This is a genomic window from Streptomyces sp. NPDC024698 (assembly GCF_055559015.1).
In genome coordinates this window covers 169,579-224,394 of sequence record NZ_JBVHLK010000010.1, presented here as the reverse complement: position 1 = coordinate 224,394, position 54,816 = coordinate 169,579, and the positions used below count along the sequence as shown (strand labels likewise).

54 protein-coding genes and 1 pseudogene (1 of these 55 only partly in view) are annotated in these 54,816 nt (G+C 71.1%); 24 read left to right on the top strand and 31 right to left on the bottom strand.

What is annotated here, in order from left to right:
* Positions 1-82: 82 nt before the first annotated feature.
* Positions 83-760, bottom strand: a complete 678-nt coding sequence (locus tag ACZ4AA_RS23635) for a GAP family protein (RefSeq protein ID WP_467605912.1) — start codon at positions 758-760, stop codon at positions 83-85.
* A gap of 173 nt (positions 761-933) precedes the next feature.
* Entirely contained in the window at positions 934-2,991 is a 2,058-nt protein-coding gene (locus ACZ4AA_RS23630) for a SpoIIE family protein phosphatase (RefSeq protein WP_467605970.1), read from the bottom strand.
* A gap of 486 nt (positions 2,992-3,477) precedes the next feature.
* Between ACZ4AA_RS23630 and ACZ4AA_RS23625 the strand changes: the two genes are divergently transcribed.
* Genes ACZ4AA_RS23625 through ACZ4AA_RS23615 form a run of 3 tightly spaced genes read left to right on the top strand, consistent with a single transcriptional unit; the run spans position 3,478 to position 5,352 of the window.
* Positions 3,478-4,110 carry a HemK2/MTQ2 family protein methyltransferase gene (locus ACZ4AA_RS23625; protein ID WP_467605965.1) on the top strand — a complete coding sequence of 211 codons (633 nt, stop codon included), beginning with the start codon at positions 3,478-3,480 and terminating at the stop codon, positions 4,108-4,110.
* Positions 4,094-4,306 carry a CDGSH iron-sulfur domain-containing protein gene (locus ACZ4AA_RS23620; RefSeq protein ID WP_467605910.1) on the top strand — a complete coding sequence of 71 codons (213 nt, stop codon included), beginning with the start codon at positions 4,094-4,096 and terminating at the stop codon, positions 4,304-4,306. The genes ACZ4AA_RS23625 and ACZ4AA_RS23620 overlap by 17 nt, the downstream gene beginning before the upstream one ends.
* Positions 4,303-5,352 carry an iron-containing redox enzyme family protein gene (locus tag ACZ4AA_RS23615; protein ID WP_467605907.1) on the top strand — a complete coding sequence of 350 codons (1,050 nt, stop codon included), beginning with the start codon at positions 4,303-4,305 and terminating at the stop codon, positions 5,350-5,352. The genes ACZ4AA_RS23620 and ACZ4AA_RS23615 overlap by 4 nt, the downstream gene beginning before the upstream one ends.
* A gap of 87 nt (positions 5,353-5,439) precedes the next feature.
* Here ACZ4AA_RS23615 and ACZ4AA_RS23610 read toward each other — a convergent pair whose 3' ends face one another.
* From ACZ4AA_RS23610 to ACZ4AA_RS23590, 5 genes are all read right to left on the bottom strand, one after another.
* Positions 5,440-6,102: a fasciclin domain-containing protein gene (locus tag ACZ4AA_RS23610; RefSeq protein ID WP_467605904.1), complete on the bottom strand. Its 663-nt coding sequence runs from the start codon at positions 6,100-6,102 to the stop codon at positions 5,440-5,442.
* A 104-nt stretch (positions 6,103-6,206) separates the two neighbouring features.
* The gene (locus tag ACZ4AA_RS23605) at positions 6,207-7,850 is read right to left on the bottom strand and encodes a sulfite oxidase (RefSeq protein WP_467605902.1); all 1,644 of its coding nucleotides are present in this window, start codon (positions 7,848-7,850) and stop codon (positions 6,207-6,209) included.
* A 144-nt stretch (positions 7,851-7,994) separates the two neighbouring features.
* On the bottom strand, positions 7,995-8,345 hold the full coding sequence (locus tag ACZ4AA_RS23600) for an STAS domain-containing protein (RefSeq protein WP_467605899.1): 351 nt from the start codon (positions 8,343-8,345) through the stop codon (positions 7,995-7,997).
* Positions 8,342-9,631: a PP2C family protein-serine/threonine phosphatase gene (locus ACZ4AA_RS23595; protein ID WP_467605896.1), complete on the bottom strand. Its 1,290-nt coding sequence runs from the start codon at positions 9,629-9,631 to the stop codon at positions 8,342-8,344. Before ACZ4AA_RS23595 ends, ACZ4AA_RS23600 begins: the two co-directional genes overlap by 4 nt.
* On the bottom strand, positions 9,631-10,434 hold the full coding sequence (locus ACZ4AA_RS23590; protein WP_467605892.1) for an alpha/beta fold hydrolase: 804 nt from the start codon (positions 10,432-10,434) through the stop codon (positions 9,631-9,633). Before ACZ4AA_RS23590 ends, ACZ4AA_RS23595 begins: the two co-directional genes overlap by 1 nt.
* 193 nt (positions 10,435-10,627) lie before the next feature.
* Between ACZ4AA_RS23590 and ACZ4AA_RS23585 the strand changes: the two genes are divergently transcribed.
* The 3 genes from ACZ4AA_RS23585 to ACZ4AA_RS23575 all read left to right on the top strand — a co-directional run bounded on the left by ACZ4AA_RS23585 (position 10,628) and on the right by ACZ4AA_RS23575 (position 13,301).
* Positions 10,628-10,951, top strand: coding sequence for a DUF6479 family protein (locus ACZ4AA_RS23585; protein ID WP_467605890.1), 324 nt, complete (start codon positions 10,628-10,630; stop codon positions 10,949-10,951).
* Positions 10,952-11,053: 102 nt separating this feature from the next.
* On the top strand, positions 11,054-12,079 hold the full coding sequence (locus tag ACZ4AA_RS23580; protein WP_467605888.1) for an SDR family NAD(P)-dependent oxidoreductase: 1,026 nt from the start codon (positions 11,054-11,056) through the stop codon (positions 12,077-12,079).
* A 37-nt stretch (positions 12,080-12,116) separates the two neighbouring features.
* Positions 12,117-13,301 (top strand): zinc-dependent alcohol dehydrogenase, encoded by a 1,185-nt coding sequence (locus ACZ4AA_RS23575; protein WP_467605886.1) that lies wholly within the window; start codon positions 12,117-12,119, stop codon positions 13,299-13,301.
* 228 nt (positions 13,302-13,529) lie between these two features.
* Here the strand turns inward: ACZ4AA_RS23575 and ACZ4AA_RS23570 are convergent, their stop codons facing one another.
* The gene (locus ACZ4AA_RS23570; protein ID WP_467605884.1) at positions 13,530-14,318 is read right to left on the bottom strand and encodes a hypothetical protein; all 789 of its coding nucleotides are present in this window, start codon (positions 14,316-14,318) and stop codon (positions 13,530-13,532) included.
* A gap of 170 nt (positions 14,319-14,488) precedes the next feature.
* Positions 14,489-15,424 (bottom strand): LysR family transcriptional regulator, encoded by a 936-nt coding sequence (locus ACZ4AA_RS23565; protein WP_467605880.1) that lies wholly within the window; start codon positions 15,422-15,424, stop codon positions 14,489-14,491.
* Positions 15,425-15,562: 138 nt separating this feature from the next.
* Here ACZ4AA_RS23565 and ACZ4AA_RS23560 point away from each other — a divergent pair, with 138 nt between their 5' ends.
* From ACZ4AA_RS23560 to ACZ4AA_RS23550, 3 genes are all read left to right on the top strand, one after another.
* On the top strand, positions 15,563-16,381 hold the full coding sequence (locus tag ACZ4AA_RS23560) for an inositol monophosphatase family protein (protein WP_467605877.1): 819 nt from the start codon (positions 15,563-15,565) through the stop codon (positions 16,379-16,381).
* 40 nt (positions 16,382-16,421) lie between these two features.
* Positions 16,422-17,018, top strand: a complete 597-nt coding sequence (locus ACZ4AA_RS23555) for an NADPH-dependent F420 reductase (RefSeq protein ID WP_467605875.1) — start codon at positions 16,422-16,424, stop codon at positions 17,016-17,018.
* 338 nt (positions 17,019-17,356) lie between these two features.
* Positions 17,357-17,710, top strand: a complete 354-nt coding sequence (locus tag ACZ4AA_RS23550; RefSeq protein WP_467605873.1) for a PRC-barrel domain-containing protein — start codon at positions 17,357-17,359, stop codon at positions 17,708-17,710.
* A 107-nt stretch (positions 17,711-17,817) separates the two neighbouring features.
* Here ACZ4AA_RS23550 and ACZ4AA_RS23545 read toward each other — a convergent pair whose 3' ends face one another.
* The 6 genes from ACZ4AA_RS23545 to ACZ4AA_RS23520 form a co-directional block, all read right to left on the bottom strand.
* Entirely contained in the window at positions 17,818-19,191 is a 1,374-nt protein-coding gene (locus ACZ4AA_RS23545; protein ID WP_467605869.1) for a PP2C family protein-serine/threonine phosphatase, read from the bottom strand.
* Positions 19,188-20,405 (bottom strand): ATP-binding SpoIIE family protein phosphatase, encoded by a 1,218-nt coding sequence (locus ACZ4AA_RS23540; protein ID WP_467605958.1) that lies wholly within the window; start codon positions 20,403-20,405, stop codon positions 19,188-19,190. The genes ACZ4AA_RS23545 and ACZ4AA_RS23540 overlap by 4 nt, the downstream gene beginning before the upstream one ends.
* A complete protein-coding gene (locus ACZ4AA_RS23535) occupies positions 20,402-20,815 on the bottom strand; it encodes an anti-sigma regulatory factor (RefSeq protein WP_467605866.1) in 414 nt (137 codons plus the stop codon). Before ACZ4AA_RS23535 ends, ACZ4AA_RS23540 begins: the two co-directional genes overlap by 4 nt.
* Positions 20,812-21,252, bottom strand: coding sequence for an STAS domain-containing protein (locus ACZ4AA_RS23530; RefSeq protein ID WP_467605864.1), 441 nt, complete (start codon positions 21,250-21,252; stop codon positions 20,812-20,814). The genes ACZ4AA_RS23535 and ACZ4AA_RS23530 overlap by 4 nt, the downstream gene beginning before the upstream one ends.
* Positions 21,249-22,112, bottom strand: coding sequence for an STAS domain-containing protein (locus tag ACZ4AA_RS23525; protein ID WP_467605858.1), 864 nt, complete (start codon positions 22,110-22,112; stop codon positions 21,249-21,251). Before ACZ4AA_RS23525 ends, ACZ4AA_RS23530 begins: the two co-directional genes overlap by 4 nt.
* 260 nt (positions 22,113-22,372) lie before the next feature.
* The gene (locus ACZ4AA_RS23520; RefSeq protein ID WP_467605853.1) at positions 22,373-25,147 is read right to left on the bottom strand and encodes a lectin; all 2,775 of its coding nucleotides are present in this window, start codon (positions 25,145-25,147) and stop codon (positions 22,373-22,375) included.
* Between the two features lie 398 nt (positions 25,148-25,545).
* Here ACZ4AA_RS23520 and ACZ4AA_RS23515 point away from each other — a divergent pair, with 398 nt between their 5' ends.
* The 3 genes from ACZ4AA_RS23515 to ACZ4AA_RS23505 all read left to right on the top strand — a co-directional run bounded on the left by ACZ4AA_RS23515 (position 25,546) and on the right by ACZ4AA_RS23505 (position 27,564).
* The gene (locus tag ACZ4AA_RS23515; RefSeq protein WP_467605848.1) at positions 25,546-25,725 is read left to right on the top strand and encodes a DUF6480 family protein; all 180 of its coding nucleotides are present in this window, start codon (positions 25,546-25,548) and stop codon (positions 25,723-25,725) included.
* Positions 25,726-26,108: 383 nt separating this feature from the next.
* Positions 26,109-26,804, top strand: a complete 696-nt coding sequence (locus ACZ4AA_RS23510) for a type 1 glutamine amidotransferase domain-containing protein (protein WP_467605844.1) — start codon at positions 26,109-26,111, stop codon at positions 26,802-26,804.
* Between the two features lie 175 nt (positions 26,805-26,979).
* The gene (locus tag ACZ4AA_RS23505; protein WP_467605841.1) at positions 26,980-27,564 is read left to right on the top strand and encodes a TetR/AcrR family transcriptional regulator; all 585 of its coding nucleotides are present in this window, start codon (positions 26,980-26,982) and stop codon (positions 27,562-27,564) included.
* 212 nt (positions 27,565-27,776) lie between these two features.
* On the opposite strand, the gene ACZ4AA_RS23500 is transcribed toward ACZ4AA_RS23505, so the two are convergent.
* Positions 27,777-28,550, bottom strand: coding sequence for an SDR family NAD(P)-dependent oxidoreductase (locus ACZ4AA_RS23500; protein WP_467605837.1), 774 nt, complete (start codon positions 28,548-28,550; stop codon positions 27,777-27,779).
* Between the two features lie 195 nt (positions 28,551-28,745).
* Positions 28,746-29,039 carry a muconolactone Delta-isomerase family protein gene (locus ACZ4AA_RS23495; protein ID WP_467605834.1) on the bottom strand — a complete coding sequence of 98 codons (294 nt, stop codon included), beginning with the start codon at positions 29,037-29,039 and terminating at the stop codon, positions 28,746-28,748.
* A gap of 291 nt (positions 29,040-29,330) precedes the next feature.
* On the opposite strand from ACZ4AA_RS23495, the gene ACZ4AA_RS23490 reads away from it, so the two are divergent.
* Positions 29,331-31,007 carry an alpha/beta fold hydrolase gene (locus ACZ4AA_RS23490; RefSeq protein ID WP_467605830.1) on the top strand — a complete coding sequence of 559 codons (1,677 nt, stop codon included), beginning with the start codon at positions 29,331-29,333 and terminating at the stop codon, positions 31,005-31,007.
* Complete coding sequence (locus ACZ4AA_RS23485; protein ID WP_467605828.1) at positions 31,004-32,596, top strand: alpha/beta fold hydrolase; 1,593 nt, start codon at positions 31,004-31,006, stop codon at positions 32,594-32,596. The genes ACZ4AA_RS23490 and ACZ4AA_RS23485 overlap by 4 nt, the downstream gene beginning before the upstream one ends.
* Positions 32,597-32,905: 309 nt before the next feature.
* On the opposite strand, the gene ACZ4AA_RS23480 is transcribed toward ACZ4AA_RS23485, so the two are convergent.
* A complete protein-coding gene (locus tag ACZ4AA_RS23480; RefSeq protein WP_467605825.1) occupies positions 32,906-33,421 on the bottom strand; it encodes an AMIN-like domain-containing (lipo)protein in 516 nt (171 codons plus the stop codon).
* 240 nt (positions 33,422-33,661) lie between these two features.
* Between ACZ4AA_RS23480 and ACZ4AA_RS23475 the strand changes: the two genes are divergently transcribed.
* Positions 33,662-34,081: a VOC family protein gene (locus ACZ4AA_RS23475; protein WP_467605821.1), complete on the top strand. Its 420-nt coding sequence runs from the start codon at positions 33,662-33,664 to the stop codon at positions 34,079-34,081.
* 47 nt (positions 34,082-34,128) lie between these two features.
* Here the strand turns inward: ACZ4AA_RS23475 and ACZ4AA_RS23470 are convergent.
* Positions 34,129-34,460: pseudogene (locus ACZ4AA_RS23470) on the bottom strand (cupin domain-containing protein); the annotation flags it as partial.
* A gap of 138 nt (positions 34,461-34,598) precedes the next feature.
* On the opposite strand from ACZ4AA_RS23470, the gene ACZ4AA_RS23465 reads away from it, so the two are divergent.
* Positions 34,599-35,297, top strand: a complete 699-nt coding sequence (locus ACZ4AA_RS23465; protein ID WP_467605818.1) for a B3/B4 domain-containing protein — start codon at positions 34,599-34,601, stop codon at positions 35,295-35,297.
* 58 nt (positions 35,298-35,355) lie between these two features.
* Here ACZ4AA_RS23465 and ACZ4AA_RS23460 read toward each other — a convergent pair whose 3' ends face one another.
* From ACZ4AA_RS23460 to ACZ4AA_RS23445, 4 genes are all read right to left on the bottom strand, one after another.
* Complete coding sequence (locus ACZ4AA_RS23460) at positions 35,356-35,541, bottom strand: hypothetical protein (RefSeq protein WP_467605814.1); 186 nt, start codon at positions 35,539-35,541, stop codon at positions 35,356-35,358.
* A 195-nt stretch (positions 35,542-35,736) separates the two neighbouring features.
* Entirely contained in the window at positions 35,737-37,293 is a 1,557-nt protein-coding gene (locus ACZ4AA_RS23455; RefSeq protein WP_467605811.1) for an alpha/beta hydrolase, read from the bottom strand.
* A gap of 192 nt (positions 37,294-37,485) precedes the next feature.
* Positions 37,486-38,190 carry a Clp protease N-terminal domain-containing protein gene (locus ACZ4AA_RS23450; protein WP_467605807.1) on the bottom strand — a complete coding sequence of 235 codons (705 nt, stop codon included), beginning with the start codon at positions 38,188-38,190 and terminating at the stop codon, positions 37,486-37,488.
* Between the two features lie 153 nt (positions 38,191-38,343).
* Positions 38,344-39,372: an RNA polymerase subunit sigma-70 gene (locus tag ACZ4AA_RS23445; protein WP_467605804.1), complete on the bottom strand. Its 1,029-nt coding sequence runs from the start codon at positions 39,370-39,372 to the stop codon at positions 38,344-38,346.
* 138 nt (positions 39,373-39,510) lie between these two features.
* Here ACZ4AA_RS23445 and ACZ4AA_RS23440 point away from each other — a divergent pair, with 138 nt between their 5' ends.
* Positions 39,511-40,092 (top strand): dihydrofolate reductase family protein, encoded by a 582-nt coding sequence (locus ACZ4AA_RS23440; protein ID WP_467605802.1) that lies wholly within the window; start codon positions 39,511-39,513, stop codon positions 40,090-40,092.
* A 52-nt stretch (positions 40,093-40,144) separates the two neighbouring features.
* On the opposite strand, the gene ACZ4AA_RS23435 is transcribed toward ACZ4AA_RS23440, so the two are convergent.
* Positions 40,145-40,477, bottom strand: a complete 333-nt coding sequence (locus tag ACZ4AA_RS23435; RefSeq protein ID WP_467605799.1) for an ANTAR domain-containing protein — start codon at positions 40,475-40,477, stop codon at positions 40,145-40,147.
* A gap of 641 nt (positions 40,478-41,118) precedes the next feature.
* On the opposite strand from ACZ4AA_RS23435, the gene ACZ4AA_RS23430 reads away from it, so the two are divergent.
* Together ACZ4AA_RS23430 and ACZ4AA_RS23425 are read left to right on the top strand one after the other, a co-directional pair.
* Positions 41,119-41,709, top strand: coding sequence for a hypothetical protein (locus ACZ4AA_RS23430; RefSeq protein WP_467605796.1), 591 nt, complete (start codon positions 41,119-41,121; stop codon positions 41,707-41,709).
* A gap of 121 nt (positions 41,710-41,830) precedes the next feature.
* Positions 41,831-42,280, top strand: coding sequence for a spore-associated protein (locus ACZ4AA_RS23425; protein WP_467605793.1), 450 nt, complete (start codon positions 41,831-41,833; stop codon positions 42,278-42,280).
* A 93-nt stretch (positions 42,281-42,373) separates the two neighbouring features.
* Here the strand turns inward: ACZ4AA_RS23425 and ACZ4AA_RS23420 are convergent, their stop codons facing one another.
* The gene (locus tag ACZ4AA_RS23420; RefSeq protein ID WP_467605790.1) at positions 42,374-43,279 is read right to left on the bottom strand and encodes a LysR family transcriptional regulator; all 906 of its coding nucleotides are present in this window, start codon (positions 43,277-43,279) and stop codon (positions 42,374-42,376) included.
* 284 nt (positions 43,280-43,563) lie between these two features.
* On the opposite strand from ACZ4AA_RS23420, the gene ACZ4AA_RS23415 reads away from it, so the two are divergent.
* Positions 43,564-44,268, top strand: coding sequence for a type 1 glutamine amidotransferase domain-containing protein (locus ACZ4AA_RS23415; RefSeq protein ID WP_467605787.1), 705 nt, complete (start codon positions 43,564-43,566; stop codon positions 44,266-44,268).
* 90 nt (positions 44,269-44,358) lie between these two features.
* Here the strand turns inward: ACZ4AA_RS23415 and ACZ4AA_RS23410 are convergent, their stop codons facing one another.
* The gene (locus ACZ4AA_RS23410; protein ID WP_467605784.1) at positions 44,359-45,057 is read right to left on the bottom strand and encodes an HAD family hydrolase; all 699 of its coding nucleotides are present in this window, start codon (positions 45,055-45,057) and stop codon (positions 44,359-44,361) included.
* A gap of 5 nt (positions 45,058-45,062) precedes the next feature.
* Positions 45,063-45,719 (bottom strand): 3,4-dihydroxy-2-butanone-4-phosphate synthase, encoded by a 657-nt coding sequence (ribB, locus tag ACZ4AA_RS23405; protein ID WP_467605779.1) that lies wholly within the window; start codon positions 45,717-45,719, stop codon positions 45,063-45,065.
* Between the two features lie 168 nt (positions 45,720-45,887).
* Here ribB and ACZ4AA_RS23400 point away from each other — a divergent pair, with 168 nt between their 5' ends.
* Complete coding sequence (locus tag ACZ4AA_RS23400; RefSeq protein ID WP_467605776.1) at positions 45,888-46,445, top strand: hypothetical protein; 558 nt, start codon at positions 45,888-45,890, stop codon at positions 46,443-46,445.
* Positions 46,446-46,527: 82 nt separating this feature from the next.
* Here ACZ4AA_RS23400 and ACZ4AA_RS23395 read toward each other — a convergent pair whose 3' ends face one another.
* Positions 46,528-49,728, bottom strand: a complete 3,201-nt coding sequence (locus ACZ4AA_RS23395; protein ID WP_467605953.1) for a TIM-barrel domain-containing protein — start codon at positions 49,726-49,728, stop codon at positions 46,528-46,530.
* Positions 49,729-50,130: 402 nt separating this feature from the next.
* Positions 50,131-50,874, bottom strand: coding sequence for a TetR/AcrR family transcriptional regulator C-terminal domain-containing protein (locus ACZ4AA_RS23390; RefSeq protein ID WP_467605774.1), 744 nt, complete (start codon positions 50,872-50,874; stop codon positions 50,131-50,133).
* 125 nt (positions 50,875-50,999) lie between these two features.
* Between ACZ4AA_RS23390 and ACZ4AA_RS23385 the strand changes: the two genes are divergently transcribed.
* Positions 51,000-52,223: a saccharopine dehydrogenase family protein gene (locus ACZ4AA_RS23385; RefSeq protein WP_467605772.1), complete on the top strand. Its 1,224-nt coding sequence runs from the start codon at positions 51,000-51,002 to the stop codon at positions 52,221-52,223.
* 59 nt (positions 52,224-52,282) lie between these two features.
* A complete protein-coding gene (gene thpR, locus ACZ4AA_RS23380; protein ID WP_467605769.1) occupies positions 52,283-52,891 on the top strand; it encodes an RNA 2',3'-cyclic phosphodiesterase in 609 nt (202 codons plus the stop codon).
* A 57-nt stretch (positions 52,892-52,948) separates the two neighbouring features.
* Here the strand turns inward: thpR and tatA are convergent, their stop codons facing one another.
* Positions 52,949-53,149, bottom strand: a complete 201-nt coding sequence (tatA, locus tag ACZ4AA_RS23375; RefSeq protein WP_467605765.1) for a Sec-independent protein translocase subunit TatA — start codon at positions 53,147-53,149, stop codon at positions 52,949-52,951.
* A 206-nt stretch (positions 53,150-53,355) separates the two neighbouring features.
* Between tatA and ACZ4AA_RS23370 the strand changes: the two genes are divergently transcribed.
* Positions 53,356-53,790, top strand: a complete 435-nt coding sequence (locus ACZ4AA_RS23370; RefSeq protein ID WP_467605759.1) for a pentapeptide repeat-containing protein — start codon at positions 53,356-53,358, stop codon at positions 53,788-53,790.
* Positions 53,791-53,811: 21 nt separating this feature from the next.
* Here the strand turns inward: ACZ4AA_RS23370 and ACZ4AA_RS23365 are convergent, their stop codons facing one another.
* Positions 53,812-54,816, bottom strand: partial view of a PP2C family protein-serine/threonine phosphatase gene (locus ACZ4AA_RS23365; RefSeq protein ID WP_467605756.1) — the 3' portion only. The gene runs 117 nt beyond the window's last position; only the last 1,005 of its 1,122 coding nucleotides appear in the window; its start codon lies beyond the right edge, outside the window; it ends in the stop codon at positions 53,812-53,814.

The following is a 54,816-nucleotide window of genomic DNA, read 5'->3' as shown; positions in this document are numbered from 1 at the left end:
CACGGGCCCGACCGGCAGGGACCGTCGGCCGCGCGACCGGCCCGGCCGCGCCACGGTCGCCCGCGGCGTTCGGCCACAGGTCTCACCGATCCAGCCCGGACAGCCCGTCTCCCAGGACGCCGGCGCCCAGGAGCAGCAGCACGATCACCGTGATCACGGTGCTGTTGGTGACCATGAACTCCCTGACGGTGTCCAGGAACGACGCGGCGCGCCGTCCGCCGGCGAGGTGCAGGCCGACGGAGCCGAGGACCGTGCACGAGGCGATGAGGACGTAGACGGCGACGGCCGTGACGAGGCCGACGTCATGTGCCCCGGCCTCGACGATCGACGTGGTGGCCGACGCGGTCAGGACGAGGTTCTTGGGGTTGGCTCCCGCGAGGAGGGCGCCCAGGAGCAACGCCCGTCCGGCACCGGCGTCGTCGAGGGAGGCCATCCAGCGTGGCTGCCGCTCCCGCTCACCGGCGCGCGGGCGTGTCCACCAGGTGCGAGCTCCGAGGGCGACGAGGGCTCCGCCGGCGAGGATCCGGCCCCAGTCCGCGACCGCCGACGACGTGCTGTCGGGGTCGTCGGCGCCGCCGAGCAGCGACGCGACGAGCGTGGCCGCGATCGTGAGGCCGGTGATCCACCCGGCCGCGAACAGCAGGCCGTTGCGGCGTCCGTGCGCGCCGGACAGGATCAGGATGATCCCGATCAGAGGGAAGGGACTGAGCGCGACCGCCAACGCGGCCGGCAGCATCGCCCCCATCGCCTGGCCGAGCACCGGCTCCCCCTTCCACCTCGTACGAACGTGACGGCACCTTTGGCTGAAGTCATCCGGATGCTGCCCCGGCGACGGCCGTCATGCCTTCCGAACCCGCCGACGTCACCCGTCTGATCCCGCACCCGTCGGCTCGCGGGCGTCAGGCTCCGGCGGCCCTCGGACTTCGCCGGTCTTCAGACTTCGCCGGTCTTCAGAAGGAGTACGGCGATGTCGTCGGTCGGAAGGCCGTGCGGCCAGGAGTGGTGGATGAGCTCGTCGACGAGCTTCGCCGGCCGTGACCGGCCCGCGAGGAGCTGCGCGAGACCGCTCGTCATCCGGTCGAGGTCGGTGCCGGGCACCTCGACCAGGCCGTCGGTGTACAGGGCGAGGGTCGTCCCCGGGGGCATCGGGACCGTGGTGATCGGGTACGCGAGGTCGACACCGATGCCGAGCAACGGACCCGGATCGATCTCCAGCACACCGGGACGTTCCCCGGGCCGGTGCAACAGGGGCGGCACGTGGCCCGCGCTGGCGACGCCCATCCGACCGCGAGCCAGGTCGATGTGCGCGTACAGACAGGAGACGAGGAGGTCGGGTTCGAGGTCGGCCAGGACGCGGTTGGTGCGGGCGAGCACTTCGTCCGGGCTCGCTCCCGCCGTGGCGTGGACGGCCGTACGGACCTGTCCCATGAGGGCGGCGGCCGCCATGTTGTGGCCCTGGACGTCGCCGATGACAGCCGCCGCGGTCGAGTGGTCGAGTCGGATGAGGTCGTAGAAGTCTCCGCCCACGTCCATGCCGTGACCGGCGGGGAGGTAGCGCGCCGCCACCTCAAGGCCGCTGACGGTGGGCAGGCTGCGCGGGAGCAGTGCCTGCTGAAGCGTGTGGGCCAGGTCGTGCTTGGCGTCGTAGAGGCGGGCCCGGTCGAGTGCCTGGGCGACGAGTCCGCCCAGCGACGTGAGGATGGCCCGGTCGTCGGCCGTGAAGGTGTGCGGGCGGGCGTAGGTGAGGATGCAGCACCCGACGGGGCGGGCGTCGCTGATGAGCGGGAGGAAGGCCCAGGCCTGCTTTCCGCTGATCCGTGGTGCGGCGGGATAGTCGCGGGCGAGTTCGTCGGGATCGGTGAAGAACAGGGGAACCCCTCTGAGCAGCGCCTCGCCCGCGGGCGTGAGGCCCGTGTCCACCGGAAGGCCGTCGAGGCTTTCGATGGTCTCCGGGCCGTAGCCGTGGTGGCCCATGATCCTGAGGCGTCCGGCGTCGGCTGCGGACAGGACCATGCCGTCGGCCCCGAAGGCGGGCAGGATCTGCACGGCGATCAGGTCGACCACGTCCTGCACACCGACCACGTCCGTCAGGGCCGCCGCCAGATGCACGAGCTGGTACAGACGGCCGACGGACGCCCCGCTCGCCGCCGGAGAGGCTGCCCCGGGCGGGTCGTCCGGCGCCGAGCCGCGGGCCTTGACCCGGACGCTGATGCCGCTGGAATCGGGGTGGAGATCGATGTCTAGCCAGGTGTCGGGCGGCCGCAGCACGGTGAAGGCGACGGACTCGCGGCTGATGACCGCGGTGCGGTAGTGGTCCTCGACGAGGACCTGGTCCATCCAGGGCAGGGACTGCCAGGGCCTGGTTCCCAGGAGCCGGCCGGCGTGGCGGCCGAGGAGGGTCGCGGCCCGGCTGGTGAGAAAGGTGATCCTGCCCTCGAGGTCGAGGGCGACGAAGCCTTCCGGCAGCCGTTCCAGCAGATCGGCGGGGGCGTGGGCGGACAGGGCGTAGCTCTCGGAGACGTCGTCCACGGGGATCATGTGCGGCTCGTCCGGCGGGACGAACGCCCTGCCTGCCTGCTCGATCACCCGGGCGACGCGTCGGCCGAGGGCGGCGAAGTTTCCTCTTTCCCTGGGCGAGGCGCGCCCGGAGTGGCCGGCCGGCCAGATCAGGAACAGGACGCCCCAGCAGCGGCTGCGGCCGGACAGCGGTGCCGAGGCGAGCGCGTACTGGTAAGGAAAGGCCGCCGCGGTCTGGGGATAGGAGAGGGCCATCTCCTCCTGCGAGCCCACCCACACGACGCGGTCTTCACGGAACGCGTCGCCGACCGGGACGGACGCGGTCACGGGCACCTGCCACCAGGCCGCGGCGGCATCACTCGGCAGCCCGCACCCCACCGTGAGTGCCAGAAGCTGCCTGGTGTCGTCCACGAGGTAGATGCCGCCGCCCGACGCCCCGGCGCGACGGACGGCCAGCGCCAGCGACTCCGCCAGCGGCTCGACCCCGCTCGGCTTCCGGGCGCGGATCGACGGCGTTCCCAGGACCGGCTTCTCGGCGCGGCCCGGTCTCACCCTTCTCGGGTCGGTCGACACAGCGGCGAGCCTCCTCCGCAACCACACTCGACAGTCCTGTTCGCGGGCCCCGGCACGCGCGGGGGGCGGCGCCGGCCTCCTGCCGGACCACCCGTCCGGCCATCAGGCTCGCGCGATGTCCTTCCTCCTTGCCTCCCAAGTTCCGCGATTTACGAGATTTAGGCATTTTTGACCGGATTGAACAGGCAGGGGTCCGGTCTCCACGCGGCTCCCGTCCCCCTCGACACGGCACGGTCGTTACGTCTGCGGCTCAGGGGTACTCGTGTGGCGCCACCGGCTCCCGACCGGTGCGTCCGCCACCTCGATCACGTTCGGAGCGGAACCGTGAAGGCGTACCTCGTCCACCGCACCTGCGAGCCGGCCCCCGCCTCCCCGTCCCGCTGCTGGATCCCGCCGGGGGTCTACCGCCCCCAGACCGACACCGGACTGCTCAGAGGGGCGCTGCGCCGGGAGCGGATCACCGGCCGCACCGAGGTCCTCGACCTCGGCACGGGCAGTGGCGCGCTCGCGGTGGAGGCGGCCCGGCTGGGTGCCCGGGTGACGGCGGTGGACATCTCCTGGCGGGCCGTGGCCGCCGCGTGGTGCAACGGACTGCTCAACGGGCACATGGTGAGAGTGCGCCACGGGGATCTGGCGGCCGCCGTACCGGGCCGCCGGTTCGACCTGGTGGTCACCAACCCGCCGTACGTGCCCGCCCCGGGCGATGCGCGGCCCCGGGGCAGCGCCCGCGCGTGGGACGCGGGAACGGACGGGCGCCTGCTGATCGACCGCATCTGCGCGTCGGCCCCGGCGGTCCTGCGCCCTGCCGGACGGCTGCTGATCGTGCAGTCGCACCTCAGCGGTGTCGAGGAGACACTGGCCCGGCTGCGGGCGGGCGGGCTGCGAGCGGAGGTCGTCGAGCGCATCCGGCTGCCCTTCGGACCCGTACTGCGCTCACGGCTCGGCTGGCTGCGCGAGCGCGGGCTGGTGACCGGCCGTACGACAGAGGAACTGGTGGTCATCCGTGCCGAACACGCCTGAACGCCCCCGCCGCATCCGGGTCCAGCGCGAGGGGCCGCTCCTGGTGGAGGGCCCCGTCGAGATCGTGGGCGAGGACGGGAAGTCGACCGTGTCACATCGCTTCGTGGTGGCGGTCTGCACCTGCCGTCGCACACGGACCCCGCCGTGGTGCGACACCAGCCACCGCCGTCGTACGAAACCGGACGAGACGTCATGACGGCCGTGCGCCTGCCCGAACCACGCGGCCCGGTCTCGGCCAGGCTCCTCGGCGCGCTGCGCGGATCGAACGCCGTCGTCCCCCTGCGTCCCGCGGAGGCGGACGCGTACGGCGGCGATCTCCACCTCGCCCTGTACGTCCTCTACGAACTTCACTACCGCGGCTTCGACGGCGTACCGGACGACCGTGAATGGGATCCTCAACTCCTCACCCTGCGAGCCGCTTTGGAGGATCGATTTCTCCACGCGGTGCGGGCGGACGCGCAAGTCGATCCGCCCGGGACCGCGGAGCACGCACTCGACGAGCTCCAACGCGAACCCGTCCGCGAGGACCACGGCAGCGTCTCGCACTTCCTCCGCGACCACGGCACCCTGCAACAGATGCGGGAATACGCGGCGTTGCGCTCCCTCTACCACCTCAAGGAGGCCGATCCGCACTCCTGGGTGCTCCCCCGGCTGCGGGGCCGGGCCAAGGCGGGCATGGTCGCGGTGGAGTTCGACGAGTTCGGCGCGGGCCGCGCCGACGAGATCCACGCCCGGCTGTTCTCCGACCTGATGGCCGACCTGGGCCTGGACACCTCCTACGGCCACTATCTGGACGCCGCCCCGGCCGCGGCACTGGCCACCGTCAACCTGATGTCCCTCTTCGGCCTGCACCGTGCCCTGCGCGGAGCGCTCGTCGGCCATTTCGCGGCCGTGGAGGTGACCTCCTCCCCCGCCTCCCGGCGCCTGGCCCAGGCCCTGAGCCGCCTGGACGCAGGTCCGGCGGCCGTCCGGTTCTACACCGAGCACGTCGAGGCGGACGCGGTCCACGAACAGGTCGTACGCCACGAAGTGGTCGCCGGACTGCTGGAGGACGAACCGCAGTTGGAGGCCGACGTGGTGTTCGGGATCCGTGCCACCGGCCATCTGGAGGACCGACTGGCCGCCCGCCTGCTGCCGGCCTGGCGCGACGGCCGGTCGGCACTGCGCACGAACCGGGCGGCCCGGACGTCGCGGACCGGACCGGACCGGGACGGAAAACCGGTGCTCGGCCAACCACGGTGACCCGGCCGCGCTGTGGTCGGTGAACCAGAACCTGCGTTCTGGTTCACCGACCGTCCGACCGCGTCGGCCCGTTGCCGTGCGCCGGTGTCAGCTCTTGGGCATCAGGACGGTGTCGACGATGTACACGTTGGCGTTGGCGGTCTTCACGTTGCCGCAGACGACCTTGGCCGAGTCGTTGACCGTGTAGGACTCGCCCGAGCCGGAGGTCATGAGCTTCGACTTCTCCAGGGTGGTGAAGGAGCCGTTCTCCAGGTCCTTCGGGGTCAGCTTCTGGCCCACGACGTGGTAGGTCAGGATCTTCGTCAGCTGGGCCTTGTCGTTCAGGACCTTGTCGAGGGTGGCCTTCGGGATCTTGGCGAAGGCGTCGTTGGTCGGCGCGAACACGGTGATGTTCTGGGCGTTGTTGAGGGTGTCGACCAGACCCGCCTTCTTCACCGCCGTCACGAGGGTGGAGAGCGCCGGGTTGTTGGAGGCCGCGGTGGCGACCGGGTCCTTGGACATGCCGTCGAAGGAACCGGCACCGTTCTTCGGAACGGAGGAACAGGCAGGGCCGAAGGGCTGGTCCATGCTGCTCGCGCCGGCGCTCGAACCACCCATGTCGTCAGCGCTCTTGGTCGCCGAACCCGCCGTCGTCGAGGCGGAGTCGGACTTGCCCGAGTCACTGCTGCCACTGGAGCAGGCGGTCATGACCAGGGGCAGCACGGCGGCGGCGGCGAGAAGGCCGGTGGTACGACGGATACGCGTGTTCATCATGTTCTCCTGTTGAAAGGCGCAGCACGAGGCGGCTGCGCTCGGGGGTGTCGCAGGGAAGTGGTCTTTGAGGGCACGTGGCCCTTGTCAGGGGGCGGGAGCGGTCACTCGACGCTCACGACGACGGAGTGCCGGCCGCTGGCGCCGTCGGGGATGGTGCGCGTGCGCCGCTCGGTCTGTACGGTGCCCGCGCGGTCGGTCGCACGGACGGTGAGGGTGTGGGCGCCTTTGGTCGCCTGCCAGGGAAAGGACCACTGGCGCCAGGTGTCGCGGGTGTCCTCGGCGGCCAAGTGGGCCGTCTGCCAAGGGGCGTCGTCGATGCGGACCTCGACCTTGTCGATGCCCCGGTGCTGGGCCCAGGCGACCCCGGCGATCATCACGGTGCCGGCTCGGGGCCGGGCGAACGGCTTGGGTGTGTCGATGCGCGACTCGGTCTTGATCGGCGCCCTGCGGGCCCAGCCGCGCTTGACCCAGTACGGGTCGTAGGAGTCGAAGGTGGTGAGCTCGATGTCCTCGATCCACTTGCAGGCCGACACGAACCCGTACAGCCCCGGGACCACCATCCGCACCGGGAAACCGTGCTCGAAGGGCAGCGGTTCGCCGTTCATGCCGAGGGCGAGCATCGCGTCGCGGCCGTCCATGAGGTCCTCGACCGGACTGCCGATCGTCATGCCGTCCACCGAACGCGCGATCAGCTGATCCGCGGGACCGCCGCGGGACGGAGGTCTCACCCCGCACTCGGCCAGCAGATCGGCCAGTCGTACGCCGGTCCAGCGGGCGTTGCCCACGTAGGGGCCGCCGACCTCGTTGGACACGCAGGTCAGCGTGATGTCCCGCTCGATCAGTTCCCTGCGGAGCAGGTCGTCGAAGGAGTAGGTACCCGGACGGCGTACGCCCTTGCCGTGGATCCGCAGACGCCAGCTGGTGGCGTCCACCTTGGGCACCACCAGCGCGGTGTCCACCCGGTAGAAGTCGCCGGTCGGAGTGAGGAAGGGACTGATCCCGGGAACGCGGAGTCCAGCACCTCTGGGCACCGCTCGTGCCGGTGACCGGGGACTGGGGAGCACGACGGTACGGCGTGAGGCGACCGCGTCCTGTCCGCGCGAGGCGTTCAGTGACCGGCCGACCGCTCCGACCACGGCGGAGGCCGCCGCGGCGGAGGCGGCCACCAGCACGAATCCCCGCCGGTCCCAGCCCTCGGAGGCGGGCAGAGCACGTTCCGCTTCCTCCGTCACCTCCTCCGTCACCGACGCGGACGCCGGCCTCGGTGACCGCCTCACCGCGGTCAGGCGGCTCACCAGCGCATACAGAAGCAGTGCCCCCGCGAGCGCCCCCACGATCGAGGGCAGCGCGTCGGTGAAGCCGGTCGAGTCGGGCCTGCTGACGGCGGCCGCCGCCCCCACGACCCCGAAGAGAAGGACCCCGGCGGCTCCGACCCGCCGGAACCGCACCGCCAGCACACCCAGCGTCAGAGCCAGCACGCCGAGCACGGCGAGAATGCCGAGCTGGAGCACGAGCTTGTCGTTGGTACCGAAGTGCCGGATCGCCCAGTCCTTGACCGGGGCGGGCGTCGCGTCGATGGACGCGCCACCCACCGCGATGACCGGACTGGCCTGCGGACGTACCGCTGCCGCGACCAGTTCGGCCACCGCCAGCGCGGCGAACCCGGCCAGCGCTCCGCTCAGCGCACCCAGCGCCAGACGCGTCACACCGAGCCGTGCTCTCCGGTCCTTCTCTTCATCCCTCACACGGGGAATCCGGTTCTGCGCGCCGGACGGATTGGCCTCCCCACCTGATCGGGTGAAATCAGATCTTCCACCCATCCAACCCGCGTTCCGCTACGGATCAAGTCCCGCGGTCCGCGCCGCGTCGCCCTGAATCCGGTTCCGCGTTCAACGCCTCCGGCCCGCGCCGAGGCCGGTGTCGCCGCCTTGGACGACGGAGAAGATCTGGTCGAGTCCGGCGATCCGCAGGAGGCGCAGGGTGTTGGAGGGTACGGCCGCCAGCACCGTGTCCGCGTGTGCGGTGAGGGCGTGGTGGTGGGCCGCGATCAGGGCGCTGAGTCCGCTGGAGTCGCAGAATTCCACGCCGCCCAGGTCCAACGTCAGGCGCTGGCCCGGCCGGAGGGTGACGGTGGGGATCAACTCCCTGAGTTCGGGGGCGGTGTCGTAGTCGAGTTCCCCGGAAATCTCCAGAACGGGACCGGTGGCGGCATCTCGGGTGGTGATCTTCAGTGGGCTCATCGGGTGCTTTTCGTCAGGGAGTCGGGGGCCGGGACGCCGAGGGCGAGCAGGGCGGTGTCGTCGTCGAGCCCGTCTCCGAAGCTGTGCAGCAGACCGGTGAGTGCCTGGACGACGGCGGAAGTGGGTCTGCCCGCGAGGTCGGCGGCGAAGGCGAGAAGAGCCTCGTCGCCGAACAGGCTGGTCCGGTCGTCGCTCGTACGGGCCTCGGTGATGCCGTCGGTGTAGAGCAGGAGTGTGTCACCGGGGGCGAGGACGGTCCCGGCCGCGGTGAAGGGGGCGGAGGGCAGGATGCCGACGAGGAGTCCGCCGGGAGTCGGCAGGAACGCGGCGGTGCCGTCGGCGCGCAGCACGATGGCCGGCGGATGGCCGCCCGAGGCCAGGTGGACGGCGATGTGCCCGGTGTCGGGGTCGGGTTCGAGGGTGCCGAAGACCGCGGTGCAGTAGCGCGGGTCGCCGCTGCCGCCCGCGTACCGCTCGTAGAGGACGGTATTGAGGGTCCTCAGGGCGGAGAGCGGGTCGGGGTCGTGCAGGGCGGCGGCGCGCAGGGTGTAGCGGGTCAGTGAGGTGACCGCGGCGGCCTGGGGCCCTTTGCCGCACACGTCGCCGAGGAAGAATCCGAAGCGCTTGCCGTCGATCGGGAAGACATCGTAGAAGTCGCCGCCGAGCCGGTCGGGATGGGCTGTGTGGTAGTGGGCGGCCGTGTCCACCCCGGGGATCGGCGGCAGGATGTCGGGCAGCAGCGACTGCTGGAGGACGGCGAGGGCGTCCTCCAGCCGGGCCCGGTCCGCTTCCGCCCGCTTGCGCGCCGCCTCGGCCGCCTTGCGCTCGCGCAGGAGTTCCTCCTCGTAGGCGCGGCGGTCGCGGGCGTCGAAGAGGGTGGTGCGGATCAGCAGGGGCTCGCCCGTACCGCCGTACTTGACCGCGGAGGAGACCAGCACCGGCATCCGGCCGCCGGGCTGCTTGATCTCCAGGGCGATGCCGTTGATCTCGCCCCTCATCCGCAGCAGCGGCGCGAAGTGCGTCTCGTGGTACAGCTTGCCGCCCACGGTCAGCAGGTCGGTGAACCGCATCCGGCCCACCACCGCGTCGCGCTCCAGGCCGAGCCAGGTCAGCAGGGTGGTGTTGATCTTCGCGACGGTGCCGTCCATCAGCGTGGACAGATAGCCGCACGGCGCGCTCTCGTAGAGCTCCTCGGCGCTGTCCTCCAGCAGTGAGGCGAACGCGACGCCGGAGACCTTCTCGTCGTCGGCCTCGTACGGATCGGGGTGCTGACCGGCGCGGCACATCACCGCAGGCTCTCCAGGAACGTACGGACGGCGTCGTTGGTGGCTTCGGGCGCGGACAGGTGCGGGCAGTGGCCGTACGCGTCCAGGGTGACGAGCGTCGAACCGGGGATCGCCCGGTGCACGAAGGCGCCGGCCTCCCGGGGAGCGATCACGTCCTGGGTGCACTCCAGCACCAGGGTCGGCACCGTCACCTTCTTCAGGTCGTCCCGCGAGTCCGACAGGAACGTGGTGCGGGCGAAGACGGCCGCCATCTCCGGATCCGTGGCGCAGAAGCTGTTCTTGAGCTCGTCACCGAGGTCCGGCCGGTCCGCGTTGCCCATGATCACCGGTGCCATCGCCGCCGACCAGCCCAGATAGTTCGACTCCAGTGACGCCAGCAGCTCGTCGATGTCGTCGGCGCTGAAGCCGCCGCGATAGCCGTCCTCGTCGATGTACCGCGCGGACGGGGCCACCATGACGAGCGCCCCGATCCGCTCCGGGGCCAGGTCGGCCGCCAGTACGCCGACCATCGCGCTGACGGAATGGCCCACGAACACCGCGTCGGACAGATCGAGCGCCTCGCACACCTCCACCACGTCCTGGGCGTAGCCGCTCAGCGAGGCATAGCGATCGGCCGAGAACGCGGCCGCGTCCGAGCGGCCGGCACCCACGTAGTCGAACAGCACCACCCGGTAGTCCTCGGCCAGGGCCGGCACCTTCAGCCGCCACATGTTCTGATCGCATCCGAACCCATGGGCCAGCACCACCGTGCGCCCCCGAGGGTTGCCGGTGACGGTGACATTGTTCCTGCGAGCGACATCCATGCCCGGCAGTCTCTCAGCACCTGTCCAGTGCCCCATCGCGACCATCCACCTCGTGTATCCCTCCCGCCCCCGCGTAAACCGGATCTACGGGGGGAAAGGGCCCGGCTGCCGGAAGCAGACCCGTTCCGGCGCGGGCCGAGCACCGCCGGAGGATCCGGAGTCTGGGCTTCAGGAGCGTGGGTACCCGGCCGCCATGAACCACGCATACTGGAGCATCGCGCTGTCGAACGCCGCGATCGGCACGCTGGGCGCCCTGCTGGGCGGCCTCGTCATCGTGGGAGCCCTTGTGTGGGCGGTGGGCCTTGGCATCCGGGCACGCCGTCGCGAGCCGGGCCCGCCCCAGACGCATGAGCAGCCCAGGCTTCCGCGATCGGGGCCCGCGCACGAGACCTCGGAGATCAGGGAACCGAACGAGGTGCCCCGCGCCGCGAACGAGAGCGAACGCCTCACCCCGCATCAGCTCGGCGGCTCCGGCAGCAAGCGCAGCGACCGACAGGAGCGGCCGCGCTGGGAGTAGGGGGCGAGCCGAGCGGGCCCGGCCCTTCGGCGGCGGAGGTTCCGCCCGATGCCGAACCTTCCTGGCCTCCCGACCTCTCCCGATCTCCCCGACAGCGAGGTGATGAAAGTGACATCGACTCCACGCCGGTCGGAACTGGCCGGCCTCTCCGCACTGGTCACGGGCGGGTCCAGGGGCCTCGGGCTGCTGCTGTCCGCACGCCTGGCCCAGCGCGGCTGCCTGGTCACGATGGCGGCCCGCGACGGGGACGAACTGCGCCGCGGAGCCGCATGGGCGGAGGAAAGGACCGGCAAGAAGTTCTCCACCGCCGTGTGCGACGTCCGTGACCGGCAGGCCGTGGAGTCGGTGGTCCGGCAGACGGACGCCCGGCACGGCGGGCTGGACGTCGTCGTCGCCAATGCCGGTGTCATCCAGGTGGCCCCGGTGGCGTCGCTCGGCAGCGGTGCCTTCGAGGACGCCATGGACACCATCTTCGGCGGCGCCGTGAACACGGCCATGGCGGCACTCCCGCCGCTGCGCGCGAGCGAGGCCGGGGGCCGGCTGTGTCTCATCGGCTCGGTCGGCGGGCTGCTCGCCGTACCCCATCTGCTGCCGTACTCGTGCGCCAAGGCCGCCGTCGCGACGCTGGGCGAGGGCCTGCGGGCCGAGACGGCCGGAGGAAGCCTCAGCGTCACGACCGTCCACCCCGGGCTGATGCGCACCGGCTCACATCTTCAGGCCGAGTTCGGCGGACACTCCTCCCGGGAGTTCGCCTGGTTCTCCGCGCTCTCGGGGGCACCCGTCGTCTCGATGGACGCCGATCGTGCGGCGGAGCGCATCGTGCGGGCGCTGGAGAGGCGCAGGACCCGTCTGGTGCTCACTCCCGCCGCGCGTGCCGCTTCCGTGGCGCACGGGGTTGCACCGACAACGGTCACCCGGCTCAGCGGGATCGCCGCCCGGCTCCTGCCCGCTTCCCCGGCGGCCCACGGCAACGCCGGCCCGGACGGGCCCGGGATCGAGCAGGGCCACGGCATCGATCGGTCCGCCTCCACCTGGACGGAGAAGGTCCGCAGGCTGGGCAGCGGACTCAACGACCGGGCCGCACGCCGGTACAACCAGCAGATCCCGGGCCCGCCGACGAGCGCCTGACCCGACGGGGCCGCACCCCGCGACAGAAGGAGCACTCATGCGCGCACTGACCTGGCACGGCAAGAGGGACGTCCGGGTGGAGACCGTGCCCGACCCGCGGATCGAGAAGCCCGACGACGTGATCGTACGGATCACGTCGAGCGGCATCTGCGGATCCGACCTCCATCTCTACGAGTTGTTCGGTCCCTATCTGGACCCCGGCGACATCCTGGGACACGAACCCATGGGCGTGGTCGAGTATGTCGGACCCGAGGTCCACGCCCTCAAGCCGGGCGACCGCGTCGTGATCCCCTTCAACGTGTCGTGCCGCGACTGCTACATGTGCGACCGCGGGCTGCATTCGCAATGCGAGACCACACAGGTCCGCGAACGCGGCACCGGCGCGTCACTCTTCGGGTACACCAAGCTCTACGGCCAGGTCCCGGGCGGCCAGGCGGAACTGCTGCGGGTCCCCTTCGGCAACAAGCTGCCCATCAAGGTCCCGGACGGACCGCCGGACGACCGCTTCGTCTATCTGTCGGACGTCCTGCCGACGGCCTGGCAGGCGGTCGAGTACGCCGACATCCCCGAAGGCGGCACGGTGGCCGTCCTCGGGCTCGGCCCGATCGGTGACATGGCGGCCCGGATCGCACAGCACCGCGGGGCCGGCCGGGTCATCGGGATCGACCCGGTCGCCGACCGGCTCACCCGCGCCTCCGCACACGGTGTCACCTGCTTCGACGCCCGACGCGAGGGTGCCGAACTGAAGGAGACCGTACGGGAGTTGACCGAGGGGCGGGGACCGGACGCGGTCATCGACGCCGTCGGGATGGAGGCTCACGGAGCGCACTTCGCCAAGGCCGCCCAGTGGGTCACCACCCTGCTTCCGGACAGCGTCGCCCAGCCGCTCATGGAGCGAGCGGGGGTGGACCGGCTGACCGCCCTGCACACGGCCATCGAGCTCGTACGGCGCGGGGGCACGGTCTCGGTCTCCGGCGTGTACGGCGGGGCGGCCAGCCCCATGCCGCTGCTGACCATGTTCGACAAACAGATCCAGCTGCGGATGGGCCAGGCGAACGTGTGGCGCTGGGTCGAGGACATCCTGCCGCTGCTGACCGACGCCGATCCGCTCGGCGTGGACACCTTCAAGACCCACGACATGCCGCTGGAGGACGCCCCCAAGGCATACGCGATGTTCCAGGCCAAGGAGGACGCCATGGTCAAGACGCTGCTTCACCCCTGACCCCGGAACCCGGGGCCCGGGGCCCGACCCGAATTCCCCCTGTTCCCACATGGACAACCGCATGGATCAACCGGGAGTCGAGTGACGACGGTACGACAGAAGTCGGCCGTGTCGCCATGGCCGCCGGGGCCGCGAATTCCCGGTCCCGGCGGCGGAGTTGTCACCGGCCGACGTGTGCGGCTCGACGACACAGGCATCCGGCAAGGAGGCCGGCCCCAGTCGAGCGGATCAGCGGCTGGCGCGGCGGGTGGTTACTCCACCTGCTTCGAAGTCGTAGATGGTGCGGTTCAGCCGCAGCCCGTCGACGGCGCCGGACCACAAATAGTCGCGACCCTTGCTGACGCCGACGGTGTCGACGGTGGGCTTGTCGCCGCCGTCATTGAGGGCGGCCTTCAGCTGCGCGAACGTGCACTCCGTGGTCTGGTTGCAGCCGGTGATGTCGCCCGTGTCGCCGGTGATGCGCCACGTGCCGGTGGTGGTGGCGTCCAGGTAGGGGCTCCAGCGGTTGGGTACGACGCCGTCCGGGCTCCACACCACCGTGGCGAAGGTGTCGGTCGGGTGCCCGGTGAGGTGCGGGTTGATCTCGATGGAGATGTTCGGCAGGTTCCGCACGCCGCCGTTCTCCACGTTGAACGCGGTCTGGAAGACGTGGAAGCCGATCTGGTCCACGTCGAGGAAGTTCTGGCCGACGAAGTCGACCTCGTCGCCGAAGAACGCCTTCTCGCTCCCCGGGCTGAGACTCGTGGCGGCGTCCGCCACCTGGATGCCGAGACTTCCGTCGCCGTACGGCGGCTTCGAGATCGTGTTGTCGAGGCCGACCGTGGCGAACGGTCCGCGCCGCAGCGCGACCTCGGGGGAGCCGATCTCGTTGCGGGAGACCACGCCCCAGTAGTCATGACCGGCCCGGGCCGCGTCAGGGGCCACGGAGGCCACCGCCGGCAGGGCCGAGGCCGCGATCGCGATGAGCGCGGTGACGCCGAGAGCCGTCTTCCGCTTCATGCCGAAGCGAGCGTTCACGCCCACTCCTTTCAAGTCGATGCAGGTTCGGGACGCAAGATCACGCCCTGCCCACATGCCTGTCACGTTGCGCAGTGGCATATGCGTGGCAGGTCACCCCGCACCCGTGTGGCCAGCGACTCAACACCCCTGGCCGAGTGCGCCACGACCACGGGCACGGCCGTGCTCCGTCACAGCCTCACTCCGTGGCTTTCGGCTTCCGCCGACGCTCCGCTCGCGGCCAGCGCGGTTCGGGCCAGCCCGCGCAGCCAGGCATGGGCGTGGTCGGTGTCGTAGCGCTGATGCCACGACAGGTATATCGATGCCGGTGGCAGTTCGAGCGGGAGGGGGAGGACGACCAGGCCGAGGTCGGCGACCGCTGACCGCGTGGTGGCTTCGGGAACGCTGATCAGGAGATCCGAGCCGCGCGCGAATTCCAGCGCGGCCGCCTCCGTGGGCGCGGTGGCCACGACGCGGCGGGTGAGGCCGAGCCGTGCTAGCGCGTCGTCCAGGGAACCGCTGAGGTTTCCGCGTCGCGAGATGGTGACGTGCTCGGCGGCGGCGTACCGCTTCGCGGTGACGGTCCCGGCGCGGGTGAGGGGGTGCCCCTGTCTCACGACGATGACCAGGCGGGTCTCGCCCACGTTCTCGACCCGGATGTCCGGTTCGCTCGGGCGGTTGGCGTTCGCCTCCAGGTCGACCTCGCCGCGCCGCAACTCGGGTGTGTCGACGCTGGATTCCGCGAGGAAGCGCAAGCGCACACCGGGCGCCTGGGCGCGGACGGCCGCGAGGAGTGCGGGGCCGCTCAAGGCGACCAAGGAGTCGTGCCAGCGGAGCGTGAACGTGCGTTCCAGCGTGGCCAGATCGAGTTCGCGGCTCGGTGCGAGCACACCGTGGACCTGGTGCAGCAGTTCGTGCACCTCTTCCCGGACGGCGATCGCGTACGGGGTCGGGGTCATCGTGCGGCCGGTGCGCACCAGGATCTGGTCCCCGGTCGTGCGCCGGATGCGGCCCAGGCTCCGGCTCATCGCGGGGGCGGTGACGTGCAGGCGGGCGGCCGCCCCGGCCACGCTCCCCTCCTCCAGGAGCGCGTCCAGCGCGGTGAGCAGGTTCAGATCCAGTTGCATGCGAGTAATCCTATCCGTGCTTGACATGCATTTGAAGTTAACGATGAGCCTCTATACCTTCGAGATCAGAGCGCGGGACGGGAACACACCGCCTCGCCCGACCGGCCCAATCGCCCCTCTTCACACGGGAGTTCCGCCATGTCCGCAACGCCTCGGACCACTGACGTCACCACCTCGGACGCCGACCTGCTCGACCGGACCGCGATCGCGGTGCGCGCGGCCGGCTCGGCACTACGAGAGCGCTTCGGCGAGGTGGTCCACCACGCGACCCGTGACGAACTGATGCGAGCGCTCGCCGCCAACGACGACACGGCCCTCGCCATCCTGCGCCCCCGGCTCACCGACCTGCGTCCGGACGCCGGCTGGGTGGAGGACGAACTGGACGGCGGAGAGCTGCCGCCCGGCGAATGGTGGGTCGTGGATCCGGCCGAGGGCAACGTCAACCACCTGCACGCCCTGCCGGAGTGGGCGGTGACCGCCACCCTCGTGCGTGACAACGCTCCGGTGCTCACCGTGGTCCACCTGCCGATGACCGGCGAGACCTACACCGCGCTGACCGGCGCGGGCGCCCACCTCGACGGCCGGCCGCTGCACGTCTCCCCGACCGCGGACCTCGGCCTGAGCATCGTGGCCACCAGCCAGGCCCGGCCGGACGAGGACGAGTCGGTGGTGCGCCGCGTCGGGTCCTCGATCACCGCGATGCTCTTCGACGCGCTCGTCGTCCGCACCGCCGTGCCCGCGACCCTGCACCTGCTGAACGTGGCCGCGGGCCGGATCGACGCCTTCTGGCAGTTCGCCGGCGCCCGCGCGGACCTGCTGCCCGGGGCGCTGCTCGTCACCGAGGCCGGCGGCCGGATCTCCGACGCCGAGGGCCGTCCCTGGACTCCGCTGAGCGAGGGCTTCCTCGCCGCCACGCCCGGCGTCCACGCGCAGGCCGTCGCCACGCTCTCCCGCTGACCGCACATCACGACCCCGTACACGGAAGGACCAGATCATCATGACCACGATCGCAGTTCTCGGAAACGGCCGTGTCGGCGGCAACCTGGCCGCGGCGCTCACCCGGGCAGGACATGAGGTGACCGTGGCGGACCGCGCTCCGGGCGCCGCGGCCGCCGCCGCCCGGACGGCCCGGATCGTCATCAACGCCACTCCGGGTGCCGGTTCGCTGGAGCGGCTCGTCGCCCTGCGCGAGGAGCTGCGCGGCACGATCCTCGTCGACGTGTCCAACGCCACCGTCGACGGACCGGACGGGCTCCCCGCCGACCTGATCTACCCCGGCTCCAGCCTCGCCGAACACCTCCAGGTCGCGCTCCCCGAGACGCACGTCGTCAAGACGCTCAACACCATGCTCTTCCCGGTGATGACCGAGCCGGCCCTGCTCACCCAGGCTCCCGACGCCTTCCTCTCCGGCGAGGACCCGGAGGCGAAGCAGACCGTCCGCGACCTGCTCGTCGACCTCGGCTGGCACAAGGAGTGGATCACCGACCTCGGCGGGATACGGACCGCCCGCGCCACGGAGGCCGCGATCCTGTTCGTACCGCACGTGATCCGTTCCAGCGGATTCGCACCCTTCGCGATCTCGATCGCCCGCTGATCCGCAGGCGGTTCACCGCCCTGGCGGTCCGGATCGGCCGGGTGGAATCGAATTCCTGACTGGCCTCCCCCTTTTCCTTACCCCGTGTCTCCCCCTTTTCCCTTTTCAAACCGGGCGATACAGAAAAGCCTTTGGGCACTCATGGATCTCCGGCTGAAAAGCACGGCCCGCCGTCACATGTTTCCGGCCGTAGACGGATTTCCACGTGAGCAGAATGTGTGAGGCCTCAAGGCCTGGGAACCAGGCTTATCGAAGAAACGCCATCGCATTCGATGACGCCTCAACAGCAGCCGCGGTCGGACCGCGGGCTGCGACGCATTTCGATGAAGGAGTCTTTTATGAGTGACGGCATCTGGGGCTACCAGCCGACCACCGGCTACATCGCGGGCACCGACCTGATCGGATTCAAGGTCGAGGCCACCGACGGTGGTATCGGAAAGGTCGACAAGCACTCGGACGAGGTCGACTCCTCCTATCTCGTCGTCGACACCGGCGTATGGATCTTCGGCAAGCATGTCCTGCTTCCCGCCGGCACCGTGCAGTCGGTCGACCAGGACGAGCGGAAGGTCTACGTCGCGCTCACCAAGGACCAGATCAAGAACTCCCCCGAGTTCGTCCAGGACAAGGACCTCGGCGACGCCGACTATCACGAGCGGCTCGGCGGCTACTACACCGGTCTGCGCACGATCTGAGCTCACGGCACAGCACGAGGGCGGGCGGCGAACAGAGGAGAAATCTGTTCGCCGCCCGCCCTCGTGCTGTCCGCGGACGACCGGTCTGCCGACCGGGCATCGGGTGGTCAGTCGGGTCCGGACTCCGGTGGCCGGGGCGGATGGAGGCGGGCGGCGAAGACGATGATGTCGTCGTCGGGGTCCTCTCCGAAGGCCTCCACCAGGTGAGCGCACAGGGCCTCCGGTTCCCCGGGCCCTTCGGCCACGACGGCGCTCAGAGTGTCGAGGCGCTCGTTGAGTTCGGTGTCGCGGGTCTCGATGAGCCCGTCGGTGATCATGACGAGCCGGCTGCCCGGTTCGACGCGATGGCTGACGGCCATGGGCTGCGGCAGGCCCAGCCCCAGGAGCGGGCCGTGTTCCCTCAGATACCGGGGCACCCCGTCGGGCCCCAGGAGCAGCGGTGGCAGGTGGCCGGCGTTGGCGACGTGCAGGCGCGCGTGGTCGGCGTCGACCAGGACGATGCACACGGTGGCCGTCCACCCCGGCTGGTGCAGCCCGAGGAGGTGGTCCAGGTGCTGGAGCAGGATGTGCGGGGCAAGGTTCTGCGCCGCGTAGGCCCGCAGGGCGTGGCGGAGTTCGCCCATGACCATGGCGGCCTGGAGGGAGTGGCCCACGACGTCCCCGACGGCAAGGAGCAGCCCCTGCGGGGTGGTGACGGCTTCGTAGAAGTCACCACCGATCTCGGCCGCGGTGGCGGCGGGGAGGTAGCGCACCGCGAGTTCCGCGCCGGGGCTCTGGGGCAGGTGAGCGGGCAGGAACGTCCGTTGGAGGGCCAGGGCGAGTTCGTGCTCCTCACCGAAGCGTTCCACGACGTCCTTGTGCTCGACGGTCAGTTCCGCGTAGAGGGCCATCACCCCGGCGTTGGTATCGGTCAGTTCCTCGTTGAGGCGTTCCAGTTCGTCGCGTTGGGCGTGGGCTTCCTGGAGTGCGTTGATCAGGTCGCGGGACTGTGCCTGAAGGTCGTCGATGGCGCTGGCGGGACCGTCCGACTCCAGGAGGGCGAGGACGTGTTCCACCGTCAGGTCCCGGGCGGCGAGCTCGGGGATGGGGCAGACGATCTCTATCCGGCCACCGTCCGAGAGGGCCTGGTGGTCGAGGGCCGGCTCGTAGCGGGTCTGCGGAAGCAGCCGGGTGACGGCGGTCAGCGACTCGCTGCCCGGGACGCGGTCGTCGCGCCATTGCAGATGAGTGCGGAGCGTGGCCGGCTCGCGCTGGAGACTGAACACGGCCGTCATCGCGGAAGGGCGCAGCAGGTCGCGTCCCAGCTCACTCAGCGCGGTGGCCAGGCGTACCTGATCACGGTCGTCCAGGCCGACGGCCGAAGCGATGGTCTTGGCGTGGCGGCGCAGGGTGAAGATGTCGTGTTCGGTGCTGAGCGGTGTCACCAGCAGGGCGCTGGCGCCGGCGGTGTACGGATGGGTGCGCGGGGCGGGTATGTTCACCGTGCCGCCTTGGCGATCACCGCGCTGGCGTCGTCCCGGCGGGTTCCCGCCTGGCGCATCAGCGCGGCGGCGATCAGGGCGGGCGGGTGGTGCAGCAGGCCCGCCAGGTCGCTCTGGGCCCAGCGTTCGCTGAGTCCGTCGGAATGCATCACCAGGATCCCGTGTCGGGGCAAGTGGTGCTCGTAGGTGCGCAGTTGGTGTATCTGGTGACCGGCGATGCCCGGATGGGACAGCAACGTGCTGCGGCTGGTGCTGGTGACCAGGGCGGCGGTGATGTTCCCGACGCCGCAGAACAGCAGTCGGCCGTCCGGCTCCAGACGGGCGATGGCCACCGCCGCGCCGCGGGTTCCGCGCAGAGCGCGGTGCACCTGCTCCATGGCCGCTTCCGGAGTGCGGGCGGTTCCCGTCCTGAAGGCGTGCATGGCCGCCTGGGCAGCCACGGCGGCCATGGGTCCATGGCCCAGCCCGTCACAGGACATGATCAGCACGCCGGTGCCCGGTCCGGCGACGGCGGCGCGCACCGCCGTGGGACGACCCGAGCGGCCTGGGCGCGCGAGGGAGCCCCGATCAGAGGGTGCGTGCAGCAGGCGTGAGGACGGGCGGACGCCGGTCAGGGCGGACCAGCCGGCGGGGCCGGACGGATCGGGACGAGCCGCCTTCTCGGTGTGCGAGACGGGTGGCTCCTCGCCGGTGTCCGTGCGGGCGGCCCACGCGTCGCCGCAGACCTGCTCGCCGCCGATCGGCCGGGTGATGCCTCCCACGGCGGGCTCTCCGGCTACCGAGGGGTGTGCGGGACGCGGCCAGAAACGAGCGAGTTGTACGGTTCCCAGGCCGGGCTGGGAGTGGATGTGGAAGGAGTCGGCCAGGCGTCGGACCGCGCCGAGGCCGATGCCGAGGGTGCCGGCGGTCGACATGCCGTCCGCGAGAGCCGCCGGGACGTCGGCGATTCCCGGGCCGCCGTCCACGGCCAGCACTTCCACCCCCGCGGTGGCTTCGTTGCGCACCACGCGCAGGAGCAAAGAGCCGTCGACGGCGTGCTTGGCGATGTTGCCTGCCAGTTCGGCCACTGCCAGCACGAGCTGGGAACTGCGCTGCTCCCCCAGGCCGATACGCCGGCCCAGGGCGGCGGCGACGCCACGGGCGGCTTCCGGCTGATCGCGGAACCAGGCCACGTCCTCGCAGTCCATCAACATCGCCGCGTCCGTGCCCGTCATCGCGACCACTTGGTGACGGTCACCGTGGTCCCCTGTCCGGGGGCGGTCTCCAGGACGAAGTCGTCGACCAGTCGTTTGGAGCCGGACAGACCGAGGCCCATGCCGGCGCCCGAGGTCCAGCCGTCGGTCAGGGCCAGATCCACGTCAGGGATGCCGGGTCCCCGGTCGCTGAAGACCAGGCGCACGCCGCGCCGGCCGCGTTCCTCCACCAGGCCTCCGGTCATGGTGCCGCCGCCGCCGTGGATGAGGGTGTTGCGGGCCAGCTCACTCGCGGCGGTGATCAGCTTGGTCTGCTCGACCAGGGAGAAGCGGCACTCCTGCGCCAGGGCCCGCACCCGCTGGCGGGCCTGCACCACGCCGGCGTTGGCCGTGATCTCCAGCGTCTCCGAGGCGCTGGAGGCGCCGTTCACAGGCCTGCCGCAACATCCGGCACGGCGCCGTCGGCGCCGTGACCGGCCGCGGAGTCGGGTTCCGCCGTCCCGAGGGACTGGGCGCGGGCCTGTTCCAGCAGCCGCAGTCCCTTGTCCAGGGACAGTGCGGTCCGTACGCCGCCGAGGGACAGCCCGAGCTCGACCAGGGTGATGGCGACGGCGGGACGCATACCCACCACGACGGTCTGCGCGTCCAGGAGACGCGAGATGGACGCGATGGTGGCCAGCATCCGGCCCACGAAGGAGTCGACTATGTCCACCGCGGTGATGTCGATGACCACTCCGTGGGCGCCCGTCTCGACGACCTTGGCCGCCAGGTCGTCCTGAAGGAGCATCACCGACTGGTCGTCCAGGTCCGTCTGGATCGACACCAGCAGCACCTGCCCGATCTGGAGAATGGGAACACGCTCGGTCACCGAGCACCGGCCTGGGGCGCCGTGCGGGAGAACGTGACACCGGAGCGGCGCAGCGCGTGCCGCAGGGCATCGGCCAAGGTGGCCTTGGTGACGATGTCACCGAAGTTGATCCCCAGTGCCACGATCGTCTGCGCGATCTGCGGACGGATTCCGGAGATCGTGCACTCGGCGCCCATCAGCCGGGCCGCCACCACGGTCTTCAGCAGGTGCTGGGCGACCTCGGTGTCCACCGCGGGCACACCGGTGATGTCGATGATGGCCTGCTCGGCCCCCGTGTCGATCAAGGCCTGGAGCATCTTCTCCATCACGACCATCGTGCGCGCCGAGTCCAGGGTTCCGACCAGCGGAACACCGATCACCCCGTCCCACAGCTTCACGACCGGTGTGGACAGCTCCAGCAGCTGCTCGGCCTGCGCCGATATCAGCTCCTCGCGGGTACGGGTGTAGATCTCGATCGTGAACAGGCCCAGGGTGTCCAGCAGTGCGGAGAACTTCAGGTACGCCTGGAGGTCGCCGTCGGCGCCGGACAGGGCCGGCTCCAGGACCTCCTTGAGAGCGAGGACGCTCACCGCGGTCTCGGTGGGAGTGAAGCCCTGGTGGGCGCGGTTGCGCGACAGTTCGGTCAGGAGCGCGCGGACCTCGCCGAACGACTCCCCGCGCCCGTCAAGACTGCCTTCGGTGAGGGCGGCCACCAGCGCCGTGTAGATCTCCTTCAGCTCCCGTTGCACCTCGGCGCGGCTCACCCGCCCGCCCAGGGATCCGGCGACCTTGTCCGACCACTCGACACCGAGGTCTTCCCCTCGGACCGTCAGCAAGTCGACCAGACGATCTGAAACGCTGTCACCAGCCACGGAGCACATCCTTCTCGGCAGGAGGCCAGGCGGCCTGCTCGGAACCCTAGGTCATCCGAGTGATCCGCGGGCCGGGTACCGAAACCGTGACCTCCGACACTTCAGAAGCCCGCGCCGGACACGGCACGGCCTGGCGCACCAGCCACGGCCTGGCGTAGCAGCCGTCGACACAGCCGCACGGCGGCCTACCTGGTGCGTGCCCGTGGGCCCCGGCCGAGGAGCCGGGGCCCACGGGCATCACGCGCCGCGCCGCCGGGAGTACCGGTGGATCAGCTCGGCAGCTTCCAGTTCTGGGCCGCCGAGCCGTTGCAGGTGTAGATCTGGAGTTGGGTGCCGGTCGTCGTCGTGGAGTTGGGGTCGTCGAGGCACAGTTTCGACTGAGGGTTGACCAGCGATCCGTTGGCGCCCGTGGTCCATTGCTGGGCGCCGGTGCCGTTGCACGTCCACAGCTGGACGAGCGTGCCGTTGGTGGTCCCGCTGTGGTCCACGTCCAGGCACTTGCCGAGGCTGCGGACGGTCCCGTCACCGGCGACGGTCCAGTCCTGGGCGTACGTGCTGTTGCAGGTCCAGAGCTGGACGTGGGTGCCGTCGGTGGTGGAGGAACTCGCCACGTCGGCGCACAGGTTGGCCGCCACCGCGGAGGTGACGGGACCTGTACGGGCCAGGGCGGGGGCCGTCGTGTCACCGGCGTAGGAGGGCGGGGCCGAGGACGCGGCCGTGGCCCAGGACGTGTTGGCGCCGGTGCCGAGCGTGTAGTTGAGGGTGCCGCCCGAGGTGATGGCCGAGGCGGGGGCGTAGGCGTTGTTCCAGGAGCTGCCGTTCCAGGTCGCGGACTGGACGTAGGGGGCGTTGTCGGCGGCGCCGGCGCCGTTGATCGTCAGGGTGGCGCCCGACGGGAGCGTGACCACGGCCTGGGTGAACAGGGGTGAGCCCAGGGCCAGGTCGGAGGTGCCCGGGGTCTCGGGGAACATGCCGAGTGCCGACCACACGTACCACGCGCTCATCGCGCCGAGGTCGTCGTTGCCGTCGGCCAGCCCACCGGGCGTGTTCGACCAGATCTGGTCCTGGATCGCCCGCACGGTCCCCTGCGTCTTGTAGGGCTGCCCGATGTAGTCGTACTCCCAGGGCAGTTCGATGCTGGGTTCGTTGCCGACCCACGCATAGCCCTTGTCCCCCGTGTAGCTGCGCAGCACGGTGTCCAGGTAGTGGCTCATCGCCGTGTTGCCGCCCTTGGCGCGCGTCAGGCCGCCGAGGTTGAACGGAACCATCCCGGTGTAGATCCAGGAGTCGGCCTCGACCATGTCGGTGCCGCTGGTGGGATCGAAGCCGCCGGTCCAGGAGCCGCCGGCGTTGCGGGGCTCGACGAAGCCGGAGGCCGGGTTGAGAACGTTGCGCCAGCCCTGGGCGCGGTTGGCGTACGTCTTCTGGTCGGCGGAGTCGCCGAGTGACCCGGCCAGGGCGGAGAGCGCGAAGTCGGCGGTGTTGTACTCCAGCGTCGTGGCCACGGGGCCGTAGAAGTTGCAGCAGCCGTAACTGCCGTCGTGCGGCATGTAGCCGGGAGAGTTGAGGTAGTTGAGGCCCGGCCGGTCGTTGTTGGCGGTGCTCGCCTGTTTGATCATGTCGGCGAGTGCGGTCGCCGTGTCGAAGTTCCTGGCGCCGAAGGCGTAGTAGTCGGCGAGGATGGCGTCCGCCGGGTCGCCCACCATGACGTAGGACTCACCGTTGTTCTCCGACCACTTGGGGAAGATCCCGGTCTGCGCGTAGTCGTCGACCATCGACTGCGCGGTGTCCGAGGCGACCTGGGGAGCGACCAGGGCTTCGAGCTGGGCCTGCGAACGGTAGATGTCCCACCCGGAGTAGTTGGCGTACACCGCCTGATGCCCTGAGTCCACGGTGTGGGTCTTGCCGTCGAAGCCGTAGTACTGGCCGTTGGTGTCGCTGATCACGTTCGGGTGCAGCAGTGAGTGGTAGAGCGCGGTGTAGAAGATCTGCTGCTGCGCGGTCGTCCCGCCGGCGATCTGGATCTTGCCGAGCGTGCTGTTCCAGGCGTTCTGCGCGGCGCTGCGGGTCGCGTTGAAGTCCCACCCGGTGTTCTCCGCGGCCCGGTTGGCCGTCGCGTTCGCCACCGAGACGTAGGAGATGCCGACCTTGGCCTGCACCACCGGGTTGCCGGTGGTGTTGAAGGTGACGTAGCCGTTCGAGGCGGCGGCGTTCGGCGAGGCGCTGTCCTTGGCGGCCTTCGGTGTCGCGGCGGCGGGCATCTTGCCGTGCAGTACCGGCTTGTTGGGCTTCTCGGCCGCGTTCTTGGACGCCGTGCCGGGCCGTGCGGGCTTGGCGGCCGGCGTCTTGGCGATCGAGGTGCCCTGGGAGGCGAACGGCTGGTCGAAGACCATGTCGAAGTACACCGTGTACGTGTTCCCCGCGCCGCAGAAGTGCCCGCTGGTGACCTGGCCGCTCACCTCGGTGCTCGACACCTTGGTGAACTGCGTCGAGGAGGCGCTGTTCTGACTGTCCGTCAATTTGAAGATCAGGTTGGACTGGGTACTGGACGGGAAGGTGAAGCGCGCCATCCCGCTGCGTGTCGTCGTGGTCAGTTCGGTGGTCACCTGGTTGTTGAGGGCGACCTTGTACGACCCCGCCGTGGCCGACTCGTTGGCGTGCGAGAACGCGTCCGTCGCGCCGGTGTTCACGGCGCCGACCGTGGGCAGCACCGGTACGTCGCCGGCCGCGCCGCAGCCGGGCCCGGCGATGTGAGTGAGGCTGAAGCCGGTGATGGACGAGTCGTTGTACTCGTAACCGCCGCCGTCGGGGCGCGAGGGGGTGTCCGGGCTCCACTGCACCATGCCGAACGGCACGTCGGCGCCGGGGAAGTCGTCGGCCTGGTTCGAGGTGCCGATGAAGGGGTTGACCACGGTGGCGGGCGACGCGACGAGCGCCGCCTTTCCGGCAGCCCACGCGGGTGCGCACAGCCCGGCGGCAGCCAGTGCCGCAGCCGCGAGCAAGCCGATCGCGGCCCTTCCCGGTGGTCTCGACAGTCGTGTCATCACGGGGGGTTTCTCCTCTACTCGGGAGCGGGAGTCGAAGCTGACTGACAACGTTGTCTTCCTGGTGGAACACGGCACTTGATCAGTCGGTCGGGGATCGACAACGTTGTCGCGTCGTCGAGACAGGGCGCCCGGCGATACGTACGCGAGGGCGGGACCCCTGGGCCGCGAGCACCTGGGGGCACGGACGAGAACTGCCCGTGAAGCTAGCCACAAGGCAGGGTCATGTCAACGATTCACGCAAAGGGCCGGTCTCCGGTTCGCGCCTCATCCGCCGAGGGCCCTGCGCCGTGGATTCGGTGCCGCACGACGTCGGGTGGCGTCGTCCCCGTCCGCGAGCGAGCGGCGCGGGCTCGTGCGAAGATGCGCCGCCCGCCGTTCGGACGGACCGTTGAGACATGACACATCCACTCGTACCCCCCGGTGAGACGCCGCCCGTCGAGGGCTCCATCGCGGAAGCGCATCAGGAGCGGCCCGACGGCGGCATCTGGGAACACCCCTATCTGTGGCTCACGTTCATCGTCGTGGGCTCGGTGATCGTCGCCGGCTACTTCGTGGCCAGGATCAGCGGATTCTGAACCCGCCGACCCGCTCCGCGCCCTCCAACGGGCCTTCATCGGAGCCCTGTTGGTCGCCTGCTCCCCCATTGCCCGCCGCGCCACCGGGTGCGGCGAGCGCGGATCGACATCCCGGGGTCTTGGATCGCCTGGCGCTCGGAGACCGCGACCGCCCGGCGCCGGAACGAGTCGCCCCCTCCGACGAAGCCGTCGGTACTCCTACGGATTCCGATCCGCCGCACGGACCGGCCGACGCGACCTCGTACACCGCGTGACCGCTGTCCGCCCGCATGCGCCGATCCCGCCCCGTCCCTAGGCTGGAACGCGCCGGGCCGGATACGCATGCCCCGAGCGCCGCGAACGCCACCGCGACGAACCGACCGGGGCCAAGGAGGCGAAAAGCAATGGCGAAAGTGCTCTTCATCATGACGGGTGCGACGTACTGGGTGCTCAAGGACGGCACCCGGTACCCGACCGGCTACTGGGCCGAGGAATTCGCCATGCCATTCAAGTCCATCACGGAGTCCGGGCACGAGGTCGTGGTCGCGACTCCGGGCGGCGTGACGCCGACCGTCGACATGATGAGCCTGCGCGCCTCCATGGTCGGCGGCGAGGAGACGGCGCTGGAGCTGGAGGAGATCATCCGTTCCGCGGAAGCGCTGCGCCGGCCGCTGAAGCTGTCGGACGTCCGCCTGGAGGACTACGACGCCGTCTACCTCCCCGGCGGTCACGGCCCGATGTCGGACCTGGCGTACGACGCCGACGCCGGCCGGCTGCTGACGGCCCAGCTCGCCTCGGGCAGGCCACTGGCCATCGTGTGTCACGCCCCCGCAGCCCTGCTGTCCACCCGGATCCAGGGCAGGTCCCCGTTCGCGGGCTATCGCGCCACGGGCTTCACCAACGACGAGGAGACGGCCGTCGGTCTGGCCCCCAAGGCCCCGTGGCTGCTGGAGGACGAGCTGAAGGAGCAGGTCGGCGTCGACTTCAGCCGCGGCCCCGTGTGGGAGCCGTACATGGTCGAGGACCGCAACCTCGTGACCGGGCAGAACCCCCACTCCGCGGCGATCGTCGCGGATCGCCTGCTGGAACTCCTCAAGTAGCGGCCCGAGGCCGTCGCCGCGGGCGTGAACGACGACCGGGCATCCCGGCAGACACCGGAAGCGCTCCCGGCCGCGCGGTGGCGACGCAGGGGTAGCCGGTGGCGTGGGGGCGGGGTGCTGCCGTAACCTCTCAGACGGAACCAGTTCCGTTTACGGCCATGTCCAGGAGGTCCGGTTGACCGGCGACGAGGGCGGCGCGACGCGATCCCGCAGACCCTTGCGGGCCGACGCGCGGCGCAACGAGGACCGACTCCTGGAGGCGGCGGCGGCCGCGTTCGAACGCGACGGCGCGGGGGCCTCGGTCAAGGACATCGCCCGATCCGCCGGTGTGGGCGTCGGCACGCTCTACCGGCGGTTCCCCTCCAAGGAACTGCTGGTCGCGGCGATCTACCGACATGAGGTGCAACGGCTGTGCGAGGCGGCACCGCGTCTCGCGGCGACGCGGCCTCCCCTGGACGCGCTGCGGGCGTGGATGGAGCGATTCATCGACTTCATGGCCGCCAAGGAGGGCATGGCCGACGCGCTGCGCGCGGTGCTGGCCGAGGACGGCGAGAGGCTGGAGACGCGGGCGATGCTCGCCGACGCGATCGCGCGCCTGCTCACGCCGGTCGTGGGCCCGTCGGTGGCCCGCCCGGGGATCGAGGCGCAGGACGTACTCATGGCTCTCGGCGGGATCAGCCTGATGGCGGGCGCCGAGGGACAGCGCGAGTTGGCGACGCGCCTCATCGACCTACTCCTGCACGGCATCGTGAAGGACTGACCCGGTCCGGTTCGCTCCAGTTCGGTCCGGTCCAGTTCGGTCCGGTTCTGTCCGGTCGGCGGAGGCACGAGCGGAATCGCGGGCGACCACCCTCGGCCCCTCACCCAACCACCCTCGGCCTTTCACCCGACCTGATCCCCGGCACCCCCGCACCGCCTCCGCCAGGCCTCCCGCTCCCGAAGGGCCCGCCGGGCGGAGACTCTCGAAGACCGTCACCAGGTCTGGTCGGCGGCGCGTACGAGGATCTCGTTGACGGCGACCCGGCGGTCACGCGTGACGATGTACGAGACGGCGTCGGCGATGTCCTGAGGGCGCAGCAACTCCAGCCCCTCCACCTGCCGCTCGACGGCTTCACGGGCACCGTCGCGAAGGTGCGAACTCAGTTCGGTGTCCACCGTGCCCGGCTCCACCACGCTCACCCGCACCCGTTCCCGCATGAGCTCCTGCCGCAGCGCCTCGGTGAAGCCGATGACGCCGAACTTGGTGAGGTTGTAGACGGCCGTGCCCGGCCGTGCCACCCGGCCCGCCGTGGAACTGATGTTGACCAGGTCCGCCACCCCGCGGGGCGAGGTCTCCGCGGCCCGCAGCAGATGCGGCACCGCCGCGTGGGTCACGTACAGCAGACCCCGTACGTTGATCTCGATCATCCGTTCCCACTCGTCGAGCGGGGAGTCCGCCACCGGGCCGACCCCCATCGTCCCGGCGTTGTTGACCACGGTGTCCAGGCGGCCCAGCTCGGAGACGACGTCCTCGACGGCGCCGGCCGCCTGTCCCTGGTCGGTGATGTCGGCCGCCACCACGCACGCGGTCCCGGCCTTCGCCCGCAGCTCGCCCGCGAGTTGCTCCAGACGCTCGCGCCGTCGCCCGAGAAGGGCCACGGCCGCTCCCTCCGCGGCGAGGGCTCGCGCCGTCGCGGCGCCGATGCCGCTGCTCGCGCCGGTGACGAGGGCCACCGCGCCCTGGAGCGGTCCTGCCGTTCGCGTCATCTCTCTCGCCCTCCGTGCCGTTCCGCCTGTCCGGCCCGCGGCGCAGCGCAGCGCCGACCACATATCCGGAACTGGTTCCGCTTGACACGGTAAGCAGAACTGGTTCCACTTGCAAGCGGGCGTGCTGCGCCCCGCAAGGAGGCCCTGCGTCAACTGGGGCCGGTTGAAAGGCGGTTGCCTCTGCGGGGTGGGGACTCAGACCGTCCGGCCCGGATCGTTGGGGTGCGACTCCAGCGGGGTGATCACCGCCGTCATCCACGGCCACAGAGGCAGGCTCCCGAGAACCTTCTCGCGCAGCTCCGGCTCGTCCTCGGCACGCCACACCCCGATGCTGCGAAGCTCGCCCGCCGGGCGCCACAACCGGAACAACCGCCCCTGCGCGGCCAGTTCCCCGGCCCGTACGGCTTCGGCGGCGCGACGTCGCTCGACCTCCGCCGGATCGGTGCCGTCGGGCACCGCGGTGGTCAGCTCGACCAGGTATTCCTTCATGGCCCACTCCTCCACGGGAACGATCCGACGGGCCCAGGGGGACCGAACGCACCGGGTCCGTGCGGTCACCGCATCCCTCGCGACCCCGGTCCCAGTCTCCACGCCGGCCCCCTCTCCGTCGCGGCGAACCGGGCCGCGGGAAGGCCGGGGGACAGCACCCCGTCCCCGCGGCCGAGGACTGCTCCGAGTGGAGGTCACGAGTGGTGGACCTCCGTCCGCGCGCCCAGGCTGGCCCACGTGGCGCCCGCCCGCAGCACGGCGGTGCCGGGGATGCCGGAGAGACGGGATCGCATGAGGGAACACGGCATCAGAAGGAGCTGTCCGCCGTCCGTTCACGGGGACGACGACAGCAGGACCAGCAGGAGCGCGGGCCGTCATGGATCCGCCCCGGAGCGGACTCCGTACCGCTCCCCATCGCGGCTCGCCCGCACCGCACGCACCCGGGCGGCCGTCGTCGCGGCGGGTGTGGCCTTCCTCGGAGCCCTGGCCCCGGCACCGGGCCACGCCGCGACGACCCCGGGCGGCGGGCCCCGTCCAGGGACACCCGCGCACTTCGTACCGGGTCCCTGCCCGACGACGCCCGAGCCGGTCCCCGGTCGGTGCGGGTTCCTGGAGGTTCCCGAGAACCGCGCCCACCCCGGCGGGCGGACGATCCGGCTGACCGTCGTGATCGTCCCCGCCGTCTCGGCGAAGCCCGCCAAGGACCCCGTGGTGTTCATGACCGGCGGTCCCGGCGGCGACGCCATCGACGACATGCCGTTCCTGATCGGCGCCGGGGTGAACAAGGACCGCGATCTGATCGTCATGGCCCAGCGCGGAACGCTCCACGCCCGGCCGAACCTCGCCTGCCCGGAGATCGACCGCTTCTACGCGGAGGCCGTCGGCCTGCGCTACGACGCGCCGTCGACCGGACGCCGCCTGGTGCGCGCCGCCGACCAGTGCCGGAACCGCCTCACGGCCGCCGGCGTCGACCTGAGCGCCTACAACACCACCGAGAACGCGGCGGACTTCGCCGATCTGCGCGGCGCGCTGGGCATCCGCCGGTGGAACGTCTACGGGTACTCGTACGGCACCGACCTGGCCCTCACCTATCTGCGCCGGCACCCGCAGGGCGTTCGCTCGGTCGCCATCGACTCCGTCGTACCTCCCCAGATCGTCAGCCTGCCGTGGACCTGGGACAGCGCGCAGGAGGGGATCAACACCATTTTCGCGGCCTGCGCGGCCCAACCGCGGTGCAAGAACCGCTATCCCGACCTGTCGCGCACCCTGACCCGGCAAGTGCGGCGGCTGGAGGCGCGTCCCCTGACGGTGATGGCGCAGCCGCCGTCCGGAGGAGCGCCGGTCAAGGTCGTCCTGGACGGAGGCGCGCTCGTCAATCTGCTCGTCGCCAACGCCGTCCCGGCCGTCGATGTCCCCGCCGCGCTCGACGAACTCGCCCACGGCGATCCGGAGCGCTTCGCGCGCGCCCGCGCCGCCGGGGCCACGCCCGTCGTCGGCGAGTTCGCCCACGGTCTCACCCAGTCGGTGGCCTGCGCCGAATGGGTCCCGGGCTACTCGCGCTCCGACCTTCTGACGGCCGGACGGCGCGCCTTCCCCGGCTGGCCGGACTCCGTCCTGGCCCAGGCACCGCAGCTTCCCTTCGAACACGACGTCTGCCGTGTCTGGAACGTCCCGGACCGTACCCCGGTCCAGCGCGTGACGACCGTCAGCAACGTGCCGGCGCTCGTGGTCTCGGGGACCTTCGACGCCAAGACAGGGGCGCGCTGGGGCGCGTACGCGGCACGCACGCTGTTCCGCTCGACCACCGTGCTGATCCCCGGGATCGGTCACTGGGTGGTGCCCCAGTCCCCCTGTGCCCAGGACGTCCTGGCCTCCTTCCTCGCCCGTCCGCACGCGCCCGACACGCGCTGTGTGGCGGGACTGACGCCGAAACCGTTCACGATCACCCCCGTTCTGGAGACCTCATGACGTCCGTCCGCCCACCACGTCCCCGCCGCTCCGTGCGACGGCTGCCCGCCGCCCTGGCCGGAGCCACGGCCGGTCTGCTGTTCGCCGGTCTCACCACGACCCCGGCGGGGGCCGTGCCGGACAGCACCGTGCCACCGGGCACCGCGGCCGGGACAGCCGGTCACTCCCGGTTCGTACCGGGCCCCTGCCCTCGGACCGCCGACCCGGTCCCCGCGCTTGAGGGGGCCCGCTGCGGCTCGCTCACCGTGCCCGAGAACCGCTCCCGGCCCCAAGGGCGAAAGATCACCCTCTCCGTCGCCATCGTGTCCGCCGCCACGCGCGCACACGCGCCCGACCCGATCGTGTGGTTCGCCGGCGGTCCGGGCGACGACGCCGCCTCCGAGGCCCAGCTGGCGATCGACGGCGGTCTGAACCGCGACCGGGACGTCATCTTCATGTCCCAGCGCGGCACCTACTCGGCCGACCCGGTGCTCACCTGCCCGAACATCGACGAGTTCAACGCCCGCGCCCTCGGGCTCGTCTACAACGCGCCCTCCACCGGGCGCCTGCACGTCCGGGCGACCCGGGCCTGCCGCGACAGCCTGACCAGGCGCACCACCGATCTCGCCGCCTACAACAGCATCGAGAGCGCCGCCGACTACGCCGACCTGCGCGTCGCGCTGGGCATCAGGCGGTGGAACGTCTTCGGCATCTCGTACGGCACCGACCTGGCCCTCGCCTACATGCGCACCCACCCGCAGGGGGTCCGGTCCGTGGGCATCGACGGTGTCCTGCCGCCGTCGATCGCCGGAGGCGCCGTGACCTGGAAGGCGGCGCGCGAAGGCTTCGACGGCCTGTTCACGGCGTGCGCCCGGCAGGCCGCCTGCAACCGGCGCTACCCGCACCTGTCGAGGACGTTCGAGGGCCTCGTACGCAAGCTGGAAGCCCACCCGGTCAGCACCATGGTCACCGTTCCCGGTCACACCGGGCCGGTGAAGGTCACGATCGACGGCGGGGTCCTGGTGACCTGGCTGACCTCCGCGACCCACGTGGCGGCGGGAGTGCCCCGGTCCATCGACGAACTGGCCCACGGCAACCCGCAGCGTGTCGCCGAGCAGTGGGCGGGAGGGAAACTGAGCCCGCAGGCCGTCGGGCGGATCGCCCACGGTCTCGCGTTCGGGGTCTTCTGCGGTGAGTGGACACCGTTCGAGAGCGAGGCCGACGTGATCCGGGGAGGCCGCCGCGTGTTCCCCTCGTTCCCCCGCTCGGTTCTGGCCAACGCCCCGCAACTGCCCTTCCTCCACGCCGACTGCCGGGCCTGGGACATCCCCGCCTCGCCGCGCTCGGTACGTGACGTGACGCGCAGCGACATCCCGACGCTCGTCATGTCGGCCGGGTTCGACGCGCAGACGGCGCCGAGCAACGGCCCCTACGCGGCCCGCACCCTGAGCCGCGCCACCACGGTGACCGTCCCGTACGTCGCCCACGTCGCCTTCGCCGAATCACCCTGCGCGCAGTCGATCACGACCTCGTTCTTCGACTCGCCGACGGCACCGGACAAGTCCTGCCTCGCGGGCCTTCAGCCGCCGCGGTTCGAGATCGCGCCCTAAAGGGCTGTCCCGTCATGCCCGGTGGATCAGCGCGCGGCGTCAGATGCGGTGCATCGCAAGGCGGAGGGTCGTCCTCATACCGGGCGTATTCGGGCGATCCGACAACGCGGCTTGGGGGCACCCCCCTGCTCGAAGAGCTTGGGGGAGCCGTAGCTGTCGTCGTGCGCCCGCCGGGGATCACGGGACAGCCCTTAGGGACGGAAACGCGCGTGGCCGAGGCGTCCAGGTGTCCGTGCAGGTCGGTGACGGCCTGTCCGGAGTCGCCGGGCGCCTCGGCCATGTGTGCGCTGCCGTGCTACGGGCGTGGGATCAACCGCACTTGTCGGCGTGGCTGAAGTCCACGACCACGCGCTCGGGGCTGTGCAGCTTGGAGACCTTGTACGTGGGCTTGGTCTGGAAGGCGGTTCCGAAGGAGACGACGCCCTCGAAGTCGCCGGTCAGGGCCAGACCCTTCAGCTTGGTCAGGTTGATCTTCACCAGGCGGGGACCGTGGTAGACCGACTTGCCCGCGCTGTCGTGAGCGACCGCGGGGGACAGCCTGATGGCCAGGAAGTACTTGCCCGCGAGCGGGACCTTCTTCCCGGAGGGGTCGTAGTGAAGGCTGCTGACCCGGGTCACCCCGACGGACGGGGCGCTGCCCTGGACGTCGATGACGAGCCGGTCGTAGGTGCAGTGCCCGCCCCACCGGGCGTTGACGACGCGCGCGGGTGTCGTGGGCGACGCGGTCGCCTTCGACTGGGTGACCGCGGAGGCGGGGATCGTGGCGCCGACGGCGGTGAGAACGACGCCGGCGACTAGGGCTGCGCGGGATGAGTGATGGTGCATGACGCCCCCAGAGGCTCCTGGTGAAGGGGACAGACTATTTCACTGGGGGAGACATGTACGGAGTTCAAATGGTTGCAGTGCCGGAGGCATGTCGTGGCGCGCCGGTTCCGCTCGGCCCCGTCTCCCCCGTGGTCGGCCGGTGCGCCTGGACCGGCACGCGCCGTCCGGCTCGGATGCCCGACCGGCGGTCACACCAGGGCTAGGGTTCATTTCTGTCATTTCGTCACGAAAGGATCTTCCGTGGGCTCTCGTCTCAACCCCTACATCAGCTTCTCCGGTGACGCCAGGCAGGCCTTGACCTTCTATCAGGAGGTCTTCGGCGGTGAACTGGCGATCCACGAGTTCGGCGCCTTCGGTTCCGAGGCACCTCCCGGATTCGCGGACAAGGTCATGCACGGAGCGCTGGAAGCGCCCAACGGCTTCGCCCTCATGGCCGCCGACGTCCCGCCGGGGATGGAACGCCGGCCCGGCAACGACTTCGCGGTGAGCCTGAGCGGCGAGGACGCCGGCGAGCTGAGCGGCTACTGGGCCAAGCTGTCCGCCGGCGGCGAGGTGTCGGTCCCGCTGGAGAAGCAGATGTGGGGCGACACGTTCGGCATGTGCACGGACCGGTTCGGTGTCCAGTGGATGGTCAACATCGCCGGGACGCCTTCGGCCTGACGCCGGCGGCCACGGCCACGGCCACGGCCACGGCCACGGTACGCCGTTCAGGCCGTGGAGCCGGGGCCGGGCGGGATGTGGACGGTCGTGACGAGGCGGCAGGTTCCGGTGCCCGAGCCGCGGTAGGTGTGGGGGCGTCGCCGTCGAACGCGGCAGTCTGCCCGGCTGCCACCGCGTGCTCGGCGCCGTCCACGACGAGCACCATCCGTCCGGCGGTGACGCTGACGGTCTCCACGACACCTGCCTGATGCGGATGACCGGGCTACTCCTCGCCCGGTTCCAGCCTCCGGCGCCAGACCTCGACCGGAGCCGGCCCGGTCGTGGTCAGCGTGAGCCGTGCCTCGCCGCCCTTCTCCCCCGCCCACAAGGGCGTGACGGCAGGGGATGTACGCCGAGCGGATCCACCGCGGGCAGCTGATCGGGCGCCTGGACCGAGTAGGCCCCTGGAACCCCTGACCCGGGCTTTCCCCCGCCTGTCCCCCTGCCCCGCCCGCCCCTCCCCCGGAACGGACCCCGGATGACCACCTTCCGTATCGCCCCGGCCGTCGCCTCGGCGTTCCCCGACGCCCTCATCGCGATCGTCACCGCCACCGGTCTGCGCGGCGCCGAACCCTGGCCGGCCACCTCGGCCGCGCTGGACGACCTGGAACGCCGGCTCGCCGACGCGGCCTGGCGGCCCGCCGACGAGGCCGATCCGCGTATCGAGGCATGGCACACCGCGTACCGCGCCTTCGGCACCAACCCGCGCCGCGTCCGGCCCAGCGTCGACGCCCTGGGCCGTCGGCTCACCAAGAAGGGCGCCCTGCCCCGGATCAACGCGGCCGTGGACTCGTACAACGTGGTCTCGGTCCGCCACGGTCTGCCCGTGGGCGCCTTCGACCTCGACCACGTCACCGGTGATGTCGAGATCCGTCATGCCGACGGACAGGAGACCTTCACCCCGCTCGGGGAGCCCGGCACCGTCGAGAACCCCCGTCCCGGGGAGGTCGTCTACGCGGACACCACGGACGTCCTCACCCGGCACTGGAACCACCGCGACGCCCATCGCACCCGCGTCACCCAGGACTCCACCCGCGTCGCCTTCATCCTGGAAACCGTCCACGCCACCCGTGACGCGCAGCTGCTCCGGACCGCGGCCGGCGAACTGCGGGACCTGCTCGCCCCGCACGCGGAACGGACGACGGTGCACTACCTCGGCTCCGAGGACCGCGCCTAGAACCGATCCGCGCCTCCGTCCGGTCGGCCCACGCCCCCGTGCGCCGGACCCGCGCGGGTCACAGCGCCGGTTCGGGGATCTGTCCGGGCTCGACCACGACGACCTCGACACGGGTGCAGCCGACCGCCTCCAGCGCACGACGGCGCCGCGTGGCGGAACGCTTGTCGTAGCGGCCGGCGGAAGCCTGGGGCGCGCCGTCCGGGTCCGTCCACGTCAGGCTGTAACGGCGTTTCGCGGTCGACATGAAGCCGTCCTCTCTGGCTCCGGCGCGGTGCGACTCCTGCCCCGACCGGTTTCATGGTCCATACGATCCAGCAGCTTCACATGCTCTGGACCGGACCGGAAGCACCAAAAGGTGTGGCGGACGTCATCGACGGAATGAGGGAGCGGGCGCCGGCTTCCGGGCAGAGGGCCGCTCATCGGTCGGCGCCGGCGGTGTTCAGAACGGCGGAGCGTCCTGAGCGCACTTCGTTCCGGGGCGCGGAAGCCTGCCGTCGATGAAGTAGCGGCTCTCGTGCGCGTTGATGCAGCGGCTGGGGTTCAGCAGGGCGGTGTGCCCGTACCCGGTGTTGGTCAGCAGACGCGCGTCGGCCAGTTGCTCGCTCATGGCCCGCGCGTTGGAGTACGGGGTCGAGGGGTCGTACACCGTGCCGACGACCAGGATCGGGGCGGTCGGCTTGTCCCAGGGGCCGACGTAGCGTGTCGCGGCGACGGCCGGCCAGGTGGCGCAGGGTTCGGCGGCCCAGGTCCAGTAGCGTCCCGCGTCACCGGTGCGGGCCGCGCTCGCCTCCTCGTAGCGGTGGTAGAGCCGGGGATCACGCGGATTGGGGCTGTCCCCGCAGAACACGGCGGCCGCCTGCTCCTCGCCGAGGTACGGAACCGGGTACGGTGTCGGCGGGGCCGGCGGCGCGGGGACCGCCGCGGGAACCTGACCGTTCCACAGCTGCTGGAGCCGGGTGGCGAGTGCCCCCCAGCCCGGGTGGACGATGTAGAGCGAGCTGATCGTGTCGGCCACCGTCCTGGCGTACGTCCAGGTGCCCTCCGGGCGCGCCCGGAGCCGGTCCGTCAGCCGGTCGAACTTGTTCCGGGTGGCCGCCGGGGTGCCGGCGGAGAAGGCGCAGCGGGCGGTGGAGGCCGATCCGCACAGCGAGAGGAACCGGTCCAGGGTCGCCGCCGCGCTGCGGTCCGAGCCCATGCGCAGGAAGGTCGGGAGACGGGCGTCGTCGGAGCCGTGGTTCGTCCAGGCGTCGGGTGCGATGTTGCTGTCCAGGGTCATGGCGCGGACCTTGGAGGGGAAGAGGTTGGCGTAGGTGGCGCCGAGGATCGTGCCGTAGGAGATGCCCATGTAGGTGAGCTTGCGGTCGCCGACCGCGCGGCGGAGCTGGTCGAGGTCGCGGGCGGTGTCCACCGTCCCGACATGGCGCAGGAGCTCCGGGTCCCGCCTGTCGCACAGGCGCCCCAGCTCCCGGTAGGAGGCGATCCACTCCCGCCGCTCCGCCCCGCCGACCGGGAAGCCGGCCGGATGGCTCGCGTTCCAGCGCGCCGCCTGCTCCGGGGTCTTGAAGCAGTTCACGGCCGTGCTGTTGCCGATCCCCCGGGGATCCCAGCTGACGATGTCGAACCGCTGCCGCACCTGCTGGGGGAAGAACGCGTAGTTCTGCGGGAACTGGATCGTTCCCGGCCCGCCGGGGCCGCCGGGATTGAAGAACAGCGTGCCAAGACGCCGGCCGGGTCCGGTGGCCTTCCGCTTCACGACCGCCAGCTCGATGGTGCGCCCGCGGGGCTTCGCGTAGTCCAGCGGCACCTTGGCGGTCGCGCAGTCGTAGTCCGGGTTCGGGGCACAGGGCCTCCAGTTCAGCTTCACAGCGGGTGCCGAAGGCGTCGGCGCTCCCTGGGCCACGGCGAGCTGCTGGCCGGCCAATGCCGTCGAGAGGGTCACCAGCGCGGTGACGGCCGCCGCGCCTCTGCGGCGGGTCCTCGTTCCCGATCTGCGCATGCCTGGTCCTTTCGCGGCCGAGCGCCCGGTGCGCTTCCGCGATCACGAGACCAAGGCCCCGCCGGCCGTGCGAGCCGACCGCAGCCGAGTGGCCGAGGCCGACGGCTCGTCAGGGGTGCGGAGGACGTGGACCGTTGTCGGCGGGACGCGCGCCCGGCCGCTGCCCCGCCCCTCTGCCCCGCCGGACGGTCGTCACTGCTCCTCGCGCGCGGCGAGCCGTTCGGCGGCCACGGCCTTGACGGTCTCGCGCAGCTCGTCCGGCGTGAAGCCGAGGGAGCGCAGCACCTGCCCGGCCGTGCTCTCCTCGGCGTGGATGAGGCCCAGCAGCATGTGCTCCGTGCCGACCCGGTCGTGGCCGAGGTCGACCGACGCGTGGCGGGCCTGCTCGATGGCCTCCTTGCTCTCCGGGCGGAAGGCGATGTGGCCCCGCAACGCTTTCGCGCCGGCCGGTGGCATCGCCGCCTCGATCGCCTCCCGGACGCTCCGCTCCGACTCCGCTTTCGCCATCAGCACTCCGTGGGCCTGGCTCCGCGGTTCGCCGAGCAGGCCGAGCAGGAGGTGTCCGGTGCCGATGAAGTCGTGCTTGTGCGTCCGCGCTGCTTCCTGCGCCAGCACGATGCTGTGCCGGTTGAGATGGGTGAAGCGCTCGAACGCGGCGGGCGCGTGGCGCTGTTGGGCCGCCTGCTTGGACACGCCGATGGCGTCGCCGATCTGGGTCCAGGACGCGCCGGTGCGCTTGGCCTTGCTGACGTAGTGGTCGATGAGTTGGTCGCCGAGGTCGGACAGGGTCTGGGCGCGAAGACGCGCCTCGCTGATGCGGGCCAGTTCGTCGGCTTCGGGAAGCTCCTCGTCGAGACGGGCGATCAGGTCGGCAAGGCTGATGTCGAGAGGACTCATGCGTCAATCTTAAGTTGACGATAGGGGATCGTCAACTTGTAATTGACGATCCTCCCGAGTGCGGGAAGGTGGACATGACCCCCAACAGCCCTGAGATCGCCGCCCGGTTCACCCTCAGCCCGCGAGCGGTGCGTGACCGGTGGCGGGTCCGGGTTACCGGGTGGGGAGGGAGCGGGGCAGGCCGAACCAGGGGAGCACGCTGTTGTCGAAGCGGGTCAGCGCGCGGATCCGGTCGCCGGTGAGCGTGAGGACGTAGAGGCCGACGCCGTGGCTGATGCCGTTGGGGCCGTGCAGATAGGCCCCGAAGGCCGGCTGGCCGTTGGCCCGGGACGGGACGAGGTCGAATCTGCGGCCGGCGTCGAACAGACCGGCGCAGAAGCGGGCCACGATGTCCCGGCCCTGGTACTCGAAGGGCATGGGCGGCATCGACATGAAGACGTCGTCGGTCAGGAGCGCCACCAGCGCGTCGACATCGGCGACCTCCCACGCGCGGACGAACCTCCCCACGATCGCGTCCTCGGCTGGTGAGCCGGCCTCGGGGGGCGGCCGGTCGCCGGCGGCCGGTGACCGGCGACGCCGCAGGCTCGCGCGCGCCCGCTTCAGGGCGCTGTCGACCGAGTCGACGGTGGCGTCCAGCATCCCCGCCACCTCACTCGCCCTGAACCCCAGCACGTCACGCAGGACGAGCACGGCGAGCTGGCGCGGCGGCAGGGCCTGGAGTGCGGTCACGAAGGCCAGCGAGACGGCTTCGGTCCGCTCATAGCGGGCCTCCGGGCCGAGCGGAATCCCGGCCGCGTCGTCCAGCAGGTCTCCGGGAAACGGCTGAAGCCACACGATCTCGCCGAGCCTGGTCGGCTCGGGCGGTTCGACCCCTGGCACATCCCACTCCTTGGCCGGGCGCCGGGCGGCCGCGCGGCGCGCGTCGAGACATCGATGGGTGGCGATCCGGTAGAGCCAGGTCCGCAGTGAGGCGCGTCCCTCGAACCCGCCGAGGCTCTGCCAGGCGGCCAGCAGGGTGTTCTGGAGGGCGTCCTCCGCGTCCTCGAAGGATCCGAGCATGCGATAGCAGTGCACCTTCAGCTCCCTGAGATGCGGCTCGGTCAGCTCCCTGAACGCGTCGCCGTCCCCGGCACGCGCTCTGTCGATCAGCTCGGCCGCCTCCATCGTCACCGTCTCCTTCACTCGGGTCTCCGCGCTTCCATCCTGTACAGGCGTCGGCCGGGAGGAGAACCGGGCGGTCGGCGCGCGCCCCATTTCGCGCGGTTCCGGCGCCTGTACCTGTGCGGCCGACGACTAGGTCGGCCCGAGGAGGGATCGGACATGGGAAAGATCGTGATGAGCGGGCCGCAGAACGTGTCGCTCGACGGAGTGGTCCAGGACCCGGACGGCGAGGAGGGCTTCGAGCTGGGCGGCTGGTTCACCCGGTTCGGGGGCGCGGATCTCGCCGAGTGGAGCAGGATCGCACTCGATGAGGCCCTGCGCGCCGAGGCCTGGCTGCTGGGCCGCAAGAGCTACGAGTTCTTCGGGGCGCGGTGGCGGCCGCGCGGGGGGGAGCTCGCGGACCGGTTGAACAGCATGCCCAAGTACGTCGTCTCCTCGTCGCTCGACGAACCCGACTGGGGCAATACGAGGGTCCTGCGGGGCGACGTGGTCACGGAGGTCGCGAAGCTGAAGCGGGAGCTGGACGGAGAGATCGTCATCCCCGCCAGCCACCGGCTCGGTCGCACACTGATCGAGCACCACCTCGTCGACGAGGTGCGGCTGGTCGTCTTCCCCGTCGTGCTCGGGGCCGGCGAACGGTTCTTCGGCGAGACCCGCGGCAGGAAGCCGCTGCGCCTGGTGCAGTCCAGGACCGTCGGCGCGGGCCTGGCCTTCCTCACCTACGCGTTCGTCCAGGAGTAGGAGCACCCGGCGCCCGGACATCGCCCGGCGGTGCTTCGGCGCCGCCGGGCGGTCATTCCGGCGGCGCTTCGGGGATCTGGGTGGGGCCGCGCCGGTCGAGGGCGTCTTCCAGTTCGGCGCGGACGTCCGCGGGGATCTCGCCGTCGCGGCCCCAGAGCAGAATCAGCTCGGCGACGTTGCGGAGCTTGATGTTGGTGTGCTGAGAGATGTCCTTCAGGACGGCCCAGCCCTGGTCCGGCGACACCCGGCCGATCGCGACCATCATCCCGATGGCCTGGTCCACCACGGCATGCGAGGTCACGGCCTCCTTCAGCTGCTGCACTTCCGCCTCGAGCGCGAAGACACGGTCGTTGTCGTCCTGCGATCCGCTGGATCCGGGTGCCATGAGTCCATCCTCCCCCGGCAGCGCGGGTCCTTCTCCACGGGCTCACCCGGACAAGGACATTTCTGCTGAACCGGCCCTTAAAATACCCCCGTTGATCCCTTCACGCCTGCCCGCGTCTCAGCTCCGCATACCGCCATCCGACCGCATGAAGCCGTCCGACCGCACTCTCTACGATCAAGGAGCACTGGATGCAGGATCGGCCCGACGACGTCCCGGCGCAGCCCGGGGCACCGACGTCACCTCCAGCCGACACCACCGTTCCCCCGACGCCGGCGCCCGCGTCGGCGCACTCGTCACAGGCACAGACCCAGGCACAGACGCAGGCGGATCCGTTACCCGCACCGAGAGCCGAAACCGTACCCGCCCCGCTCCCGGCCCCGCCCGCGACCACGACTCCGGCCTCAGCCCCGTCCCCTCTGCCGCACCCGGCTCCGGCCCCGGCCCCGGCTCCCGCTCCGGCTCCCGCTCCGGCTCCCGCTCCGGCTCCGGCTCCGGCTCCGGCTCCGGCGGGCGGCTACGGTCCGCCGCCCGGTCGTCTTCCGGCCCAGCCGTACCCGTACGGACAGCCGCCCGGATTCCCCCAGCCGTCCGCCGGCAAGGGCGGCGCGGGGCGCGCGGTGCTGTGGGCGACGGTCGGTGCCGTGGCCGCCTCCGCGCTGTGGGCCGCGGGAGTCTTCGTCCTCGGCCCGTCGGGCGGCAAACCGGATCTCGCGGGATACCGGGCCAAGGCCAATCTCTGCTCCGCGGTCGACTACACCGCCCTGAGGACCGAGTACACCGAGGAGGACACCGCGCCCACGCACAACTCGCTGAAGCACGAGGCGATCGACCAGAGCTATTGCAGCATCTCCCTGAAGACCGCCTCCACTTCCTCCTACGCCGACGCGTATCTCTCGGTGGAGATGGATCTGCACAAGAAGACCGACCCGTCCCCCGAGTTCACGGCCGTGTGGTCCGCGTACGACCAGCGCTACCCGGGCTACGACGTGCAGAAGGTGTCAGGATTCGGCGACGAGGCCTACCTCGTCACCGAGGACACCACGTCCGGTACGGGGACCAGCGGCAGCCGGGCCGTGACCCTCGCGGTGCGCGACGGCTGGATGACGTACCAGATGAGCTGGAGCGTGTACTCGTCCTCCTATGCGACGACCACCCCGCCCGAGATCACCGACGTTTCCCGGTGGGTGAAGACCGACACCCGCTCGACCTTGGAGAACCTCCGGTCCGACTGACCGGACGACGGCTCGCTGCCGCTGTGTCCGCACATCTCTTCCGGCACCGCACAACCGTTTCGAGGTGTCGTGGGTCACACCAAGCAGGAGCAAACATCTCCAAGGATCACAAGGGGGAAATATGCGCTTGAATCGCTCTGCCATGCTGGCCGGCGCTCTCGCCGGCGTGGCGCTGGGGGCCACCACCGCCCTGGCGGCGCCGGCCTCGGCCGCGCCGAACACCACCCCGCAGAAGGTCTGCGGCAGCGCCTACAAGACAGTGAACTCGGCACCGGTCGGTTCCCTGGGCACGATCTACCTGACGTACAACGCCTCGAACGGCAAGAACTGCGTCACGACCATCCGCAAGAACCCGGGCACCGCCGTGGACATGGCCGCGTGGATCTACGTTCCCGACACCGGCCTGGGTGACGACGACTACGGGCCGTACACCTCGTACGCGGGACCGACGTACGTGTACGGCAAGGGTCACTGCGTCGACTGGGGCGGTCAGATCGCCAACGTGTACACCCAGGTGTCCGGATCCAACTGCGCCGCCTTCAAGGAGCAGCGAGTGACCTTCACCCGCTGACTCTTCGCTCCGACCGGCCGCCCTCTCCCCGTGACCGACAGGGGGGAGGGCGGTCTGCCCGCGGGCCGCCCAAGAGCACGCGAGGCCAAGGGTTCAGAGGCTCTGCCAGTCCCGTGCCGCTCGGGCCAGGTGGTCCCATACGGCCGCGAGCGCCGAGCTCGACGGCGTGTCACGGCGGGACGCCAGATACAGGGTGTTCAGCGGCTCCACGACCGGCCGGTGCATCCGGACCACGTCACCCGCGGCCAGTGCCGGAGCGGCGAGATAGCGGGGCAGCACGGAGATGCCCATCCCGGCCACCACCGCGGCCAGTACGGCGCGCAGGTCCGGGACGACGACCGCGACCTGGTTCGGTGGGCGGCGCCCGAACTCGCTGCGCCAGTAACGCCTGATGATCGGAAGGTCGGCCGCGTAGGCCACCAGCGGCATGTGGGACAGCGCGGCGACCGGGTCGGCGGCCAGCCGCTCCTGGTCCACGGCGTGCGCCAGCGCGGGCGGCCCCACCAGCAGGAACTCCTCGTCCACCAGAGGGGTCACCGACAGTTCGTCCTGGTGGGGGCGGACCGCGGAGACCACCAGGTCGAGCCGGGCCGCCGTCAGCGCCGCGAGCAGTTCCTCGGCGAGGCCCAGCGTCACCCGGATCCGCAGCCCCCGGGCCGAGAGCGGTGCGAGGGCGGGGAGCACCTGGAGGGACATCAGCTCGGCCGGTCCCCCGATGTGAACCGTGCCCTGGAGCGTGGGTTCCTCGTCCGAGGGAGCCAGGGCGGTACGCAACCCGTCGACATGCAGGCCGACACGGGCGGCCAGCGCCGCCGCCCGTGGTGTCGGCCGGGCCCCTCTGCTCGACCGGACGAACAGCGGCTCGCCCAGCTGTTCCTCCAGCCGGGCCAGCTGCCCGGTGACCGCCGGCTGGCTCACCCCCAGCCGGGCGGCCGCCGCCGACAGCGACCCGGTGCGGTAGATCTCCAGGAAGGTCGCCAGCAGGTCGAGACCGGGCAAGAGGAGATCCCTCCGTTCATCACAGATCTTATGAAGAATGATGTCAGCTCTCATTCTAGTGATGGGCCGACGGGTGCGAGCACGGCTGTCGGACCTACCGCGCCGGGTGCACATCCACGAGGGACGGGCCACCCTCTCTCCATAACTCTTCTTATGGCGCGGCGAGGGTGACAGGGCATTTCCGTGATGAATCCTGGGGTTGTCCCGAGCACCGCGGTACTGCGGCCCACGGGCCTGGAGCACCGCTTTCCAGAGTCGTCCCACAGATGAGAGCAGGCATTCCGATGTCGAAGATCCTGATGATCGTCTCCGCCGCCGACCACTTGGTCCTGGCCGACGGATCCAGCCACCCGACCGGCTTCTGGGCGGAGGAGGTCGCCGCCTCCCACAAGGTGCTGCGCGCCGCGGAAGCGCAGGTGGACATCGCCACCCCCGGCGCCGTCCGACCGACGGTCGACGCGCTCAGCCTCGATGCCCGCGGCGGTGTCTCCGAGTCCGACGCCGAGGAGTTCCGCACCTACCTGGACGGCATCGCGGACCAGCTCTCCGCCCCGCTGCCGCTGGCGGACGTACGGCTGAGCGACTACGACGCCCTCTACCTTCCCGGCGGTCACGCGCCGATGGCCGACCTCGCGCACGACGCGGATCTCGGCCGGCTCCTGAACGAGGCCGACGCCGAGGGCACGGTCGTCGCCGCGCTGTGCCACGGCGTCGCCGCCCTGCTCAGCGCCACGACCGCGGACGGCGCCTTCACCTTCGCGGACCGCGCCCTCACCTCCTTCGCCGACGAGGAGGAGCGCCAGGGAGGTCTGGGTGACAACACCCCGTTCTTCCTGGAGAGCGTGCTGCGTGAGCGCGGTGCCCTGGTCGAGACGGGTGCGCCGTGGAGCAGCACGGTCGTCGTGGACGGCACTCTGATCACCGGTCAGAACCCCCAGTCCAGCACCGCCACGGCCGAGGCGACCCTGAAGGCCCTGGCCGGCCACTGAGCCGTACGGGGACTCCGGGACGCCGGAGCCCGCAGCCAGACCGACGCGGAGGCCCACCGCCTCCGCGTCGGCTCTTCGCGTGTGGCGGGCCTACCCGGCGGCGCCGGACGGTCGTCCTGGAAGCGCCGGTTCGAGGCCGCGGGCCAGCAACCGAGTCAGCACGGGCAGGGCGCGCTCCGCGTCGGGGGCCTGGGCCAGGGGCAAGTCGGCGATGTCCGCGGGGAGTTCCATGCGGTCGCGGGGAATGGCGAGGACGGGCATGCCGGCGGCGGCCGCGGAGCGGATGCCGTTCGGGGAGTCCTCGACGGCCAGGCAGCACGACGGCGGGAGGCCGATCGCCTCGGCCGCACGCAGATAGGGATCGGGGGCGGGTTTGGCCCGGATGACGTCCTCGCCGCACACCAGGGCGGTCACGTCGTCGGCCAGGCCGAGGTGGCCGAGCGCGGCCAGCACGAAGCGGCGCGGACTGGCCGTGGCCACCCCGACGGGTCCGTGCCGGCCCGCTTCGCGGAACAGTGCGACGGCGCCGGGAAGGGCCCGGATCCGGCCGGCCGTGCAGGCCTCGGCCATCACGTCGGTGCAGGCCTCGACGACGTCGGCGGCCTCCACCGGGCCGGCGCACAGTCCGGCGACGTAGGAGGCCCAGTGACCGTTGCCGTGCAGGGCGATGCCGTCCTCGGGCCGCCAGCGGTGACCGTGGCGGGCGGTGAAGTCGGCGCAGACGCGTTCCCAGGCGTCGCCGGTGTCGATCAGGGTGTCGTCGAGATCGAAGACCGTAGCGCGCGGCACGCCGCTCACACCGCGGCCGGGGCGGAGCCCGCGTCCCGCAGATGCCGGGACAACTGCTCGATGGAGACCAGTGAGAGCCCGTGTTCGTCGGCGAAGGCGCGCAGTCGCTCGAAGCGGGCGAGGGAGCCGTCGTCCTCGCAGACCTCGCTGATCACACCGACCGGGGCGAGTCCCGCCAGGCGCAGCAGATCGACGGTGGCCTCGGTGTGCCCACGCCGTTCGGCGACGCCGCCGGGGCGGGCCCGGAGCGGGAACATGTGCCCTGGCCGGACCAGTTGTCCGGGCCGGGTCGAGGCGTCGGCCAACGTGCGCGCCGTCGCCGCCCGGTCCGCGGCCGAGATGCCCGACCCGGTTCCGGCCGCGTCCACGGAGACGGTGTAGGCGGTCGTGCCGACCGGGTCCGTGTCCGCGCCGGGCTCCACCATGAGCGGCAGGTGGAGCCGGTCGGCGATCTCGCCGGTCATCGGCACGCAGATCAGTCCGCTGGTGAAGCGGACGAAGAAGCCCATGGTCCGGGCGGTGGCGAACTGGGCCGCCATGACGAGGTCGCCCTCGTTCTCCCGGTCCTCGTCGTCGACCACGATGACCGGCCGCCCGGCCCGCAGTTGGTCCACGGCATCCGTCAGCGGATCCAGCGTCCGTCGCGTTCCGGCTGATGCCACGCTGTCCAACCCTTCTCGATCTTGCTCTTCCGGCGTTGGCATCGGCGGCCCGACGGTCCGGCTTGAGACGCGGCACTCGAACAGGCGAGTCGGCGGATGAACGCCGGGTTCCCGAAGAGGTCCGACCGCCATCCGCTACGCTGCGGGCCGTCGATCATGAAGGAAGACATGTTCAAGCGAGTTGCGACGGCCGCGGTCACCGTGGTTCTGATAGCCGGGCTCGGCGCGTGCGGCAGCGGGGCCGACGAGCGGGACAACGGGCCGGTCCACGCGGCCGGCACCGGCCGGGGCAGCGGGAGCGCGGCCGGGCAGTCCCGGCCGGACGCGTCCGCCACGGCCGACGCGAGCGTCTTCGGCCTGCGGGACGACCTCCGTCACCGCGCCGCCAGGACCACCCGGGCCACACGGCCGCGCACGACGAAGAAGTGCACCACGGTCACGCACCGGGTCAGACACACGACCAGCAGCGGCTCGGGCAAGAAGCGGCGTACCCGCACCTGGTATTCCACCGAGCACTCCAAGACCTGCAAGCGGGTCCGCAGCGGCACCGAGACCTACACACGCGTCCTCCGGGCGGAGGAGTGGTGCGTCAGTCTGGACGACGTCGGCGGCAACGCGAAACGGGACGACGTCTGGTACCAGGTCAGCCGAACGACCTACGAGGCGGCCGTCGGCACGGACCGGCACGCACGCCTGCACTTCACCCCCACGCACAACGGCTGCTGACCCGAGCGGCAGCGCCGGCACACGGGCGACCCGGATCCGCCCACGCGGACCCGGGTCGCCCCGAGGGAGTGCTCGGCCGCTCCTACCGGTAGGTGACGGTGATCGGCGTTCGTACGCTGTGGCGCGGGAGCGTGATGGTCAGCACCTTGGAGGCTTCGTCCCAGTGGGAGGCCCGCGGGGACAGTCGGACACCGGTCGCCGAGATCCCGGTGGGTGCGTGAGCCGCCATGAGGGCGATCGTCCACTGCCGGGTCCGCACCTGACCGGCGTAGGAACCCCGCGCCGCACCGATCGACACCGTGTGCCGCCGCCCCTTCTGCCGGTACCGGATCGTCGTCGTGACGCTCCGGTTCGCGGCCAGGGTGGTTCCGTCGTCCTCGTAGAGGCTGAACGACCCCGAACGGCCGGCGGCGATGGTGAGCGTGACGGCGGTCAGCGGGTTGCCGTCGTTGCCCGTCACATCGTGGGTACGGGTGGGCAGGATGCCGCCCGCCCTGATGAACACCGGCATCGCGTCCAGGCCGGTGGTGACCTGGCGGGTGCTCCCTCCGGTGTAGGTCTCGCCGGTGAAGTAGTCGGTCCACTGGCCGGGCGGGAGCCATACGGAAGTGGTGGCGGAGGCGCCCGGTTCGGTGACCGGGGCGACGAGGATGTCGGAGCCGTAGAAGTACTCGCGGTCCGCGGCGGCGTACGCCTCGGGGTCGTCGGGGTACTCCAGATAGGTGGGGCGGACGATCGGCACGCCGGTGCGGTTCGCCTCCTCGGCGAGCGTGTAGGTGTAAGGCACCAGGTTCTCGCGGAGGTTGAGGAACTTGTCGGCCGACTGCCGTGCCGCGGAACCGTATTGCCAGGGCAGCCGGTCGCTGTGGTTGCTGTGCAGCCGGTCGACGGGCTGGAACGTACCGAACTGGACCCAGCGGGCGTACAGGTCGTCGGGCAGCTTGTGTGTGGTGCGGCTCTGCCCGCCGTCGGTGTACCGCTCCGAACCGGTCAGTCCTGTCGTGTCGTTGTGTCCGCCGATGTCATGGGTGATGGCCGCCATCCCGGTCGCGGCGGACTCTCCCGGGGTGTAGCCGACCTCCAGCTTCAGCGCGCCCCAGGTCGAGGAGGTGTCGCCGGTGAAGTGGACGGTGCTGCGCTTGTCGGCCCACGGCCCGGTGGGCAGTGCCTGCTGGCCGCTGTACCCGGCCGCCTGCAACGAGCCGTACGCGCGGGAGAGGACGAATCCCCGGCCGATGGCGGCCGAACTGGCGGTGGCGTACTGCTGGTTGATCCAGGCGTCCGGTGTCACGCCCTGGAGCGAGGACTGCGACGCGTCGCAGCACCAGTCGAGCCACCAGAAGTCGTTGCCCTGCCGGTCCATGGTCCGGTGCAGGTCCATGTACGCCTTGAGCTGGTCCGGGTCGCCGAAATCGAAGGTGTAGCAGTTGTTCTCGATCGCGGCGGCCGAGGCGCAACCGCCCTTGGCCAGCTTACCGTTGGCGGTGGCCTGCGCCTGGGCGAACTGGGGGTCGGACGCGAGGATGCTCGGGTGCACATTGAGCGTGTTGTGCAGCCCCTGCGCCGCCGACCAGTCGAAGAAGCCCTGGGGATCGGGGAACTTCGCGGGATCCATCTCCCAGCCGCTCCAGGTGTTCACGGCCTTGAAGTCGGTGTCGGTCACCAGGACGTCCAGCGGGGTCCCTTCGGCGCGGAAGGCCGGGAGGATGGAGTTCTGGTAGTCCGCCGCGGTCCGGTCGATGTATTCCGAGTACCAGACTCCGTAGGCCCATTGGGGCAGCAGTGCGGGCGGTCCTGTCAGGGTGGCCAGGTCGGTGAGTCCCCGCTTGTAGTCGCGTCCGTAGCCGAAGACGTAGCCGTCCTGGTAGGGCGCGCCGCCGTGGCCGGGGCGGGGGGCAGTCTTCCGGGAGGTGGCGTCGTACACCGCGGACGACGTGTCGTCGAGGAGGTACCAGCCGTCCCGGTTGAGCAGGCCGGGCGTGGTCGGGACCGACGTCTCGTTGCCGCTCACGCCGTCGAGGCCCCGGCGATAGCCGCCGAGCGCGAGGTGCGGCACCGGTGCGGGCGCGTCGGGGGCGGCCACCGAGACGGTGTCGGCGTTGACGTGGCAGCTCGCCGCGTCGGGGCAGCCGAGGGTGATGTCGTTCGTGCCCGCGTTCAGGGTCACGGGCACCGTGGCCGTCCGCCAGTCGTCCCAGTCGTCGGTCACGGGGAACGACAGGGTGCCGGTGGCGCCGGCCGTCGACACGGTGGCGGTGCGCTGCTGGTGGAGGCCGTCGCCGCCGACGCCGTCGGCGTACCTGACCCGGAGCGTGTAGACACCGTCGGCGGGCACGCCGACCACACGGGTCGTCAGGCTCGCCCCCTGGTGGAGGTCACCGACGAAGCCGGTGCCCGCGTAGCCCTTGTGGTCGGTGGCGGCGACCGCCGTACCGCCGATGCGTCCGGCTTCCGCCTCACAACTCGCCCCGTACGCGCAGTCCGTGATCGCGGTGGTGGACACGGCCGGATAGGCGTCGCCGGGCCGGACGAGCGCGACGCTGTCGACATTGACATCGCCCGAGTCCGAGGCGGTCCGCGTCAGGGCGAGCGTGTGACGCCCGGCGCCGAGCCGGACACTCGCCGAAGTGACGCTCCAGGTGTCCCAGTTCGCTGTCACCGGCAGGTTCACGGTCTGCTGCGCGCCGCCGTCCACGCCGAGCGTCAGCGTGCGGGTACGGGTCTGGCCGTCGCCGCCACGGGAGTTGGCGTACCGCAGGTCGAACTGGTAGGTCCCCGCCTCGTTGACATCGATGTCGGCGGCTGCCGAACTGCCGGTTCCCTCGAATCCGGCGGCGAATCCGCTCCCGGTGTGGCCGACGTGGTCCGCGGCGACGGACAGCCCGTCAAGGCGCAGACTCTCGGCCTCGCAGAGTGCGCCGAGCCCGCAGGTCAGACGCTGCCAGGGAGCGGCGGTCACGGGAGTGCCGCCCGCCGTCGACCGCGTCGAGAAGTTCTGGGCGCTGAAAGGTCCTGAGCCGACCTTGTAGCGCAGACTCATCGCGCTCGTCGTGATGGTGAGCCAGCCGTCGGAGGTCGTGGCGCTGTACGCGGCGGGCTCGAATCCATCGCGGCCGATGGCGTTGAACGTCGGGTCGTCGGTGAACTTCTGGTCGCCCGCGTATTCCGTACGGATCAGCGTGGGCGAGAGGATCTCGAAGCGGGCGTTCCCCGAGGAGACGGTCGGGATGGGCCGTTTGTGGGCACCGACGGCCGACGGTGAGCCGGCGCCTGTCAGGGTCAGGGCGGCGGACACGGCCAGGACCACTGCGACGCTCGCCCGCCGCCGTAAGGATCTCAGCCGTCGCCTCTTCGACGCCGTGGATGTCTTCGCCACCGTGGACGTCTTTGACGCGGTCGTCATACGCAACATCCGTTCTGCTCTCAGCAGGGAGACGCGCCCCCTGTGCCGGTCGAGATCCGGAGTCGCCCTGCCGCTCGCGGGCAGTGTTCGGGCTGCGGCATCCTCCGGCGGTGCGGCGGTGCGGCGGTGCGGCGGTGCTGGATGCAACGGGGTCTCGGCCCGCGGCCGAGGGGATCAGCCCCGGGCATCAGAGCATGACGACTCTCGCGGTGTCCATATGGCCGACCTCGGCGTTCCGGGCGACCGCGAAGCGGGCCCAGGGCGTTGGCATAAGCCCTCGCGTCAGGGCTTCCGCGTGTCCGGGGCGTCGGGAACGCGCCGTGCGCGCGCCCAGACGAGCTGCTCCGCCGCGCTGTTCAACAGCGTGTCGAGGACGACGGGGTAGGCGCTGTGGGTCATCCGTCCGGCCAGGAGCCGAGCGGTGGCCGCGATGTGCGGGTGGGTGTCGGCGGGCAGTTCGGCGTACGTGGACCGCCACATCTCCTCGTCCGCCGCCCGGGCCTCGTCCGTCAGCGCCAGCGATCCGGCGTCCAGCGCGGCGAAGGCCAGGGTCAGGTCGATGAACGCGTGGTAGACGACGACCGCGTCCGCGTCCGGGAAGCCCGCGCCGCGCAGGATGCCCAGGATCGTCTCGTCCACCGCGATCTCCCGCGGGCGGCCGGTGACCCGGCTCGCGGTGAGCACGGCGGCCTGGGGATGGGCGAGATAGGAGGCGTGGATCGCCTGGCCGAGCGTCCGCAGGTCCGAGCGCCACTCCCCGCCGGGGGTCCAGGTGTCCAGCGCCCGCCCCATCAGCTCCTCACCGATGGCCCTGGTCAGATCGTCCAGACCGGCGAAGTAGCGGTAGAGGGTGCTGGGATCGGCGCCGAGGGCGATGCCGAGTCTGCGGGCGGTGAGGCCACTGCTGCCGTGCTCGCGCAGCATCCGCAACGCCGTCCGCACGATCAGCTTCTCGGACAGCACCGTGCCCTGCCGGGTCGGCCGGCGCCTGCGCCGTTCCGTCTCCGGCACCACCTGTTTCGCCATGCCGACCCTTCCCGCTCACCGCGCGCCGCCACTCCTTATGCCAACATGATTGACCTTAACCGAGAACATCCCGTTGCATCTGTCCAGCCCGGAGACGCCGTCTCCGGCGACGAAAGGTGGAGGACATGCGAGTACTTCTCGTGGGCGCGGGCGGCGTGGGCACCGCCGTCACCCGGATCGCGGCCCGCCGCGATTTCCTGACCCACATGGTCGTCGCGGACTACGACCTCGCCCGCGCCGAGGCGGCCGTGGCGGCCCTCAAGGAGCACGGGGACCGGTTCAGCGCGATGCGACTGGACGCCACCGACGAGGACGCGGTAGGCCGGGCGCTCACCGAGGAGAGGTGCGACGCGCTCCTCAACGCGACCGATCCCCGGTTCGTGATGCCCCTGTTCAACGCGGCCCGCGCGGCGGGCACGCACTATCTCGACATGGCGATGTCCCTGTCCGCGCCGCATGCCACCCACCCCCACGAGCAGTGCGGCGTCAAGCTCGGCGACGCCCAGTTCGAACAGGTCGGCGCGTGGGAGGACTCGGGCCGGCTGGCGCTGGTCGGCATGGGCGTGGAGCCCGGTCTGTCGGACGTCTTCGCCCGGTACGCGGCCGACGAACTCTTCGACGAGATCGAGGAGATCGGTGTCCGCGACGGCGCCGATCTGACGGTCGAGGGCTACGACTTCGCCCCGTCCTTCAGCATCTGGACGACCATCGAGGAATGCCTCAACCCCCCGGTGATCTACGAGAAGGACCGTGGCTGGTTCACGACCGCCCCCTTCAGCGAGCCGGAGGTCTTCGACTTCCCGGAGGGCATCGGCCCGGTCGAGTGCGTCAACGTCGAGCACGAGGAGGTCCTGCTCATCCCCCGCTGGGTGGACGCCCGCCGGGTGACGTTCAAGTACGGCCTCGGCGACGACTTCATCGCCAAGCTCAAGACGCTCCACGAGCTGGGCCTCGACTCCACCGAGAAGGTCACCGTCCCCTCGGCGAACGGGCCGGTGGAGGTCTCCCCGCGCGATGTGGTCGCCGCCTGTCTGCCCGACCCGGCGACGCTGGGCGACCGCATGACCGGAAAGACCTGTGCGGGCACCTGGGTCAAGGGGACGAAGGACGGCTCGCCGCGCGAGGTGTACCTCTACCACGTCGTCGACAACCAGTGGTCGATGCGCGAGTACGGGTCCCAGGCGGTGGTGTGGCAGACCGCGATCAATCCGGTCATCGCCCTCGAACTCATCGCGGGCGGAGTCTGGTCGGGCACCGGTGTGCTCGGCCCTGAGGCCCTGCCGCCCCGCCCCTTCCTCGACCTGCTCAACGAGTACGGCTCCCCGTGGGGCCTGCGCGAGGAGGGCTGACGCCCCGGGCGTGGCCCACGGCACACGGCGAGGGCGCGGGCACCGGCGAAAGGTGCGGTATGAAGTCTGTTGTGCATGATCAGACGCAACCCGCGACCGTACGCGTGTTCATCGCCCTCGCCCCGCCCGACCACGCGAAGGAAGAACTGGACCGGGAACTGCGCACCGCCTACGGCACGCACCCTCATATGCGGTGGAACCGGATCGAGGACTGGCACATCACCCTGGCGTTCCTCGGGGAGCTGCCGGTCGGGACGGTACCGCTGCTGCGTCCGCCCCTCGCCGGGCTCGCAGCGGCCCGCCGGCCGCCGTCACTGGCGCTGCGGGGCAGCGGCGCCTTCGACGACCGGGTGCTGTGGAGCGGGATCGGCGGAGACCTGGACGCGTTGCACGCGCTCGCCGCGGATGTGCGTACCGCTGTCAAGGACTGTGGGGTCGTCTTCGAGGAACGGCCCTTCCGCCCCCATCTGACGCTGGCCCGCGCCCGCAGGGGAGATCATTCCTCGACCGGTGAAATCGCCCAAGGGCTCGCCGAGTTCACCGGCCGCCGGTGGGCCGCCGAACGTCTGCACCTGGTCGGCAGCAACTTCGGTCGCAGCAGCGGACCGATCCACTACCGCGACATCGCGTCGTGGCCCCTGGGCGACGGGAATCCGGCCGGATCCTGATGCGCCGGCCGGGCCGCCCCTGGCATCCAGGCGCGGCCCCGGTCGTCCGGGTGCCGGCTACGCGGCCGCGTCCCGCACCGTCGTGTCGGACGACTGCGGGCCGTCGTCCTCCTTCATGGCCTTGGCCTCGCTCTTGAGGATGCGCATCGACTTGCCCAGGCCGCGGGCGGCTTCGGGCAGCTTCTTCGACCCGAACATCAGGATGATGACGATCGCCACGATCAGCAGGTGCCAGGGTTCCAGTCCGTTGCGGAGCATCTCGCCCGCCCCTCCTCTTCACGGGACAGCGGCACGGACCGGGAGCGGTGCGCCATCTGCCTTCATTGCCATCTTGCGCAACTGTACAACCATGATTCACGGGCGGGGCGGCCCCCCTGCCCTCGGACCGGGCGCAGAACATCCACCGGGCCGAGGGCGCCGGTGGCCCCGTCCCGCCGCCGTGTCCGACTGGCAGGCTTGCGCCCATGACCACGCCCCCGAACCCCAGGCGACGACTCGCCACGCTCACCTATTTCACCGCCCTGAGCGGGGAGGACTTCGCCGGCGCGGACCTGGTCTCCACCAGGACCTCCCAGTTGCGGTTCACCCGCTGCACGTTCGAGGGAGCCGACCTGCGTCACGCCGACCTCGACGGCTGCTCGTTCGTGTTCTGCGATCTGAGCCGCGCGGATCTGCGCGGAGCCTCCCTGCGCGGAGCGCACCTGTCCGGTTGCGATCTCCGCGAAGCCGATCTGCGGGACGCCGATCTCACCGGCGCCACGTTCGGCCGAGTGAACACCGGCCGGCCACCGCACGGCCTCACCGACGTGACCGGCGCCCGTCTCGACGGCTCGATCCTGCGCGACGTCCGCCTTGACGACGTCATCGGCTGGCCGTCCGCGGCGCACGGCATCGCCTGAGGCCGAGCGGGTGCCGCGTGGTCAGATCGCCAGACGGCGGATCGCGACGACGGCCGCGTCGTCGCCGAGGTGCCCGTCGACGTGGAGGAGCAGGTCTGCCTGGAGACGGCGCAGGACCTCGTCGGGTTCGTCCTTCGTCCACCGGTGCGCCCGCTCGGTGAAGGGGTAGAAGGTGCCGTCGGCGTCGCGGGCCTCGATGACGCCGTCCGTGTAGAGCAGCAGGAGGTCGCCGACCTCGAACGGGAAGGTCTGGACGTCGTAGGCGGCGACGCCGAAGGCCCCACCGAATCCGATCGGGAGGTGGCTCGCCTCGGCCGTGAGGGGGGTGAGGTGAGGTCCGCGCAGGAGGAGCGGCGGCGGGTGGCCGCAGCTGATGAGGTGGACGACCGGTTCGTGGTCGGGGATGTCGAGAAGGATGGCGGTGGCGAAGTCCTCGTTGATGTCCTGTTCCGCCGGCGATCGCCACTGGCTGGTGTCCCAGCGGAACGCGGCGTCGAGGTGGACGGCGAGGCGAGGGAGGGTGGCCTGCCGATGGGCGGCCGCCCGGAAGGCGCCGAGGAGCAGGGCGGAGTTGTTGATCGCGGCCAGGCCGTTGCCGCGCACGTCACCGATGAGGAGCCGGGTGCTGTGGTGGACGGTCCGCGCGGCCGCGTACAGGTCTCCGCCCAGGTCCGCCTCCTCCTCGGCGGGGAGGTACAGGCCGGCGATCCGCAGCGGGCCCGACCGCGCGGGCAAGGGCTGCAACAGCACGCTCTGCGCCGCCTCGGCCACCGACCGCACCCGGAGCAACTGCCGCTCGCTGCGGTCCCGTACCACGCAGACGGTGACGCAGACGACGGAGACGATGATCAAGGCGGCGATCTGGGCCTGGACGTTGGCGGTGGCCAGGACCCCTCGGAGCGCGCCGATCAGCACCTGGGCCGCCACCGCGAGAGCTCCCATCAGCGCCGTGACACGGGCACCGGCGAACGCCACCGTGAGCGCGGGCGCCGCCACCAGGAGCGGACCGAGGTGGATGTGCGGCGG

What these genes read in the sequence shown, in the direction of transcription:
- ACZ4AA_RS23370 (WP_467605759.1), top strand. Translation starts at nt 53,356, where the DNA reads ATGACCACGCCCCCGAACCCCAGGCGACGACTCGCCACGCTCACCTAT.
- ACZ4AA_RS23415 (WP_467605787.1), top strand. Translation starts at nt 43,564, where the DNA reads ATGTCGAAGATCCTGATGATCGTCTCCGCCGCCGACCACTTGGTCCTG.
- ACZ4AA_RS23560 (WP_467605877.1), top strand. Translation starts at nt 15,563, where the DNA reads ATGTCCGCAACGCCTCGGACCACTGACGTCACCACCTCGGACGCCGAC.
- ACZ4AA_RS23540 (WP_467605958.1), bottom strand. Translation starts at nt 20,405, where the DNA reads ATGACGGGCACGGACGCGGCGATGTTGATGGACTGCGAGGACGTGGCC.
- ACZ4AA_RS23600 (WP_467605899.1), bottom strand. Translation starts at nt 8,345, where the DNA reads ATGAGCCCACTGAAGATCACCACCCGAGATGCCGCCACCGGTCCCGTT.
- thpR (WP_467605769.1), top strand. Translation starts at nt 52,283, where the DNA reads ATGAAGTCTGTTGTGCATGATCAGACGCAACCCGCGACCGTACGCGTG.
- tatA (WP_467605765.1), bottom strand. Translation starts at nt 53,149, where the DNA reads ATGCTCCGCAACGGACTGGAACCCTGGCACCTGCTGATCGTGGCGATC.
- ACZ4AA_RS23485 (WP_467605828.1), top strand. Translation starts at nt 31,004, where the DNA reads ATGACGTCCGTCCGCCCACCACGTCCCCGCCGCTCCGTGCGACGGCTG.
- ACZ4AA_RS23520 (WP_467605853.1), bottom strand. Translation starts at nt 25,147, where the DNA reads ATGACACGACTGTCGAGACCACCGGGAAGGGCCGCGATCGGCTTGCTC.
- ACZ4AA_RS23550 (WP_467605873.1), top strand. Translation starts at nt 17,357, where the DNA reads ATGAGTGACGGCATCTGGGGCTACCAGCCGACCACCGGCTACATCGCG.
- ACZ4AA_RS23460 (WP_467605814.1), bottom strand. Translation starts at nt 35,541, where the DNA reads ATGTCGACCGCGAAACGCCGTTACAGCCTGACGTGGACGGACCCGGAC.
- ACZ4AA_RS23595 (WP_467605896.1), bottom strand. Translation starts at nt 9,631, where the DNA reads ATGTGCCGCGCCGGTCAGCACCCCGATCCGTACGAGGCCGACGACGAG.
- ACZ4AA_RS23385 (WP_467605772.1), top strand. Translation starts at nt 51,000, where the DNA reads ATGCGAGTACTTCTCGTGGGCGCGGGCGGCGTGGGCACCGCCGTCACC.
- ACZ4AA_RS23400 (WP_467605776.1), top strand. Translation starts at nt 45,888, where the DNA reads ATGTTCAAGCGAGTTGCGACGGCCGCGGTCACCGTGGTTCTGATAGCC.
- ACZ4AA_RS23465 (WP_467605818.1), top strand. Translation starts at nt 34,599, where the DNA reads ATGACCACCTTCCGTATCGCCCCGGCCGTCGCCTCGGCGTTCCCCGAC.
- ACZ4AA_RS23480 (WP_467605825.1), bottom strand. Translation starts at nt 33,421, where the DNA reads ATGCACCATCACTCATCCCGCGCAGCCCTAGTCGCCGGCGTCGTTCTC.
- ACZ4AA_RS23575 (WP_467605886.1), top strand. Translation starts at nt 12,117, where the DNA reads ATGCGCGCACTGACCTGGCACGGCAAGAGGGACGTCCGGGTGGAGACC.
- ACZ4AA_RS23565 (WP_467605880.1), bottom strand. Translation starts at nt 15,424, where the DNA reads ATGCAACTGGATCTGAACCTGCTCACCGCGCTGGACGCGCTCCTGGAG.
- ACZ4AA_RS23500 (WP_467605837.1), bottom strand. Translation starts at nt 28,550, where the DNA reads ATGACGCGAACGGCAGGACCGCTCCAGGGCGCGGTGGCCCTCGTCACC.
- ACZ4AA_RS23510 (WP_467605844.1), top strand. Translation starts at nt 26,109, where the DNA reads ATGGCGAAAGTGCTCTTCATCATGACGGGTGCGACGTACTGGGTGCTC.
- ACZ4AA_RS23390 (WP_467605774.1), bottom strand. Translation starts at nt 50,874, where the DNA reads ATGGCGAAACAGGTGGTGCCGGAGACGGAACGGCGCAGGCGCCGGCCG.
- ACZ4AA_RS23440 (WP_467605802.1), top strand. Translation starts at nt 39,511, where the DNA reads ATGGGAAAGATCGTGATGAGCGGGCCGCAGAACGTGTCGCTCGACGGA.
- ACZ4AA_RS23615 (WP_467605907.1), top strand. Translation starts at nt 4,303, where the DNA reads ATGACGGCCGTGCGCCTGCCCGAACCACGCGGCCCGGTCTCGGCCAGG.
- ACZ4AA_RS23525 (WP_467605858.1), bottom strand. Translation starts at nt 22,112, where the DNA reads ATGTGCTCCGTGGCTGGTGACAGCGTTTCAGATCGTCTGGTCGACTTG.
- ACZ4AA_RS23590 (WP_467605892.1), bottom strand. Translation starts at nt 10,434, where the DNA reads ATGGATGTCGCTCGCAGGAACAATGTCACCGTCACCGGCAACCCTCGG.
- ACZ4AA_RS23455 (WP_467605811.1), bottom strand. Translation starts at nt 37,293, where the DNA reads ATGCGCAGATCGGGAACGAGGACCCGCCGCAGAGGCGCGGCGGCCGTC.
- ACZ4AA_RS23515 (WP_467605848.1), top strand. Translation starts at nt 25,546, where the DNA reads ATGACACATCCACTCGTACCCCCCGGTGAGACGCCGCCCGTCGAGGGC.
- ACZ4AA_RS23495 (WP_467605834.1), bottom strand. Translation starts at nt 29,039, where the DNA reads ATGAAGGAATACCTGGTCGAGCTGACCACCGCGGTGCCCGACGGCACC.
- ACZ4AA_RS23580 (WP_467605888.1), top strand. Translation starts at nt 11,054, where the DNA reads ATGAAAGTGACATCGACTCCACGCCGGTCGGAACTGGCCGGCCTCTCC.
- ACZ4AA_RS23585 (WP_467605890.1), top strand. Translation starts at nt 10,628, where the DNA reads ATGAACCACGCATACTGGAGCATCGCGCTGTCGAACGCCGCGATCGGC.
- ACZ4AA_RS23450 (WP_467605807.1), bottom strand. Translation starts at nt 38,190, where the DNA reads ATGAGTCCTCTCGACATCAGCCTTGCCGACCTGATCGCCCGTCTCGAC.
- ACZ4AA_RS23610 (WP_467605904.1), bottom strand. Translation starts at nt 6,102, where the DNA reads ATGAACACGCGTATCCGTCGTACCACCGGCCTTCTCGCCGCCGCCGCC.
- ACZ4AA_RS23435 (WP_467605799.1), bottom strand. Translation starts at nt 40,477, where the DNA reads ATGGCACCCGGATCCAGCGGATCGCAGGACGACAACGACCGTGTCTTC.
- ACZ4AA_RS23425 (WP_467605793.1), top strand. Translation starts at nt 41,831, where the DNA reads ATGCGCTTGAATCGCTCTGCCATGCTGGCCGGCGCTCTCGCCGGCGTG.
- ACZ4AA_RS23490 (WP_467605830.1), top strand. Translation starts at nt 29,331, where the DNA reads ATGAGGGAACACGGCATCAGAAGGAGCTGTCCGCCGTCCGTTCACGGG.
- ACZ4AA_RS23555 (WP_467605875.1), top strand. Translation starts at nt 16,422, where the DNA reads ATGACCACGATCGCAGTTCTCGGAAACGGCCGTGTCGGCGGCAACCTG.